This window comes from Hymenobacter aerophilus DSM 13606, assembly GCF_000382225.1.
In the GTDB taxonomy this organism is placed as follows: domain Bacteria; phylum Bacteroidota; class Bacteroidia; order Cytophagales; family Hymenobacteraceae; genus Hymenobacter; species Hymenobacter aerophilus.
Genome location: NZ_KB907807.1, coordinates 15,900 through 73,570, shown reverse-complemented (window position 1 = coordinate 73,570; position 57,671 = coordinate 15,900). Strand labels below are relative to the sequence as shown.

Here is a 57,671-nt window from a genome sequence, read left to right as displayed (position 1 = left end):
CATTCCGCAGGTGCAGCGCCCCTTGCTGACCGAGAAAGGGGAGTACACGCTGCAGAAAACTGACATCTTCCGCCGCAAAATGTGGTTTGCCGTGCGCGGCGACAACAACTGGGTGGTGCTGCCGGTGGAGCGCGTGCGCGAGGTGCTGGAGATGAACAAGCGCGGCGAAAAGCCCGACACCCTGCTCGTGCCGGTGCGCGAGGAGGAGCGTGCGCCCGAAGTAACGGCCATCGTGGAAGGCTCGCTCGAACGCCTGGACGACAAAATCACGTCTTCGTCGTCCAAGCGCCCCAAGCGCGGCAAAAAGAAGCCCACCGACGAGGCCCCGGCTGCCGCCCGCCCACCGCGCTCCGCCCGCCCCGAGCGCTCGACCCGCCCCGCCGCGCCCACCGCCGAGGATACTGATGTCACGCCGGCCAAAAGCGCTGGCCCTGCCGAAGGCGGCGAAGCCACCGAGGAGCGCGCCCGGCCCCGCGGGGCCGCTGCCAAGCCCCTCAACCGCCGCTCGGGCCGCGGCAGGGGCGGCGAGAGCCGCAGTGGCGAAGGCCGCGGCGAAAACCGGCGCGGTGCCGGCCGCCCGGCCCCCGAAGGTGGCGCCCCCGATGCACCCCGGTCTGGTCGCGAAGGTGGCCGGCCGCCCCGCAACGCCGCTTCGGAAGGTGGTTCGGACACTGGCCGCCCCGAAGGCGGCGAAGGCCGGGGCACCGAGCGCCGGGGCCGCTCGGGCAGCCGCCGCTCGGGCCGCTCGGCGGGGAGCCGCGAGGGCGGAGAGGGCCGCAACGGCGGCGGCAGCATACCACCTCCAACCGATTCCTGATGCGTAGCTTTTCTGACCCTATGCCTGTTTTGATGCGCGGACTGCTGGCATTGGCTGCCGGCTTGCTGCTGACGGCCTGCGACCCGGCCGAAGTCTACGAGAAGAACATCGATCTGGCCTCGCCGGCTGGCGACCCCTACGTGTGGGCCGTGCAGAACAAACCCACCTTCGAGTTCGAAATAACCGACCCGGCGCCCCGCTACGACGTGTACCTCAACATCCGCAACACGGCCGACTACAGCTACTACAACCTCTACACCCGCGTCACGCTCACGGGCCCCGACGGGAAGGTGCTCTCGCGCAAGCTGCACGGCATGAACCTGCTGGACCCTAAAACCGGCGAGCCGCTGGGCAACGGCAGCGGCGACATTTTCGACCACCGCATTTTGGCCCTGCCCAACCAGGAGTTCAGCCAAACCGGCACTTACCGCGTGCAGCTGGAGCAATACATGCGCCAGGACCAGCTGCCCGGCATTATGGCCGTAGGTGTGCGCGTGGCCCGCCACGAAGCCGGCAAGTAGTAAAACATAACCCGCCGGTCATTCTGAGCGGAGCGAAGAATCTCGCGTGCCATGCTAACCCTGTCGTCAGGATTTGCTGTGGCACGCGAGATTCTTCGCTCCGCTCAGAATGACCGGCGGGTTACTGTTCGCTATTTACTCCTCACTAAATCCGCTCTACTTTCACCGCGTTCTGGCCTTTGCGGCCGTCGATGATGTCGAAGCTGACGCGGTCATTTTCGCGGATTTCGTGGATGAGGCCGGTTTGGTGAACGAAGATTTCCTGGCCGTTTTCGTCCTGCACGATGAAGCCGAAACCTTTGGATTCGTTGAAAAACTTAACTGTGCCTGTTTTCATAGAAGGGGTAGGTGGTTGGAAGGAAGTGAAAGAAGGGAAAGCGTGCGGTAAATGGCAACAACGATTGTGCGCGGTAAATCTACACGGTTTTTCAAAGCAACAAAAGCCCTTGGGTGCGGAACGTGGCCGCCGGGGCTACGTATGTAGCAGCAATGCCACCTAAGCCTCCCCAGCCCATGACCGACGACGCCCGGAAACCCGATACTACGCCCGAAACCCCCAACAGCGCCCTGCCGCCCGAACTGCGCACGCCCCACAACCTGCCCGCCGAGCAGCCTTTCGCCAACGACGAGTTCAGCCACGAGCAGAACGAGGTAGCCGGTGCCAGCCGGGGCGAGTTCGGCCGCCAGGCAGACCTGGGTGCTACCCAAGGCGGCTACGGCGACGAGGCCAGCCGCGGCCTCGATACCTACGCCGGCCAGCCGGTGCAGGCGCCGGCCACCTCGGGTTACATCGGCGAGCGGGCCCAGCTCGAAGATGGTTTCCCCTCAACTGAAAACGGCAGCTTCGGCACCGTAGCCGTGGGCGCCGGGCACGAGGCACCCGAGTCGGCCGTGGGCCCGCGGTTCGGCAACGACAACGACGCGCCCAAGGGAATAGGGGAGGCCTATGCCCCAAACTACGGCACCTCCTCACTCGGTGGGCAATCAAACGCTGAGCCCGGCCCCGACGAGCAGCACCGCAACCAGCGCGAAGACTACACGCCCGGCCACCCCGAGGGCGGCCCCACGGGCCAGCGCACTGGCGAGGCGCCCACCAACGCCGGCTACGGCCGCGGCGAGGCCGGCAGCATCCCGCCCACTTCCGCCGACCGCAGCGGCTACAAAGCTGCCGGCTCGGCCAATTCGGAGGGCAGCGAGGCCGAGGGCTTCGGCTCGAAAGGCGGCTCCTACAACGACGAATACGACGACTCGAAGCCGGCCGCCACCGATGGCTCGCCCGCCAAAGGCGACCTCGACAAGCAGGCAGCGGCCCGCAACTACGGCCAGGCGTCCGATGAGCGCACCAACGCCCCCGACTCGCCCGACTACGGCGCGGCTCCCGGCCCGCCCGAAAAGCAGTAGAACTTCGCCGCACAGGGAATAGATACCCAGTAATATTTTGCCCCGCTTTGCCTGCCCGGTTGGAACAGGTAGGGCGGGGCAAAATTTTGTGCGGTCGGCAACCACCAATCCGGGCGCAAACCCTTTATCTTCCGAGCCTTTATGGTGCGGTATATGAGGATTTCCGGTTTGCGTTCCTGTGGGATACTGCTGTTAGCTGGCCTGGCCCGGGTGGGGGTGGCACAACCAACAGTCCGGCCCGATTCGGCTTTGGTGCCGGCGCGCCCGTTGTGGCTGGTGCGGCCCGCCGTGTTGCGGGTGGCAGTGCCCGTGGTGTTGGTGGCCGCCGGCTACGTGAGCCGCAACGAGAATTTTCTGGATGAGATGAAAGAGGAAGTGCGCGAGGAAACCCGCGAAAACTTCCCGCATTTCCACTCCAGCCTCGACGATTATAGCCGGCGCGTTCCAGTGGCTGCCGCCTACGGACTATTTGCCGTGGGCGTAAAAGGCGAGCGGGGGATAGTGCCGTTCACGGCTTGCTACGGCCTCTCGCACGCCCTGAGCTCGGGCCTGGTCAGCAACCTCAAGCGCATCAGCCACACCCGCCGGCCGGATATAGCCACCGATTTCAGCTCCTTCCCCTCGGCCCATACCGCCGATGCCTTCCTGACGGCCACACTGCTGCATGAGCAGTTCGGGCGGGGGCGTCCCTGGCTGTCGGTGGCCGGCTACACGGTGGCCACGGCCACCGGGGCCATGCGCATGCTCAACGACCGTCACTGGCTCACCGACGTGGTGGCCGGGGCCAGCATCGGCTTTCTGTCGGCCGAAACCGTGTGGCGGCTCTACCCGGTGCTGGCCCGCCGGCTGCCCGGCCATCTGGGCCAGAAGCTGCTGTTGCTGCCCACCTACGCCCCCGGCGGCGCCATTGGCGCCGTGCTAGTGGTGAGGCAGTGAGGTGAAATGGTGAGGTGGTGAGATGGTGAAATGGTGAGTTTGATGTTCCAGGGGCCTACCGGCACAAGCGGCGCAGTCAGGCCCCTGGAACATTAAACTCACCATCTCACCATTTCACCTCACCACTATATAAGGCAGCAGCTTTTCGTAGGTGGCCTCGTCGAGGATGCGGATTTTGCGCAGGTCGGTGGGTTGCTGGAAGGGGCCGTGCTGCTGCCGGTAGGCCACCAGCACGCGGGCCAGGCGCTTGCCCAGGTAGGGGTGGGCCTGCAGCACTTCGAAGGAAGCGGCATTCACGTCGAGGCGGGCGGGGACGAAGCCGGGGGCCACAAAAGTGTACTTGCGCAGGCTGTCGATGAGGTCGGGCGCGTCGCGCAGGGCGAATATTTCGGCTAGCTGGTCTTCGTGCCGAAATCCGCCCAGGCGCTGGCCATACTCCACCACCCGCCGCGCATAGCCCCGCCCGATGCCCCGAATCTGCATCAGCTGAGTGGTGTCGGCTGCGTTCAGATCGAACGCCGCGAGGTTGCGGGGCTTGGGCACGAAACCGGGCCGGGCCTCGAAAGGCTTGCGCTCGGAAAATCGCTCGTTTTTGGCAAACGTGCGCTTCTCGCGGGGCGGCAGCTGCTCGGGCAGCTGGATGTAGGGCGCCAGGCGGGCGTAGGTGGTATCGGAGAGGCCGTAGGCTTTGCGCAGCTGCTCCTTGGCCCGGAAGCCGCCCACCACGGTGCGGTACTTCACCAGACGCTCGGCCAGCCAGGCGGGCAGCCCGCGCGCCTGCCAGTCGCGGGCCGAAAACGTGTTGGGGTCGAAGGGCGCCAGCGGCACCTGGGGCACCCGCTCGCGGACGGGGTAGCGGCGCGGATAGCGGCTGGCGTAGCGGTTCCCGTAGGCGGGCCGGGCAACGCGGCGGGCGGCCAGCTCGGCGGCCCAAGCATCGAGGCGGCGCTGGTCGGGCGCGGGGTCGTAGGCAGGCAGGGCGGGGCGCAGCAGCGGGGGCAGCGCCAGCAGCAAAACCAGCAGCGCCAAAAGCACAAGTAAACCCGAGGTTTCGCGGCGCGAAAAGCCGAAGTAGCGCCGCACGGCCCGGCGTAGGCCCGCCAGCGGCCCGGCAGCGTTCTGGCGGCTACGACGACGGGCAGGCGGCTGGGGCCCCGGGGCGGCGGAAGGCATAACGGATACGGCTTAGCACTACATAAGTCGCTCAGTTTAACCGGAATTCCGCACAAAGCCAAATTAGTTGACAGTTGTTCGCTGTCAGGATAACGGTAATGTCATTCTGAGCGCAGCGAAGAATCTCGCGGGCAGTGGTAACCCTAACGATAGAGTTGCTTTGGCACGCGAGATTCTTCGCTGCGCTCAGAATGACATTCCCATTATCCTGACGACGAACAACTCACTCCCGCATCTTCACCTCCACCTCGTAGCGGTAGCGGGGCGGGCCGCCGAGCGGGATGGCGAAGAAGGGTAGGGCCACATCGTACTGGTCGGTAACGAAGAAAACCAGGTCGTTGGGGGCTTTGGAGAGGGTGGTAAGCTGGAAATCAAGCGAGAGGCCGTGCTCTTTGGCCACCACGGCATGGGTGCTGGCGGCCCAGGTGTTGTTGCCGCTCACAGTGGCCGGGTGGCCGTTTTTGGCTACGCTGAAAATCTTCAGCTGCACGCCGCCATCCACATCGAAATTGCTCTGCCGGATGCTCACTACCCGGTCGTTCACGAAGGGGTAGAGGTGGGTTTTGGCGCCGACTACCGGCGTGAGCCGGAACGAGTATTCGTAGGTGAAGGCGTTGCCGCCCTCCACGGGCACGTTTTCGGTGGGCGAGGAGCTCAGAAAGTAGCGGTACAGGTTGCCATCGTCGCCGCGCAGTCCCTGGGCAATCAGCTTGAATACGTAGCCATCGAACTCGGGCGTCAGCTCGCCTTCGAGCGGATTGAGGGGGCCGAACGTGTACCAGCGGTTGTCGTAGGTGGGCTCGGCGCCGAAGGTTTTCTGGGCCAGCAGCGTGCCGGCGCGGTACTTTCCCTTGGGGCTGGTGGCGCGGGCATCGGGGGCCGAGTGGGCATCGGGGCCGCCATAGAGGCTGAAGCTGGTGGTGGTGTTCCAGTTGCCCTTGGGCTCGTCGTGGCGGCCGCCGCAATCGGGGTCGAACACGCGGATGTACACCGGCTGGCGGCGCTCTTTGGGCACCAGGAAAAAGAAGGTCTGGCTGAAGTCGTCGTCGCCCCAGCTGGGGTCGGCCTGGGCCCCGAACGTGACCAGAAACGGGATATTCTCGCCGGGATTGGGCGCGGCCTGGGCCCGGGCCCGGCCCACTGGCAGCAACAGCGCGCCCAGTAATGGCAGAAGGAGCAGAACGAAGCGTGAAAAGAACGAAAGCATGGTCCGAAAGTAGCGTTCAGCCGGCAATTTCCGGGTAATGGGGCCACGAATTGGCCGCCGGCCGTTGCCGAACCGGCCGGCTTCGCGTATCATTACGGCGCAAACCCGTCCTTTACTACCCGCTATTATGTCTGCCTATCCTGCTACCACTGCCGAATTTCTGGATGCCCTGACTGCCGATGTAGAGCGGGTGCGCGAGGTGGCCAACCGCCGTTTTCGGGTGCTCGACAGCGACCAGCTCAACCGCGGGCCGGGGCCGGGCCGCTGGAGCGTGGGCCAGTGCCTGGAGCACCTCAACCTGATTGGGGGCCTTTATCTGCCCGTTATGAGCCGCAAAATTCAGGCGGCCCAGCATCGCAACACCCGCCCGGCGGCCACCGTGAAGCACGGCTACTTCGGCCAGAAACTGACGGCAGCCATGCGTGTGCCGGCCGCCGAAAAACCGCTCAAGTCGCCCCAGCAGTACGCGCCCAGCGGCTCGCGGCTGCCGCGCACGGTGGTGGAGGTGTTCACCCGCCAGCTCGACGAGCTGAGCAACCTGCTCAGCCAGGCCCGCCGCATCAACATGAACGCCATCCGCATCCCCAACCCGGTGGTGCCGCTGCTGCTGCCGCCGCTACCCGATGCCTTCGAGTTGCTGGTCGAGCACCTCAAGCGCCATCTGCAGCAGGCCGAACAAGTGCTCGACGGCCTGACGAGCAGCAAATAGACCGCCATCGTTATGCAGCACAAAGCCCTGCCGGATGATTCCGACAGGGCTTTGTGCTGCGTGCTAACGTGGCAGATTACGAGCCGAAAAAGTAGCTGAGCGAAAACTGGATAACCCGGTTGTGTACCTTGATATCATCTGGACGCTTCCCGTCACTATCCTTCGATACGAGCGTATTCAGGCCCAAAGAATAGCCTAATTGCGCCTGTATAGGGCCTTTCTTATAGCCAATTCCTCCATTGAAACCATAATCAGGCTGGTTAATGTAGAAATCATCCGAATTGTCTTTTTCCTTGCCTGCAAACTTGATCTTAGTAGTTTCTGATCCTGATTCGTCTATTCCGGGGCCGGAAACGGTGTAGGTAGACTTTTGCTTACCTCCAAGGCCTACCCCAATGTAGGGGCCGGCAAATACCTGAAAGCCTTCCGTGCCGCCGGTCGTGTATACCAGGTTCACGGGGAGTTCCAGGTAATTGAGCCGAGTATTGCTTTCTATCTCATAGCTAGCCGGACCGACGTTATCAGATTCTTTTACCTTAAAACCCTTCTGCGAAAACAATAACGAGGGCTGAAGGGCCAGATTGCCGAAAGCGGCATTCAGCGTAATGCCAGCCTGTGGAGAAATCAGCAGTTTTGTGTCCGGCTCATCGTCCTTATCATCCGTTTTGTAAGATACATTGGCCAGATTCAGTCCAACGCGGGGGCCTACAGTTACCTGGGCCTGAGCCCATGTGGTGCCACCTAGCGTTAGGATTGTGGCGAGCAGAAGCGTGCGGGTTGGTGTGAGCATGATGAAAGGAAGATAAAAAGGTGAAATTCGGTTATAGCAATTTTTCAGCCACATAAGTCGCTTCCTCACTTTGTATAGATAAATAGTTCCTCATTTATTGTGAAAATATATATATAACTGATAATCAGTGTTAAAATATTTATTCTGTGAAGGGCTTTGTGCAATTCGGTGCCTGTTGGCATCCTCATCTTAGTAAGTTGCCTTTCTCTTTCGTTCTAGCCCTATGCGCTCCTTCCTGCTCTGCCTCTTCGCCCTACTGATGCTGCTCACCCCTGGTTCTTCGCAAACGACGCCGCCCGGCAGTCCCGAGGGGCCTAATGCCGCCGTCTGGCTAAAAATTGACCAACTGCTGGCTAAGGGGCAGACGGCCTCGGCCGCCAAGCTGCTGGAGCCGCTCTATCAGCAGGCGCGCCGCCGGCCCCAGGCCGCACCCGAATACGTGCGCACGCTGCTTTACAAGCTGCGGCTGCTCGAAAACAAGGAGGAAGAGGCCGATGTAAAAAGCATTGCGCTGCTGGAGGCCGACCTGCAAACGGCGCAGTTTCCGGCCCGGCCGGTGCTCCACAGCCTGCTGGCCCAGCTCTACACCCACTATTATCAGCAACACCGCTATCAGCTGTACAGCCGCACCAACGCCGCCCGCCCCGACACGGCCGACCAGAGCCGCGCCGACCTGCGCACCTGGGGCGCCGCCCGCCTCGGGGCCGCCGTGGTGGAGCACTACCGGGCCTCGGTGGCCGATGAGCCCCGGCGCCAGCAGCAGCTCCGGCTGTCCGAATTAGGCTACCTCAGCCGCGGGGCCGATGCTGCCGGCCGCGCCCGCCGCCCCACGCTGTATGATTTGCTGGCTTTCCGGGCCGTGGAGGGCCTGGGCAACGACGAGCTATACATCACCCGGCCCGCCCAGCAGTTCCGCCTGACTGACCCCCAACTGTTCGGCCCCGCCGCCGAGTTTGTTCGTCTGAAGCTGGAAGCCCCGGCCGCCGACTCGCTCAACGGCCAGTTTCATGCCCTGCAGGTGTTGCAGCAGCTGCTGGCCTTCCGCCTCCAAACTGCCACCACAGCCCCCGAGGCCCTGGCCGACGCCGATTTGCAGCGCCTGGAGTTCGTGCAGCAGCACGCCACGCTGGAAAACAAAACCGCGCTATACCGCGCCGCCCTCCGGCGGGCTGCCGATGCCTACCAGGCTACGCCGGTGGCCGCCGAGTTTGGTGCCGCCGAGGCCGCCAGCTGGCAGCAGGACGACCCCTCCAAAGCCCACGCGCTGGCGTTGGCCGTAGAGCAGCGGTTTCCTAAAACACGCGGGGCCGGGCAGGCAGCAGTTTTGCGCCAGGAGTTGGAGCGCGTAGAAATCGGCTTTACCACCGAGGACGTGCTGCTGCCCAATCAGCCCTGGCTGCTGCAGCTGACCGTGCGCAATGCCCCGCGCCTGTACGCCACGGCCTACCGCCTGAGCGCGGCTCAGCAGCTGCGGCAGCTGGAGCAGCCCGAGCTGTACCAGAACAAGACCCTGCAGCAGCGCTACGCCCGCGCCCTGGCCGCCAAGCCCGCCGCCACCTGGACGCTGGACGTGCCCGGCCCGGCCGATTTTCGCAGCCATACGGTGCAGCAGGCCGGCCCCTCCTTGCCGCTGGGCCGCTACCTCATCGTGCTCAGCACCACGCCCACCAACCCCACTAAAGAGCAGCCCGGCATCGTGACGGCCTTTGGTGAGGTGCCGGTAAGCGAGCTGAGCCACCTGCGCCGCAGTGCTGCTAACACCGATGGGCCCGAGCTGCTGGTGCTGCACCGCCAGACCGGCGCGCCGCTGGCGGGCGTACGAGTGCTGCCGTTTTTTCAATTTTATAACCAAGCCAAGCGCCAGTACGAGCAGCGGCGCGGCGCGGCGCAAACCACCAGCTCCGAAGGCATTGCGCAGGTTCCGGTTGAGATAAAAACGGGCCAGAACACGCAACTGCGGGCGGCGCTGCTTACGCAGGGCCCCGACTCGCTGCTGATGACCGAAGGCCACGGCTACTATGGCGCACGCCGTGACCTGAACGACGACGAGGACGATTCGGAAAGCACCACCTTCCTGTACACCGACCGGGCCATTTACCGGCCCGGGCAAACCATCTATTTCAAAGGAATTGTTGCCGAAAAGCGCAAGGGCCAGGCACGGGTGCTGGCCGATTTCAAGGAGACGGTGGAGCTGCATGACGTGAACGGGCAGGTAGTGCAGCGGGCCGAATTCCAAACCAATAAATTCGGCTCCTTCCATGGCTCCTTCGTGCTGCCCACCGGCTTGCTGAACGGCCAGATGAGCCTAGTGGCCAGTGCGGCGGACGACCCGCGGAATGCATATTTCTCCGTCGAGGACTACAAGCGGCCCACGTTCCGGGTGGCGCTGGCGCCGGTGCAGGGCACGCCCGTGCTGGGGCAGCCCGTCACGGTGCGCGGCACGGCTACGGCCTACGCCGGCCAGCCCGTCGATGGCGCCACGGTGCAGTACCGGGTGGTGCGGCGCACGTTCTGGCCCTGGTTTGGGCGCGGCTTTTACGGCGGCGGTGGCCCGGCCGAGCAGGAAATTACCAGCGGCACGGCCCGTACCGATTCGGCTGGCGGCTTCGCCATTACGTTCGTAGCGCAGGCTGATGAAAACAGTCCTGGTGGCAAGCGTGGCCCCGGCGGGCCGGGCTACGTGTTCGAGGTAACGGCCGATGTGACGGACGCAGCCGGCGAAACCCGCAGCGGCCAGCAGCGCATCAGCCTCGGTGCCGCGGCCCTCACGCTACGCCTGCAGCTGCCCGCGCTGCTCAACCGCGCCGAGCTGCCAGCAACAACTGAGTTGCAGCTGTTGAGCACCAACGCCACCGGCGAGGCGTTGCCCGCCACGGGCGAGCTGCACCTGTACCGCCTCACGCCGCCCGCCACCGCCTTTCGGCCGCGTGCGTGGCCGCGGCCCGAGCGTGAGGGCCTGAGCCGCGAGGAGTTTCGCCGCCAGTTTCCGCTTGATGCTTACGCTCTGGAAGACAACGACAGCACCTGGGCCCGCACGCTGGTAGCCACGCTGCCCTTCAATACCGAAAAAACGCCTCAGCTACCCGAACTGGCCGCCCAGTTGGCCCGTCAGGAGCCCGGCCGCTATTTGCTCGAAGCCACCGCGGCGCCCGCCAAACCGGGCCAGCCGACTGCTAAAGCCGAGCAGTTCTTCACCCTTTTCGACCCGGCCGCCGCCCGGCTGCCAGTGCCCACCACCGATTGGTTTGTGGCCCTGCAGGACAGCGTGCGGCCCGGCGGCGTGGCCCGCTTTCTGGTGGGCAGCTCGCTGGCCGGCGCCCGCGTGCTGCTGGCTGCCGAAGCCAACGGCCGGCCGCTGCGCTCGGAGTGGCTGACGCTGCGCGCTGGCGAACAGCGCGTGGTGGAGGTGCCCGTGCCCGCCGCACTGGGCGAGGGCCAGCTCTACGTGCACTTCACGCAGGTAGGCGACAACCGCCTCTACACCCACACGGCCCCGGTACAAGTGGCCGAACCGCCCGCCCCGCTGCTGCTCGATATTGCCACGTTCCGCGACAAGCTGCAGCCCGGCCAGCAGGAAACCTGGCGCGTTACCATCAAGCAAACCAACGGCAAGCCCGCCGACGCCGAGCTGCTGGCCACGCTCTACGACCAGTCGCTCGACGTGTTCCGGACCCATAATTTCCAGCCATTGACGCTGCCAGAACGATTTTACGCGGCTATTCTGGCCTGGCAGGGGCGTTTTGGTACAGAAGAAGGGCAGGAACTGTTTGATACGCAGCCGCATGGCGAGTCGCCCGACGAAGTGGAGTACCCGCACCTGAATATGTGGGGCTATCTGAGGGAGGATGCTGTTGCGCGGCGCAGTAGAGGAACGCTTCGCATGAATGTGGCGATGAGTGCCGATAGCAAGCAGCTAAGTGAAGTAGTTGTGACGGGGTATGCCGAGGCGGCCGATATGGCGGCGCCTGCACCAATGGCCAGCGCGCTTGCCGGAAAAGTGGCCGGAGTTCAAATAGAAGAAACCAGTGCAGAGCAAGGCCAGTCGGCGTCCCGGCCCGACCTAAGCCAGGTGCAGGCCCGCACCGACTTCCGCGAAACGGCCTTCTGGCTGCCCGCATTGCGTACCAATGCCCAGGGCGAAACTGTGCTCGAATTCCAGATGCCTGAGGCCGTGACGCGCTGGCAGCTGCTGGCCCTGGCCCACGACCGGCAGCTGCGCACCGGCCAGCTGCGCCGCGAGCTGGTGACGCAAAAGAAGCTGCAAATCACGGCCAACGCGCCGCGCTTCTTCCGCGAAGGCGACCAGCTCATCTTTCAGGCCAAGCTTAGCAACCTCACCGCCGAAGTTCTGACCGGCACCGCCCAGATTTTCCTGCTCGACGCCCGCACCCAGCAGCCCCTCGAAGCCCGGCTGCTGCAAAGTCCTGCCCAACTCGCCTTCAACCTGCCTGCCAACCAAAGCCAGGCCTTGAGCTGGAGCCTCACCCTGCCCGAAACTGCCGAGGGCCAGATGCCTTTGGAGGCCGTAACCTACAAGGTGGTAGCTAAAGGTCAATTAGTAATTAATAATGAAGAATTAAGAATTAAGGGCCGCAAGGCTCGCAAGGAGGCCAAAAACCAGAAACCAGAAACCAGAAACCAAACAACTGTCGAGGATGGCGAGCAGAACACGCTGCCGGTGCTACCCAACCGGCTGCTGATTACCGAGAGCCTGCCGCTGCCGATTGTGGGGCCGGCCACCCGCGAGTTCGAGCTGCAGAAGCTGACCAGCACCACCTCGGCCACCCGGCGCAACTACTCGCTCACGCTGGAAATGACGCCCAACCCGGCCTGGTACGCCGTGCAGGCGCTGCCCTACCTGATGGAGTACCCCTACGAGTGCTCCGAGCAGGTGTTCAGCCGCCTCTACGCCAACCTGCTGGCCGCCAAAATTCTGCAAAGCAGCCCGGCCCTGCGCACCACGCTGGCCGAGTGGCAGCGCGCCGCCCAGGCCGGCGACCAAGCGGCCCTGAGCAGCAAGCTGGAGCAGAACCAGGAGCTCAAAAACCTGCTGCTCCAGGAAACGCCCTGGCTGCGCGACGCCCAGAGCGAAACCGAGCGCATGCGCCGCCTCGCCGAGCTGTTCGATGAGCCTCGCCTGAAAGCCGAAACTGCCCGCGCCCTGGCCAAGCTACGCCAGCAGCAACTCCCCGACGGTGCTTTCCCGTGGTTTGAAAAGATGCCCGCCGACCGCTACATCACCCAGCTTATTGTGGCCGGCTTCGGCAAGCTGCAACGCCTGGGCGCATTCGATGCCATGCAGGACGAGCAGGCCCGCCCGCTGCTGCAAAATGCGCTGGCCTACCTCGATGGCGAGCTGCAGCAGGATTACGCCCGTTTGTGCAAGCAGCCCAAGGTCGATTTGAAGGCCGACCACCTGAACGATGTGCAGATTCAGGCCCTGTACGCTCGCAGCTTCTGGCCGGCCGTAGTCGTGCCCAAGGCAGCCCAGCCGGCTTGGGCGTACTACCAGCAACAGGCTGCCACCTACTGGCCCGGCCGCACCCGCTACCTGCAGGCCCAGACGGCGCTGGCCCTGCACCGGGCCAAAACGCAGTCCGCCGCCGTGGGTCAAATCATGACTGCGCTCAGCGAAAACGCCCTCCACAGCCCTGAGCTGGGGATGTACTGGAAAGACGTGCGCCCCGGTTACTACTGGCGCGAGGCCCCCACCGAAACCCAGGCCACACTCATCGAAGCCTACGACGAAATCAAAAACGACCAGCGGGCCGTGGATGAACTAAAGCTCTGGCTGCTCAAGCAAAAGCAGGTGCAGAACTGGGCCAGCACCCGCGCCACCGCCGACGCCTGCTACGCCCTGCTGCTGCGCGGCTCCGACTGGCTGAAGCCCGCCGCCGAGCCGCTCACGGTAACGGTAGGCGGCCAGCCCGCCCAGCCCACGAGCCAGCAGGCCGGCACCGGCTACTACAAAATCAGCTGGCCCGCCACTGAAATCAAGCCCGCCCAGGGCCGCGTAACGGTGCGCAAGCCCGATGCCGGGGTGGCCTGGGGCGCTCTGTACTGGCAGTATTTCGAGCAGCTTGATAAGGTAACGCCCGCCGCTACCGGCTTGCAGCTGGAGCGCCGCCTCTACCGCGAGCAGCGCACCGCCGCCGGCCCCGTGCTGGAGCCCCTCACACCCGCCGCGCCGCTACGGGTGGGCGACGTGCTGGTGGTGCGCCTGATACTGTGCGCCGACCGCGACCTGGAGTACGTGCATCTCAAGGACCAGCGCGCCGCCGGCCTGGAGCTCATCGCCCAGACCAGCGGCTACCGCTACCAAAGCGGCCTGGGCTACTACGAGAGCCCCCGCGACGCGGCTACCAACTTTTTCATCAGCTATTTTCCCAAGGGTACCCATACCTTCGAGTACCGGCTGCGGGCGGCGCAGGCGGGCAATTTCAGCGGCGGCCTCTCGCAGCTGCAGTGCCTCTACGCGCCCGAATTCACCACCCACTCGGCCGGTACGCGGGTAAGTATTGCCGGGCAGAAATAGCGCGAACCGGAAGCCTGGCCTACCGCGGGCAAGGCTTCCGGTAGCGGGTTGATGCAGATAATAGTTGCGCTTTGGGTGGTAGGATTTTTTTTCGCCGCTTACATTCCGCTAAGCCCTATTCCGGCCTGAACTCAGCCCGAACTCGGTCGGCGGGGTTGAGTTTGGCCAACTCAGGCCGTACCTTTGCCCCTCGTTTACTGAAGGAAAAAGAGAAAAGCTGATGCGTAAACTACTTGTGCTACTCCCCGCGCTGCTACTGGCCGGCGCCCCCGCCTGGGCCCAGGACGATGCCAAAGCGGCCGCTACGATTACCCCCACCAGCCTGCCCGGCGAAGAAGACCTGTCGGCCCAGGAGCGCGCCGAGCGCGACTTTCTGATGCCCGTACGCCGCAAGCGGGCCGCCGCCATCGAAGCCGTAGAAGAGAAGGCCCGCGCCGCCGAAGCTGCGGCTGAGGCCGCTGCCAAAGCCGCCCACCTGGCTGCGCAGGTCGAAGCCGAAAAAACCACCCCGGCCACCCCCGCGCCGGCCCCCGCCGAGGAGCGTAAAACCGTTATCAAACGCAAAACCGGCCGCCGCTAATAGAATCCAGCCTATAAAAAAGAGCCGTTTCGCACCCGCGAAACGGCTCTTTTTTATAGGCTACCATAGCAAGGCAACTGGGCCGGCTGCTGTTTACGCCTCTTGGGGCATCAGGCGCACCACCAGCCCATCAATGCGCGGATTGAGGCGAATCTGGCAGGAAAGGCGGCTGCCCTGGGTCATCACGGGCAGGCTTTCGAGCATGGCCAGTTCATCGTCGGAGGGCTCGGGCAGTTCGGGGCCGGCCAGCACTTCTACGTGGCAGGTGCCGCAGAGCGCCATCCCGCCGCAGGTGGCCTGAATGTCGTAGCCATCGGCCTTCATGAGTTCCATCAAGCTCAGCCCCATGTCGGTAGGGCCTACAATTTCGTGGCGGTGGCCGGGAGACTCCTCCACGTACACCCGTACTTCGTCAGACATGTTGTAAGCTTCAGGCTTCAAGCCACAAGCTACAAGCTTCAGGCGTCCGGATTGGGGTCGAACATGCTTGCAGCTTGAGGCTTGTAGCTTGCAGCTACATTTTAAAGAGTAGGTACCCCGTTTACGGTGGTGTACTTGAGGGTGTATTTTTTGTCGGGGTAGATGTACTTGAACGCGCCCTGGCACATGAGAGCGGCCTCGTGGAAGCCGCACAAAATCAGCTTCAGCTTGCCGGGGTAGGTGTTGATGTCGCCGATGGCGTAGATGCCGGGTACGGAAGTCGAGTAGTCGACGGTATTCACTTCTACCGCATTTTCGTCGATGCCCAGGCCCCACTCGCCAATCGGGCCGAGCTTGGGCGTGAGGCCGAACAGCGGAATAAACGAATCTACCTCCACCTGCTTGGCCTCGCCGCCGTTGGCCGTGATGGTTACGGCATTCAGGCGGCCGTTGCCGTGCACGTGGGTCACGTTGGAGCTGAGCACCAGGTTCACCTTGCCGGCCTCGTGCAGCTTCTGCACCTTCTCGGCCGAATCGGCGGCGCCGCGGAACGTGGTGCCGCGGTGCACCAGCGTTACCTCCTTAGCCACATTAGCCAGGAAAATCGTCCAGTCGAGGGCCGAGTCGCCACCGCCGGCAATTACCAGGCGCTGGTCGCGGAACGTTTCGGGGTCGCGCACCATGTAATGCACGCCCTTGCCGTTCTCGAAGTTGGTCAGCTCGTCGATGGCCGGCTTGCGGGGCTCGAACGAACCCAGGCCGCCGGCAATGGCCACGGCTTTGCAGCTGATTTCGGTGCCGTCGGTGGTTTTCAACTCAAACGAGCCGTCATCGAGCTTGCGGAACTCCTCCACCCGCTCGCCGAGCGTGAAGGTGGGGTGGAAGGGCTCAATCTGGCGCATCAGGTTGGTTACCAGGTCGCCGGCCAGAATCTCGGGGAAGCCCGGAATGTCGTAAATCGGCTTCTTGGGGTAGATTTCCGACAGCTGCCCGCCCACCTGCGGCAGGGCATCGACAACGTGGCAGCGCAGCTTCAGCAGCCCGGCCTCAAAAACGGCAAACAGCCCCACCGGGCCCGCCCCGATAATGCAGATATCGGTCGAAATGGAATTGGTCATGGAGTAAGCGAAAGATAAGCCATACGGCCCCATCGGGGCCGCACGCATAACAACAAAACCGGCCAAATCGTTGGCCGAAAGGCCCGGCAACTGCCGAAGCCGGGCGCTACGCGGCCGCAAAGATACGCAGCCCGTCCGCCTAAAGCCTACCGCAACAGCCAAGTATCCGGCATCAGGCCCCGGCCTGCTGCGCCCTGCAGCCCACAGCTGCCAAAATACACTGGTACCGCGGCTGGCAAACAGGTGGGCCGATGAACAAAAAAACGCCCTCAGCGCAATGCCGAGGGCGTTTTATGTGGTCACGTAAGGAGTCGAACCTTAAACCTTCTGATTCGTAGTCAGATGCTCTATCCAGTTGAGCTACGCAACCATTTTACCGTTGTGCGGATGCGTTTATCCGTTTTGGTTGTGCAAAGATAGCAGCTAAAATTCGGGCCCCGCAAACCGGCAGGCAAAAAAAGTGTGCTGTCAGCCTGCAAACGGCTGAATAGCAGTCCGATTTTTTTTATTCCGCTGCCTCGCCGCGCTGTAAAGTCCGCTTCAGGGCCCGCGTGAACACGAAATACAGGCCGAAAGCCGATACGGCCAGCAGCGTTACCACCAGTACCTTGCCCGCCGTGCCCGTATCGGGGCTCTGGATGAGTTGCAGCACATCCTGGGCTTTGGTGCCGAGCCAGTAGAAAAACAGCGTGCGGGGCAGCATCCCGATAACCGAGGCCGTCAGAAACTGCCGCTTCGGCACGCCCATCACCGTTAGGATAAACGTGATGAGGGCGAAGGGCAGCACCGGCGAGAGACGCGTGAGCAGTACCAGCCGCCAGCTGTCGGCGCGCATTTCGCCCATTACGGCGTGCGCCTTCGGAAACTGCTCCAGCAGCCGGATGAGCTTGCCCTTGTCGAGGCTGCGGGCGATGAGGTAGCCCCCGTAGGCGGCCAGCATATAGGTCAGCAACATGCCCGGGAAACCTTCCCAGCCGAAGAAAAAGGCCGTTACCAGCACAACCACCGTGGTATGGGTGAGCGAAAGGGTCATAGTGGCAGCTACTATCACGAAGTAGAGCACCATCAGGCCCAGGCTGGGGTTGCGCAGCCAGTGCTGGTTTTCGTGCAGCGTCCAGGTCAGCACGCTGTCGCCGATGATAGGCAGCACCGTGAGCAGCACCAGCGCCGTGAGGGTGGATTTATTCTGGGAAAAGAGGGTTTTCAGAAACGACATAGACGAAAGCAGCAACGAAGCCGGCCAGCTCAGGCAGGAGCGGCCCGCCGCTAAGAACGTAAGAACGGCACCAATGGCTGAGCCACGCCCGCCGGCGCCCGGCCCAAAGGGCACTCCGCCAAAGCCTCGTACCTTTGGCGGGCAACTGATTTTCCACCTGCTTACCGCTTGCTGCCAATGAAATTCGGAACCAAGGCCATCCATGCCGGCGTGCATCCCGACCCCGCTACCGGGGCCATCATGACGCCGATTTATCAGACTTCCACCTACGTTCAGACCTCGCCCGGCCAGAACAAAGGCTACGAATACTCGCGCACCCACAACCCCACCCGCACCCAGCTTCAGGACGCGCTGGCCGCTCTCGACAACGGCCGGCAGGGCCTGGCCTTCGCCTCGGGCATGGCCGCCATCGACTGCGTGATGAAGCTGCTCAAGCCCGGCGACGAGGTTGTCTGCACCGACGACCTGTACGGCGGCTCCTACCGGCTCTTCACGAAGGTATACGCGCCCTACGGCATCAACTTCCAGTTTGTGCCCATGCACGACATGGCGGCCGTTGAGGCGGCCGTAACCGAGCGCACGAAGCTGATTTGGGTGGAAACGCCCAGCAATCCGCTGCTCAACATCATCGATATTGCCGCTGCAGCGGCCGTGGCCAAAAAGGCCGGCGCGCTGCTGGCCGTCGATAACACCTTCTCGACGCCCTACCTGCAGACCCCGCTCGAACTGGGCGCCGACATCGTGGTGTACTCGCTTACTAAGTACATGGGCGGCCACTCCGACGTGGTGATGGGCGCGCTGGTGATGGACAACGAGGAGCTGGCCGATCAGCTGGCGTTCTACCAGAACTCGTGCGGCGGCACACCCGGCCCCCAGGATTGCTTCCTGGTGCTGCGGGGCCTCAAAACCCTGCACGTGCGCATGCAACGCCACTGCGAAAACGGCCGCCGCGTGGCCGAGTACCTGCAGCAGCACCCCAAAGTGGGCAAGGTGTACTGGCCCGGCCTCTCAACCCACCCCAACCGCGCCATTGCCGCCAAGCAAATGCGCGACTTTGGCGGCATGGTGTCGTTTGTGCTGAAAGGTGACGAGCAGGCCGACGCCATTGCCGTGCTCGAAAAGCTCCAGCTCTTCACACTGGCCGAAAGCCTGGGCGGCGTCGAAAGCCTCTCGGGCCACCCCGCTACTATGACGCACGCCAGCATCCCGGCCGAGCAGCGCCGCAAGTCCGGCCTGTCCGACTCGCTGATCCGCCTCAGCGTGGGCATCGAAGACATCGAGGACCTGCTGGCCGATTTAAAGCAGGCCATCGGATAATGAGTGCTTCGGTGAATGAGTGAGCTGATTATTATGGTCAGTAGCCCCGGCGGGGCGACACATCGGTAATAAATCATCCTGCATACTATAGACGAAGCCCCAGCGGGGCGACACAACCGGTTCAACGGTTGGTGTCGCCCCGCTGGGGCTTTGCTGTTCTGTACTATTGCTTGCTACCGATATGTCGCCCCTCCGGGGCTGACACCCTCACCTATTCCCATATGGCTACTTGCCCGCCGAATTCGAGTCGAGAATTTTGAACAGCTCGTTGAGCTTGGGCGTGAGGATGATTTCGGTGCGGCGGTTGAGGGCTTTGCTTTCGGCCGTGGTGTTGGGAGCCACGGGCACGTACTGCGAGCGGCCCGAGGCCGTCACGCGCTCGGGGGCCACGCCGCCGGCCGTGAGCAGGCGGGCAATTTCGGTGGCCCGCAGCACGCTCAGGTCCCAGTTATCGGTCATCGAGCCCACGGCCCGGCTGAAGGGCACGTTGTCGGTGTGGCCTTCCACTACCACGTTCACGTCGGGCTGCTGCTGGAGCAGGGTGGCCAACTGGCGCAGGGCCTCCTGGCCCTTGGGGTCGACTTTGGTCGAGCCGGTTTTGAACAGCAGCTGCTCGGAAAGCGACACGTACACCTTGCCGTTGCGCATTTCTACCTGCAGCTCGGTGCCCTTATAGCCGCGCAGGGCGTTGCTCACGCTGTTCCGGAGCGCGTCCACGGCGCGGTCCTTCTCGGCCAGCGCCTTCTGCAGCTCGCCCAGCTTGGCTTCGCGGGCCGTCAGGTCCTGGTTGAGGCGGTCGATGTCGGCGCGGCTCTTTTTCAGGCTCTGGTCCAGCTCGCCCAGTTCGGCCTCGCGGCGGGCCAGGTCCTGGGCTACTTTGTTGTAGTCGGTGGTTTTGTTGGCCAGCGTGCGGTCCGAGTTTTTCAGCAGCCGGTCGTAGCTGTCGGTGAGCTGGTCGTAGAGCTGGCGGGTGCGGGCCAAGTTGCGGCCGGTTTCGGTCGAGTCGTCGGTGAGACGGCGGTTCTGCAGGCGCAGCCGGCTCAGCTCCTCCGAGGCCTTCTGCAGCTCGGCTACGGCCTTCCGGTTCTGGCGCTCGGCCTCGGTTTTGGCCTGCTCGGTGCTGGCCTGGCGGGCGCGCAAATCGTCGTATTTCTTGGAGGCCACGCAGCCGGGCAGGGCCGCAGAAGCCAGCAGGGCGCCCAAAACCAGGGCGGCAGGGGAGAGGTTTTTCACTTCGAAAGGGAGTCGAATGTCAACGGAAAACTGGGCCGGCCCGGGGGGCGGCTTCCGGCAAGATACAGCCTGTTGGCGGCATCGGCGCCAGACCCGCGGCAAGTCGGCCGCGGGGTGCTTGCTGGCCGGGCGTTTCGCGCTTCTGGATTCCGCCGTAACTTGCACGCCCCAACCCGCGGCCAACCCGGCCAAAGCGGGCCCGAACTTCCTTCTGCCACCACGCCTTTCTGTTCACTATGTCGTCCTGGTTTAATCGCAAAGAAAAAGGCATCGTAACGCCTACCGACCAGAAAAAAGAAACCCCCGACGGCCTCTGGTACAAGTGCCCCGAGTGCAAAACGGTGGCCACCATGGTCGAGCACAAGCGCCTGCTCTCCACCTGCGGCAACTGCGGCTACCACGACCGCATCAGCGCGGCCGAGTATTTCGAGTTTCTGTTTGATGGCGGCCGGTTCGAGGAGCTCGACGCCGACATGCACTCGGCCGACCCGTTGCACTTCGTCGATACCAAGCCTTACCCGCAGCGCCTGATTGCCACCGAGAAAAGCACCGGCCTACGCGACGCCGTGCGCACGGCCCACGGCCAGCTCGACGGCCTGGGCCTGGTGGTGGCGGCCATGGATTTCAAGTTTATCGGCGGCTCGATGGGCTCGGTGGTGGGCGAGAAGATTGCCCGCGCCATCGACTACGCCCGCGAGCACCAGCTGCCCTTCCTCATGATTTCGCGTTCGGGCGGCGCCCGCATGATGGAGGCGGGCTTCTCGCTGATGCAGATGGCCAAAACCTCGGCCCGGCTGGCGCTGCTGGCCGAAGCCGGCCTGCCCTACATCTCGCTGCTCACCGACCCCACCACCGGCGGCGTCACGGCCTCGTTCGCCATGCTCGGCGACTTCAATATTGCCGAACCCGGCGCCCTCATCGGCTTTGCCGGCCCGCGCGTTATCAAGGAAACCATTGGTAAAGATTTGCCCAAAGGCTTCCAGAGCGCCGAGTTTGTGCTCGAACACGGCTTCCTCGATTTCATCATCGACCGCAAGCACCTGAAGGGCCGGCTGCACGCGCTGCTCTCGATGCTGCAGCAAAGCAAGGGCGCTGAGCCTGAGCCCGCTTAGGGCGCCGGCCCACCGCCCCGGCTGCCGGCCCCGATTTTCGGCAAGCTTTTTGGAAAGGAGCCCGCCAGATGCGCTACAGGCGTTTCGGGCGGGCTTCCGGCTGTCGGGCCGGCGCTCTACCAAAGGCCGGGTATAGATAAGCGTCTATATTTGCCGAACTTTTTTTCTCAAACCTAGTAAGTACCTCTGACCAGGTAAACTGACTCTTTCTCTCACCAATCTGTTGAATTTTATGACTTCTCGCACCTCTCTTTACTCGCTGCTCATGGCTTTGGTCATGTTCATGGCTTCCTGCGCTACGTCGCAGCCCCAGGGCGGTCTTTCTGATGCCAATGGTTCCGGCGCCCGCAAAACGGGCATGAGCAAAACCGCAAAAGGTGGCCTGCTGGGCGCCGGCGGTGGTGCCGTAGTAGGCGGCGTACTGGGCCGCGTAATCGGTGGCAAAGGTGGTACGGCTGCCGGCGCTATTATTGGTGCGGCCGTAGGCGGCACGGGCGGCGCCCTCATCGGCCGCAAAATGGACAAGCAGGCCGAAGAACTGCAGCGCGACATGGCTAACGCCAAAGTGGAGCGCGTAGGCGAAGGCATCAAAATCACCTTCGACTCGGGTATCCTGTTCGACACCAACAAGAGCGACCTGCGCGCTGCTTCGATGACCGAAATCCAGAAGATGGCCGAAACGCTGAAGAAGTACCCCGACACCAACATTCTGGTGGAAGGCCACACCGATGCTTCGGGTTCGGACGCCATCAACAACCCTCTGTCGGAGCGTCGCGCTCAGTCGGTAGCCAACTACACCATCGCCCAGGGCGTTGATGCCGGCCGCGTAACCACCAAAGGCTACGGCTCGACCCAGCCGATTGCCGACAACACCACCGAGGCTGGCAAGCAGGCCAACCGCCGCGTAGAAGTAGCCATCTTCGCCAATGAGAAGATGAAGAAGGCTGCTGAAAACGGCACGCTGTAATGAACGCAAACAGGCAGCAATGCCAGCTTTGTTAAGAAAAGCCCCCTCATTCGAGGGGGCTTTTTTTGTGCCCCTTCAGTGCGCTTTCTACCCTGAAAATCGGAAACCGCGCCTGCTACGCGGGATTGAGGCGAAAAATAGCGGGTTCGAAAGTTACCATTGGCGGCATGGCGGCCTCGTGCTGCCGTTGGGCCTAAAGCTGGTGTTCCCAGGATAGGTGCTTGCGCTGCGGTCTGCAACGGGTTAAAGTGGGAAAGCCAGGAGTGCCGGAAAGTACAATTCAAACCTCACCATTCGCTGGAAACTGCCAACCCGCTAGTGGGCGCGGCCGTTAAAACGCTCATCAATGGCCCTCGGCCCACGGCTTGCGCTGCGTGCGCAACTGGTTCGGCCGGGAGGTCATTTTTATCCTTTCCACTAAAACTGACCGACCATGAAAATGATACGCTGGACGTTTATGCTGCTGATTGCAGCCCTGATGATGAGCAGCTGCTCGACTTACCGTGGTGCCAACGATACGGGCAAAGGCGCCATTATTGGCGGCGGTAGCGGTGCCGCGGCCGGTGGCCTGATTGGCGGTGCCAAGGGCGCTATTATTGGTGGCGCCGTAGGTGCCGGCGCCGGCGCTGTAATCGGTAACGAGAAGCAGAAGCGCAAAGATGAGCGCCGTCGGGCCCGCGAGGCCAACAACCCCAACCTGTAAGCGCGCCACCGCTTATTGCCAAGCTGAAAAAAGGAGCGTTTTCCATCCGGAAGGCGCTCCTTTTTTTGGTGGTTGAGTCGTTGCTGACCTAATTGGGCGCAACCCGCCACCCGGCCCGGTGGTACAACCGGCTATGCCTATCGATTACACCGCCCCCGCCGCCGAAAAAACCCGCCAGGACTACGAGGAACTCCAGCGTTTCTATCCGCCCCTGACGCTCGACAAGCCCCGCCGCTCGCCCATGCGTGAGCTGATTTCAACGGTCCTGTCGCACCGCACCACCCACGCCGACGAGGAGCTGGCCTACGACCGGATGCTGGAAACCTTCGGCGACTGGGCCGGGGTGGAGGCGGCCCCGACCGCCGAGCTGGCCCACGCCATCCGCACCACCCGCTGGCCCGATACCCAGGCCCCCCGCATCCAGGAAATTCTGTGCCGCATCAAGGCCGAACGGGGTGAGTTTGCGCTGGACTTTCTGGCCGAGTGGCCCACCGATAAAGCCATGCGGTGGCTGCACGACATGCCCGGCATCGGCCTGAAAACAGCTTCTCTGGTGCTACTCTTCAACTTCCATAAGCCCGTGCTGCCCGTTGATACGCATGTGCACCGCATTGCCCAGCGCGTGGGGATGATTCCGCCCAAAGCCTCGGCCGACAAGGCCCACCAGCTGCTGCTGGCCCAGCTGCCGGCCGATGCGCTGGTGCTGCTCAACTTTCACAAGCACAACTACTGGCACGGCCAGAAGGTGTGCTTTTACGCCAAGCCCGATTGCCCGCGCTGCCCGCTCAAAGGCTTCTGCAACTACTACCTCGAACACTATGGCCCCGCCACCCCTGAGGCCCTGGCCGCCACGCCCAAGCGTTGGGATCTGGCCTGGGGCGAGCTGCAGCATTAAGCGAGCTACAAGCTTCAAGCCGCAAGCTTCGAGTAAGTTCATAAAGTCCGTTACTTGTAGGTCTGAGCTCCAGAACAAAAGCTTGTAGCTTGCAGCTCGAAGCTTGTAGCTCACAACAAGCTTGCAGCTCCCAAAATATGCGTCTGGTTCGTCATCCGGTTCTGTGCAATTACTACGTTACCTACCGGTGCAACGCCAAATGCTCGTTTTGTGACATCTGGGAGAAACCCTCGCCCTACATCACGCTCGACGACGTAACCCAGAACCTGCGCGACTTGAAGCGGCTGGGCGTGTCGGTGGTGGACTTTACGGGGGGCGAGCCGCTGCTGCACCGCCAGATTCATGAGTTTGTGGGGCTGGCCCACGACATGGGCTTCATCACAACGCTGACCACCAACTGCCTGCTCTACCCCAAATACGCCGAGCGGCTGCGCGGCAAGGTGGATATGCTGCATTTCTCGCTCGATTCCAGTGAGAAAGAAGTGCACGACCGGGGCCGGGGCGTGGCCTGCTTCGACTTCGTGCTCGAAAGCATCCGGGTGGCCCGCGAGCTGGGCGAGCGGCCCGACGTGCTTTTCACTGTCTTCCGCCAGAACCTGGCCGACCTGGAGCGGGTGTACGAGCAAATTACGCGGCCCAATAAGCTAGTGCTCATCCTGAACCCCGCCTTCGAGTACGGCGACGTGGAAACCGGTGAGCAGCTGACGACCGAGGAGCTGGACTACCTTTCGGCCTTCGGTAAGCGGCCCGGCGTGTACCTCAACGAGGCCTTCATCCAGCTGCGGCGCGACGGGGGTAACCACGTGGCCGCGCCGGTGTGCCGGGCCGCCTCCACCACGCTGGTCGTGTCGCCCTCCAACGAGCTGGTACTGCCCTGCTACCATCTGGGCGAGCAGAAATTTCCGATTGAGGGCCGGCTGTTCGACCTCTACAATTCGGCCGAAGTAAAGCAGCTGGCCGCCCTTGAAGGCCGCCTGCCCGCCTGCGAAGGCTGCACCATCAACTGCTACATGCAGCCCAGCTTTGCCGTCGAAACCAGCAAATACTTCTGGCAGGCCCTGCCCAGCACCCTCAAATACAACTGGGACAAAGGCACCTGGAAACGGATGCTGGTGAGGTGAGACGGGTGAAATTCGCCTGTCATCCTGAGCGGAGCGAAGGACCTGTATAGAAAGTTTTATCTTGTGTTAGCCTCTGTATAGGTCCTTCGCTCCGCTCAGGATGACAGTATCTTTGTGGTCGCCTGCACCTCAACTCACCATTTCACCACTCACTACTTACCACATGCCGCTCATTCTGCCCGTTCAGGGAAAACACCCGCAACTGGGGCCCGACTGTTTCGTGGCCGATAACGCCACCATTGTGGGCGACGTAACGCTGGGCCGCGCCTGCACCGTGTGGTTCGGGGCCGTGGTGCGCGGCGACGTAAACGCCATCCGCATCGGCGAGCAAACCAACATCCAGGATGGGGCCGTGCTGCACTGCACCTACCAAAAGGCCGACCTGACCATTGGGGCGCGCGTGAGCATCGGCCACCGCGCCATCGTGCACGGCTGCACCGTGGAGGACGATGTGCTGATTGGCATGGGTGCCATCGTGATGGACCATGCGGTGGTGGGCGCGGGCTGCATTGTGGCGGCCGGGGCGGTGGTGCTGGAAAACATGCGCTGCGAGCCGGGCTACCTCTACGCCGGCGTGCCGGCCCGCCGCATTAAGCCCGTTACGGAGCAGCAGCGCGCCAACATCAGCCAGACGGCCGACAACTATGTGCTCTACGCCAGCTGGTTTCAGACCGACGGAGTTCAGCCTGAAAAAGCGCAAGCCGGTGTATAGCCGCTGGCAAGGACAACAACGAAAAAGCGCCTCCCCAAATCAGGGAGGCGCTTTTTCGTTGCTGTTTCTTTGCGAGAAAGTCGGTCGCTACAAGTCCAACATCTCGCCGGCTTCGGCTTCCTGCTCCTGGCCGTTGAGCAGGCGCAGCTGCACCAGCTCGACGGCGCGGCGCGAGCGTTTGAGCACCCGGAACTCGTAGTTGTCGAGCGTGGCCACGTCGCCGACCTCGGGAATGTTGCCGTAGAGCACGTTGAGCAGGCCGCCCACGGTTTCGTAGTCGTCGCCCTCGGGCAGCGGGAAGGGCAGGTGCTCGTTGGCGTCGGGGATGGGCGTGGCGGTGTTGACGCGGTATTCGGTTTCCGATACCTTCTCCACCACCGGCACCTCGTTGTCGTACTCGTCCTGGATTTCGCCCACCAGCTCCTCCATAATGTCCTCAATCGTGACGATGCCCGACACGCCGCCGAACTCGTCCGAAACGATGGCCATGTGCATGTGCTTGCGCTGGAACTGGCGCAGCAGGCGGTTGATTTTCTTGGTTTCGGGCACGAAGTAGGCCGGCCGGATGATTTTGGCCAGCTCCAGCGTTTCGTGGCGCCGGATAATCTGGAGCAGATCCTTCACGTAGAGCACCCCTACGATGTTGTCGATGTTGGCCTCGTAAACCGGGATGCGCGAGTAGCCTTCGTTGTACACGGCTTCGAGCACAGCATCTTCGGGCGTATTGATTTCGAGGGCCACCAGCTTGGTGCGCGGCACCATAATCTGCTTCACCATCCGGTCGTTGAACTCGAACACGTTTTCGAGCAGCTCGTGCTCCGACTCCTGAATCTCGCCGCTCTGCTTGCTCTGGTCGAGCAGCATGCGCAGCTCCTCACTGGTGTGCACTTCTGTGCCATGCATCGAACCCACGCCAAACATGCGCAGCACGACGTTCGACATCTTGTCGAGCACCCAGATAAGCGGAAAAGTGATGAACGCAAAAGCGCGCAGCGGAATAGCAATGGCCATGCTGGTGCTTTCGGGCTTCGAGATGGCCAGTACCTTGGGGGCCTGCTCGCCGAGCACGATGTGGAGCACCGTGATGAGCGAGAACGACGTGACGATGGACACCTGGTGGACCACCGTCGGTGATACCACGAGGCCAAGCTGCGCAATAACGGCCGTAATAATTTCGGCTACCACGCTTTCACCAATCCAACCCAGGGCCAGCGAAGCCAGCGTAATGCCCAACTGGCAGGCCGACAGGTAGTGGTTCATTTCCTGCAGCATACCCAACAGCAACTGCGCAATGCGGTTGCCGCTCTGCGCCTTGAGCTCGATTTGGGAGATGCGGATCTTGACGAAAGCGAATTCGGCAGCCACAAAAAATCCGTTGGCGGCAACCAGCAGGATAGTCAATAAAATGTTTAAGCCCATAGGTGCGAATGGCAGGCTCAACCGGCCCGGCCATCCATTGTACTGCGAAAGTACGACATTCGCCCCAAGGGGTTGGGTTGAGCCAACGAATGGCGGGCAATTGCAGCCGCCAACGGCGTGGGCGCGGCCGCCGAAACCTGACCGGCGCCCGGCTGTTGCCGTTTCTGCCGACCTTTGCTGCCGGTTCTGCTTTCCGCTCCGCTTTTTATCTGCCCATGATTCGTCGTTTCTTTCTGCTGCCGTTACTGCCGCTGCTGCTGGCCCTGCTGCTGCCTTTGGGCCTGCGGGCGCAGGTGCTGCAGCCCACCACGCTCACCACGGCCCTGAGCCAGCCCACCGCCAAAGTAGGCGAGCAGCTCGACCTGCTCATAAACGCCCGCATCGACCCGACCTGGCACCTGTACGCCACCAACTTCGACCCCGACCTGGGCCCCACGGTATTCAGCCTGAAATTTGCCAAAAACCCCGCCTACGAGCTGGTCGGGCCACCCAAATCGGTGGGCGAAACCAAGCACTACGACAACGTATTTAAGGGCGACGTCACCTACTTCGAGAAAACCGGCCAGATTCGGCAGCGCATCCGGGTGCTGCAGCCCGGCCCGCTTACCATCAAAGCCGAAGCCGAATTCCAGAGCTGCACCGACGTGGACGGCCGCTGCATTCCGGGCGACGCCAGCCTGAGCTTCGGCCCGCTGACGGTAACCGGCGCCGCTGCCGCCGCACCCGTGGCTACGGCCGCGCCCGAAACGCCCGCTGCTACCCCGTCAGCCGCCAAAACCACTACTGAAACCAGCGCTTTGCCCGCAGCCGGCGCCATTTCGGCGGTGGTTACGCCGGTGCAGCCGGACACAACTGCGGCAGCTGCGCCCGCGGTTACGCCCAACGAAACGCCGGATGCCGCCGATGGCAGCGTAGCCATTGTGTCGGCAGGGGCGGGGGCGCCGGCGGCCGATGGGGCCGCGGCAACGGCTAAGGCCGTTGAGTCGGCCGGCGGGCTGTGGGGCTTTGCGTTTGCGGCCTTCGTGTTTGGCCTCGGCGCCTTGCTCACGCCCTGCGTGTTCCCGCTCATTCCGATGACGGTTTCGTTCTTCACCAGCGGCTCCGATAGCCGGCAGCGCGGCATTTTCAAGGCCGCCATCTACGGGCTCAGCATCATCGTCATCTACGTGCTCATTGGCGTGGTAGTGTCGGCGCTGCTGGGCGAAGACGGCCCGAACCTGATTGCCACCCACTGGCTGCCCAACCTGATTTTCTTCGCCGTGTTCGTGGTGTTCGGCCTCTCGTTTCTGGGGCTGTTCGAAATCACGCTGCCCCACAGCATGGTCAACAAGATTGACGCGCAGGCCGACAAAGGCGGCTGGGCCGGCGTGTTCTTTATGGCCCTCACGCTGGTGCTGGTGTCGTTTTCGTGCACCGGGCCCATCGTGGCCACCATTCTGGGCCTGGCGGCGCGGGGCGAGCGGGTGGCGCCGGTGGTGGGCATGCTGGGTTTCTCACTGGCTTTTGCGCTGCCCTTCACGCTGTTTGCCATTTTCCCCACCTGGCTGAAAAGTCTGCCCCGCTCGGGCGGCTGGCTGAACACGGTGAAGGTGACGCTGGGCTTCGTGGAGCTGATGCTGGCCCTCAAGTTCCTGAGCATGGCCGACCTGGCCTACCACTGGAACCTGCTGCCCCGCGACCTGTACCTGGTGCTCTGGATTGCCCTTTCGGGCCTGCTGGGCCTGTATCTGCTGGGCCGCTTCAAGCTCTCCCACGATTCCGACCTGCCCCACCTGAGCGTGGGCCGGCTGCTGATGGCCGTGCTGGCGTTCAGCTTCATGACCTATCTGGTGCCCGGCCTGTTCGGGGCGCCGCTGCCGCTGCTGGCCGGCTACCTGCCGCCCCAGAGCCGCACCGATTTCATGGTAGCCACCGCGGGCATGGCCCCGGCCGGCGCCGTCGAGGCCGTGCCCGTGGCCGGCTGCGAGGCGCCCCGCTACGGCGAGTTTCTGGAGCTGCCCCACGGCCTGCCCGGCTACTTCGACCTGGAGCAGGCCCGGCGCTGCGCGCTGGCCCAGAACAAGCCGCTGTTCATCGACTTCACCGGCCATGCCTGTGTGAACTGCCGCAAGATGGAGGCCACCGTCTGGAGCGACCCGCAGGTGCTGCGCCGCCTGCGCGAAGACTTTGTGGTGGTGGCGCTTTATGTCGATGACAAAACCGAGCTGCCGGCCGGCGAGGCCTACACCTCCGCCCACGATGGCAAGCTGAAAAGTACCATTGGCAAGAAAAACGCCGACCTGCAGGTAACCGGCTTCAACGTGAACGCCCAGCCCTACTACGTGCTGCTCGACCCCAACGCGCCCGCCAACGAAACCGGCGTGCTGGCCCCGCCACTGGGCTACGAACCCGACGCGGCGGCATTTGCCCGCTTCCTCGATGCGGGCCTGGCCCGCTACCGCCAGCGGCTGGCGGGCCGCTGAATCGGGTGCAGCCGGTAAGGCGTAAAATCCAAAAGCTCCCGGCACGCTGCCGGGAGCTTTTATTTTGGAACACCAAGCGGATTTGCCGCTAAAATACCTGACCTTTGCGGCCGGTTTGGCGACTATGGTGCCAGATTTGCGGAAAAGGAGCCCGGCAGGCCAAAATATGGCAAAATGAGAAAAAAAGAAGGCGGCACCCACCCAGATGCCGCCTCTCAATTCAGAACGTACCCACCCAGATACGTCCCGGTATTCCCTTCCCCGCTTAATCCCACCAAATCGTTGTTGCTATATCGGGCAAAGCCTATGCTAACTGCCTCGAATTATGACAAATGTATAAAATACGTCGCTGTAATGAAATAAGATAAGCTATTTTGAATAAAGATTTACACTATTTTTAAACAAAAAGCTGTTTCATTAGAATATACACAATCAAATTTCCTGACAATGGCCCGCAATTACGAACTTGACGACACCGACCGGAAGATACTGGCGCTGCTTATCGATGATGCTAAAACGCCCTATACCGAAATAGCCCGGAAGGTACACGTGTCGGGGGGCACTGTGCACGTGCGCATGGCCCGCCTCGAAGAGCTGGGTATTGTGCAGGGCGCTACGCTCAAAATCGATTACCAGAAGCTGGGCTTTGGCGTCCGGGCTTTCCTGGGTATTTACCTTCAGAAAAGCTCGGTGTACGAGGGCGTAGTGAAGGCACTGCGCGAGATTCCGGAAGTGGTCAGCATTGATTTCACTACCGGCGCCTATGGCATTTTCGCCCGCCTGATTTGCCGCGACACCAACCACCTGCGCGAGGTGCTGCACGAGCAGATTCAACTCATCGACGGCATTGAGCGCACCGAAACGCTCATCTCGCTCGAAGAGGCGTTCAACCGGCCCATCCAGCTGCAGCAAATTCTGGAAGACCACGGCTAGCCGCTGCCGGCCTCGGTGCCAGGGGCCGGGAATAGCGCGGGGGGAAGCCAAAAGAGGATTCTGGCAGGAAAAACGCCCGGATAGTTGCCGATTTATGGTAGCTAATCTATATTTAGTAGCCAGTAACGAGCTTCTTACCCTGGCTGCTTATGCGGATTCGCTACGTTTTTCTCCTGTTTGCTACTGGTGCGGTGCGGCTGGCGCAGGGCCAGAGCATGCCGGCCGTGTACCTCGACAGCCAGAACCGGCCCACCGTGCCCGACAGTGCCACGCACTACCGGGTGGTGGAGCGCCGCAACGAGCTGCTGGGCACGTACGCCATGCGCGAGTTCTCGCTTTCGGGCGAACTGCTGCTCAAGGGTACGCTCTCGGCAATTGAGCCACCGGTGCGCAACGGCCCGCTTATCTGGTACCACCCCGAAGGCAGCCGCGCCGCGCAGGTGCACTACCGCGACGATGAAGCCACCGGCCTGTATGTGGGCTGGTACGAGGATGGCCGCGTGAGCCAGCGCGGCGACTACGTGGCCGGGCAGCGGGTGGGGCGCTGGATATCGGTGCACCGTAATGGCCAGAAACGCTCGGAAGGCCACTACAACGCCGGCCGGCCGGTGGGCGAGTGGCGCTACTACTACGATACGGGCGAGCTAAGCGCCATTGAGATGCCCGACCGCCAGGGCAAGCCGCTGGCGCTGGCCTTTTTCAACAAAGACGGCTCGCCCTTTATGCAGCCCGTGCAGGTGCGCAAGCTGCCGCGGTTTCCGGGCGGCGAGGCGGCATTGCTCAGCTTCGTGGCCCGTAACACTACCTATCCGCGCGAGGTGCGCCGCAAGGGCATTGTGGGCAGTGTGCTGGTAACCTACACCGTGGGCGAGGATGGCCATGTGGGGCAGGTGCGGGTGGCCCAGAGTCTGGCTCCCGAAGCCGACCGCGAGGCCCGGCGCGTGGTAGCCAGCCTGCCGCGCTTCGAGCCCGGCCGCGAATACAACCTGCCCACGGCCATGACCTTTACCATCCCCATCTACTTTGGCCCCGGCTTCTCGCTTGCCTCGGGCCTGAAACCGCCCCAAACGCCGCCCTCCGAAGCCCGCGCCGCCGCCCCCGAAGCCACATTTTGATAGCTGCAAGCCACAAGCTACAAGCGGCAAGCTGACCGCCGGTCATCCTGAGCAAAGCGAAGGACCTTATCACGCCAGAACGACAATCGTAAAACGACTCGTTTCGGCGTAGCAAGGTCCTTCGCTTTGCTCAGGATGACCGGCGGTCAGCTTGCCGCTTGTGGCTTGCGGCTAAAAAGAACTAGGCCGTTACCTGCGCGTCGAGCTTCTGGGCCAGTACGTGCTTGGGCACGGCGCCTACCTGCTTATCAACCACCTGCCCGTTCTTGAAAACGAGCAGGGTCGGGATGCTGCGGATGCCGAATTTGGCCGATGTCTGGGGGTTGGCGTCCACATCGACTTTGCCGATGACGGCTTTGCCTTCGTACTCACCGGCCAGTTCCTCTACCACCGGGCCTACCATGCGGCAGGGGCCGCACCACTCGGCCCAGAAGTCCACGAGGACTGGCTTATCGGAGTTGATGATTTCGTCGAAGTTGGCGTCGGTGATTTCGATTGCTTTATGTGCCATGGTGTTGGTCAGTTTTAATTAAATGGAACAATGCTCTTCTACGGACAAGTAGCCCGCAAGGTAGCAGATTGTGATTCAACAAGGCCCGGCCCGGAAAGTTCGTTTCGCCTGGCGGCCCGGTTTGGGCGGCCGGTTCTGTCCCGTTCTTTGGGCTGGTCGCACTTTCGTTTGCCAGCACCCGCTAAGCACTTAAGGTCGAGGGAAGCGTTATGGAGCCATAATTTTATTTAAACCAGATAATCTATAAAAATGAAGATGGCTATACCCCTTTGAATATATCTTAAATTTCTGCCTATGAAGACGTTGGTAAATTTTATAGTTGTTGTTGAATATTGTAAGGCCGACAGTAAATAGTGCTATTCCGTGGCGGTGCTCATTCTTCATTAACGAGGTATTTAATAACGGAAGTGCCCTTGCAGCGTACATAGAAGGGTAAGATTTGCTTTCCACTTCCTGTATGCCTTCCGACACCAACCTGCCTCCCGCCGCCGATAAAGCCAACTTTCCGGCAGCTAATGAACGGCTTGACACCGCCGCCCGGCAGCCGATGGTGCTGCCCGTAATAGAAGAGCAGGCATTGATAAGCCGCGAGGTAGTAGAGAGTGGCCGGCTGCGCATCCGCAAAACGGTACAGCAGGTCGAACAGCCCGTGCAGGTAACGCTCCAGCACGACGAAGTGCAAGTCGAGCATGTACCCGTGGATCAATTTGTGGCTGATGATGCCCCGCTGCCCGGCAGCCGCCAGGAGGGCGACGTGCTCATCGTACCGATTCTGCGCGAAGTGGTGGTAACGCGGGTGCTGATTGTTGAAGAGCTGCACATCAGCAAGCGCGTGGTGGAGGAAGACTTCACCAGTACCGTGCAGCTGCGCCAGGAGCAGATTCAGGTGGAGCGCGACTCGCTTACCCCGGACTCTGCTGGCAATACTCCTTGATTTTTTCTTCCTTTCTCTTTTTTATTAACTTATAAATCAACACCATGCAAACTGTAGTAGGAATTTTCGATAATGCTGAACACGCTCGTCAGGCCGCCCAGGAACTCAAAACTGCCGGCTTCTCGCTCGACGATGTAGATACCATCTCCCGCGACTCGAAGGATGGTAGCAATTACTATAACAGCACCGGCACGGCTACCGAAGCCGTTGGCAACGCAGCCGGCCGCACCGGCGACGGCATCAGTAACTTCTTCAGCAACCTGTTCGGCGACGATGACGATGCCAACCGTTACTCGCACGTGGCCCGCAACAGCAACTCGATGGTAACGGTGCATTGCAAAACGGCCGACCACGCCCACAAGGCCGCCGAAATTCTCGACCGCGCCGGCGCCATCAATGTAGATGAAAAGGCCGCGCAGACCGGCTACCAAGGTGCCGCCTCGGCCAACGCCATGACCGGCAACGCTGCCAATACCGGCAACAACGAGGTATCGGCCAAGGTAATCGAGGAGAAGCTGAACGTAGGCAAACGCGTGGAGGAAACCGGTGGTGCCCGTCTGCGGAGCCGCATTGTAGAGCGCCCCGTAGAAGCCAGCGTGCGTCTGCGCGAGGAGCACGTAAATGTGGAGCGTACTCCCGTCAACCGTCCGGCTACGGAAGCCGACTTCAATGCCTTTAAAGAAGGCGAAGTGGAAGTAACCGAGCGTGCCGAGCGGGCCGTAGTGGGCAAAGAAGCCCGCGTGGTAGAAGAAGTAACGCTGGGCAAAGAAGTAACCGAGCGCGAAGAAACCATCCGCGACACGGTGCGCAAAACGGAAGTGGACGTCGAGCAGCTCGGCACCAAAGATGTGCGCAACGACCAGAACATGAATAAGTAGCGGTTGGGCCGGAAGCCTTCCGGTTTTGCCAATACACTAAAACTCCCCACCCGGTATTCCGGGTGGGGAGTTTTTATTTTGCATACGCCCGGGCTTTAGCGTGTGTTTGCATTGCGCTGCCGGTCAATGTCGTTGAGGTCGGCCTCACCCTGTTCCGCCGATACCCACTCCCAACTGGGCCGCTTGCTGGCGCCCGCATTCGCCGTTACGCGCAGGTAATTGAGGCCGGCGGGGTTGGGGATGATGAGCTGGCAGGGAAAGCCCGGCAGCTCCAGGCACAACCGCAGCAGCTGGCCCGGATAAGGCCACGGAATTTCCAGGTACTCCTGCGGCGTCAATGCCCCCGCCGCGTGGTCGTCGAGTGAGAATCGTATTGGCGCGGTCGAAACGTCGGCGTAGCGGTACATATAGATATAGGCCGTGTCGGTGCGGGCCGGGGCCGGTTGCAGCGGGTTAGGGAATTGCCCGGCCTGCCCGGTGCGCATGTCCACAGCGTAGCCCATCGGCTCGGCCGAGTGGTCGATGGCTCCTACCCGGGAAGCGCCGGCGCCCAGCGCGGCTGCCTGCATCATCGCGCGCCCCTGGGCCTCCACCTTAGCCTGCATGTAGGCTACGTCAGGCGGCGCCTCGCCCACAAACGTGAAAAAATTGTGGTGGCGAACCAGCGGGAAAAAGCTTTTCTGGTGCTGCACAAACAGCTGGCGGCCATCAGAAAATCCCCAAATCTGTTTGGCTGGCTGGGTCTGATTCTTTACGTTCATTATTTTAACCCGCAACCGGGGCACCCCGCGCCAGCCAAGCCGGGCCTGGGGGGCGCCAGCCCCGAAGGCCACCGTATCGGCCGCGGCCCGCAGGCTGGGGTCGGGCGTATTGGCCAGAAATTGCTCGAAAGTGGCGTAAACGCCCGGTCGGAGCGTTTCCTGCAGAATGGCCGGAGGGGCGCCGGCGGTAGCGGCGGCCGAAACCGCCGGCACGTCGGTGGGCAGTTGGGCGAGCGTGAGGGCGGGGCCGGTAGGGCGCTCTGCCCAGTGATAGGTGGTAAGCTGCTCCAGGCACTTTTGCAGCAGCAGCGCTACGTGTTCGGCATGGAGGCCGGTGCTTTCGAGCGCCCTGGTAGCGGTATGCGCCGCCACGCTGCGCACAAAGTGGTAACCATCAGGCTGGTGCTCGTACACGTCGGCCGCCATATCGGCGCTGGCCTGCTCCACCATACCCACCATCTGCTCGCCCACGCGCAGCTGGCGCAGGCACAGCACCACGGCGTGGTCGGTGGGGCGGGCGGGCAGCTGCCGTTGCACAAACTCGGTCAGCTCGGTTTCCAGGTCCTGCCGGAACATAACCACTGTCGTCCGGTTGCTGAACCCCTTGTATACCATGCCAATAAGCGGCTTACCGGGCCGCCCATCCACTACCTGCTCCACATGCACCGTGCGCGAAGGCAGCGTTATCTGCTGGTATTTCAGGTCGAGGTAAAACTGCCCCAGGGCCGCCGGTGCCAGCAAAACAGCCGACAAAAAAGCCAGCGCAACAACGCCCCGGCGAAAAGATAGCCGCATTTTCAAATGTAGAATCTGATAAAAAACTGCCGCCACAACTCGTTGAAGTCAGGGCGGCAGTAAAAATCAGCTTAATCAGCGAAAAATCAACCTAATCAGTGATTTATATCAGCTGGCAGGCCTCGATTTCCATCTCGCGCATCTTGCGGATGAACTCCTTGGGCTCAATGCGGTAGCGGCGCGAGTAGGTATCGACGGCCAGGTGCTCGTGGGGCTCGGCGAACTTGATTTCGAGCTTTTTCGAGCCGGCGGCGCCTTCTACGGCTTCCATGAAACGGTCCATGAAGGGCTCGGTGATGGTGCGCAAATCGAGCTGCACGCGCACGCCGTTCGAGAGCTTCTCGGCCACGTTGAACAGCGGCTCCATCGTCATGATTTTGAACTCGAACTGGTCGGAGTCGCGGAAGCGCTGGGCGTACTTGCCGCGGATGAACATGGGCGGCACCTGCTCCTTGTCGTAGTTGCGCGGGTTTATCAGGGCCGAAAACTTCGAATAGTCGTCGCGGAACAGGGCCAAGTTGAGGCTGGATTCGTAGTCTTCGATGTTGAAGCTGACGAAAGGCTGGCCGGTTTTGGTGGTTTTGAACAGCACGTTGGAAATCAGCCCGGCCACCGTAATGTCGCGGTTCTTGTAGCTCTCAATCTTATCGAGCCCGCAGGTGCAGTACGAGTCGATTTCCAGCTTGAAGTCGTCGAGTGGGTGGCCCGAGAGGTAGAAGCCGACCACTTCCTTTTCGCGGCGTAGCTTCTCGGTGGGGCTCCAGGGCTCCATATCCTGAATCTTGGGCATCGGAATGGCCATTTCGCCGCCGCCGCCACCAAACAGGCTTTGCTGCGCCGACTCCTTGGCCGCCTGGTGCTGCTGGCCCACTTTCATGGCCTTCTCAATCAGGCTCTGGTCGTTGCCGGGCGCTTCCATAAACTGGCGGCGGTGGTAACGGTCGAACGAGTCGAAGGCGCCGGCCTGGGCCAGACTCTCGAAGGTTTTCTTGTTGACGGCCCGCAGGTTCACACGGCGCGAGAAGTCGAAAATGTCGCCATAAGGGCCGTTCTGGTCACGCTCCTGCACGATTTCCTCCACCGCCGCCTCGCCCGCGCCCTTCACGGCCGCCATGCCAAAACGAATCTGGCCCTGCTTGTTCACGTTGAACTTGAGGATGGATTCGTTCACGTCGGGCCCGAGCACGGCCACGTTCTGCTTGCGGGCTTCCTCGATAAAGAAGGTCACCTTCTTGATGTCGCCCATGTTGTTGGTGAGCACGGCGGCCATGTACTCGGCCGGGTAGTGGGCCTTGAGGTAGCCGGTCTGGTAGGCCACCAGCGAGTAGGCGGCCGAGTGGGAGCGGTTGAAGCCGTAGGCCGCGAACTTCTCCATCACGTCGAACACCTCGTTGGCCTTTTTGGCCGCAATGCCGTGCAGGGTTTTGGCGCCCTCGCAGAATTTCTCCCGCTCCTGGGCCATCTTCTTCATGTCCTTTTTGCCCATCGCCCGGCGCAGCAAGTCGGCGCCGCCCAGCGAGTAGCCGGCCAGAATCTGGGCCGCCTGCATAATCTGCTCCTGGTACACCATAATGCCCTGCGAGTAGTTCAGGATGGGCTCCAGCAGCTCGTGCGGGTAATCGACCTCCTCGCGGCCGTGCTTGCGGTTGATGAAGTTGGGGATGAACTGCATCGGGCCCGGCCGGTACAGGGCGTTCATGGCAATCAGGTCCTCGATGTTGGTGGGCTTGAGGTCCTTGAGGTACATGCGCATGCCCTCACTCTCGAACTGGAACGTGCCGATGGTGTCGCCGCGCTGGTAGAGCTCGTAGGTTTTCAGGTCATCAATCGGAATCTCGTCGATGTCGATTTTGATGCCGTGGTTTTTCTCAATCAGGTTGATGGCGTCCACGATAATCGTGAGCGTCTTCAGTCCCAGAAAGTCCATTTTCAGCATCCCGGCACTCTCAATCACCTTGCCGTCGAACTGGGTGATGAGCAGGTCCGAATCCTTGGAAGTCGAAACCGGAATGTACTTGGTGATGTCGTCGGGGGCGATGATGACACCGGCGGCGTGGATGCCGGTGTTGCGCACCGAGCCTTCGAGCTGGGTGGCGAGGCGCAGAATGTGGCCCCGCAGGTTGTCGGGCGCATCGTCGCGCCGAATCATATCGAGCTCCTGGTTTTCGGCGAAGGCCTTGGTGAGCGTGGTGCCCACCTGGTCGGGCACCATTTTCACGAGGTCGTTGGCCACCGGCAGCGGCAAATCCATCACCCGCGACACATCCTTGATGCTGCTTTTGGCGGCCATCGTGCCGAAGGTGATAATCTGGGCCACCTGGGTTTTGCCGTACTTGTCCACCACGTAGTCAATCACGCGCTGGCGGTTCACGTCGTCGAAGTCGATGTCGATATCGGGCATCGACACGCGCTCGGGATTCAGGAAACGCTCGAACAGCAGCGAGTACTTAATCGGGTCGATGTTGGTGATGCCGATGCAGTAGGCCACGGCCGAGCCCGCCGCCGAGCCCCGGCCCGGCCCGATGGCCACGCCATTGTTGCGGCCGTGGTTGATGAAATCCTGGGTGATGAGGAAGTAGCCGGCAAAGCCCATCGTCTCAATCACGCGCAGCTCGTAATCCAGCCGCTCCTCAATTTCGGGCGTACGCTCGGAGTAGCGCCGCTTCTCGCCCTCGAACGCCCCTTTATACGTAAGGTGACGCAGGAAAGCGTCGGCATTGGCATGCTCGGCCGGAATCGGGAAGTTGGGCAGCAGAATATCGCGCTGCAGCTTGGGTGGCGTGATTTTGTCCACGATTTCGTTCGTGTTGTCCACGCTTTCCGGCACGTCGGCGAACAACGCGTTCATCTCGGCCTGGCTCTTGAAATAGAACTGGTCGTTGGCGAAGCCGAAGCGCGACTTGGGCCGGGGGGCCTGGGCCTCCTCATCGATGCGCTGGAGCTGGCGGCGCACGGCGGCATCCTGGCCCGCCAGGGGCCGCAGGTTGTCGAGGTGGTCGTAGAGGACTTTGTTGTCCTGGGAAATCAGCCGGAAATACTGGGTCTGGAAGTCGCCCACCGGGATGCTGTGCTCCTCGCCGGTGTTCACGCACAGCAGAATGTCGTGGGGCGCGAAGTCGGTCTGGTCGACGTAGTGCGAGTCGTTGGTGCAGATAACCTTGACGTTGTACTTTTTGGCCAGCCCGAGCAGCACCTGGTTCACGTCTTCCTGGCTTTTGCCGGTGCCGTCGAAGTTCATCAGCCCGTGGCGCTGAATCTCGATGTAGTAATCGTCCTCAAACAGGTCAATCCACCACTTCAGCAGCTCCTCCGCCTTGGCCTCGCTCTCGAACAGAATAGCCTGGGGAATTTCGGCCCCGATGCAGCAGGACGTAGCAATCAGGCCCTTGTGGTATTTCAGCAGCAGCTCCTTATCAATGCGCGGAAACTTGCTGTACACGCCCTCAATGAAGCTCATCGAGCAAAGCTTGCTCAGATTGTGGTAGCCGTCCTGGTCCTTGGCCAGCAGCAGCTGGTGGTAACGCTTGTCCCGCTCGCCCTTTTCGCGACTGAAGGCCTTTTTGTGGCGGTCGGCCACCATATAGAACTCGCAGCCCACAATGGGCTTCACGTTGTACTTGTTGGCTTCGGCCACGAAGTTGAACGCCCCGAACATGTTGCCGTGGTCCGTCAGGGCCACCGCCGGCATGCCATCGGCCTGGGCCTTCTTCATCAGGCCCGAAATGGAGGCCTGCCCATCGAGCAGCGAATATTGGGTGTGCGAGTGCAGGTGCGAGAAAACGGGCATAAGCGGAGCGCGCCGGGCCATCAGGACCCGCCGCGAAAAGTAAAGTTACCGCCGCCGGGCCGGAAAGGAAAGTTGGAAAAGCAGCGCTTTTTGCGTAATCAGGTAAACGAATTGCCAGCGTGGCCGCCGCATTGCATAAACACGCCGCCGGTAAGCCCCAGAGGCAACCCCGGCGGCTGAATTGCAGGGAAGTAGCGGGGCGGTGGCGGCAGGAATAGCAAAAGCCATAATTCTAGTGGAGAATAATTCTCCACTAGACCGAACATCTGCTTACCTTAGCGGTAGTTCACCGCACAGCAACCGTTCCGCAATCCACCAACTCACCCATACCACATGGCACACGACGAGAAACATTCCGCCCCAAATGGCCAGAACGGCCACGATAAGGGTACTGGCCAGGATGGCCGCACCCTTACCACCCGCCAGGGCCACCCGCTCAGCGACAACCAGAACCTGCGCACGCTGGGCAACCGCGGCCCGGCCACGCTCGAGAACTACCAGTTCATCGAAAAAATCAGCCATTTCGACCGGGAGCGGATTCCGGAGCGCGTGGTGCACGCCCGCGGGGCCGGCGCCCACGGCACCTTCGAAGCCTACGGCAAGGTGGGCGACGAGGACATTGCCAAGTACACGCGTGCCAAGCTGTTCAACACCAAGGGCAAGGAAACGCCCGTGTTCGTGCGCTTTTCTACGGTGGGCCACGGCGGCCACTCGCCCGAAACGTTGCGCGACCCGCGCGGCTTCGCGGTGAAATTCTACACCGAAGACGGCAACTGGGACCTAGTGGGCAACAACCTGAAGGTGTTCTTCATCCGCGACGCCATGAAGTTTCCGGACCTGATTCACTCGCAGAAACCCGACCCGGTGTATAACCGCCAGAGCGGGGAGCGGATTTTCGACTTCATCTGCAACACGCCCGAGGCCATGCACATGGTGGCGTTCGTGTTCTCGCCCTGGGGCATTCCGGCCAACTACCGCCAGATGCAGGGCTCGGGCGTGAACACCTATAAGTGGGTGAACGCGCAGGGCGAGGCTATGCTGGTGAAGTATCACTGGGAGCCAATGGAAGGCGTGAAAAACCTGACCCAGCCCGAAGCCGAGAAGATTCAGGCCAAGAACTTCAACCACGCCACCCAGGACCTGTACGAGAACATCAAAAAGGGCAACTTCCCGAAGTGGGAGTTGCGCGTGCAGCTGATGAGCGACGACGAGCACCCGGAGCTGGACTTCGACCCGCTCGACGACACCAAAATCTGGCCCGAAGACCAGTTCCCGCACCTGCCCGTGGGCATGATGACGCTCAACCGCAACCCCGAGAACTACTTCGCCGAGGTAGAGCAGGTGGCTTTCGGAACGGGCGTGCTGGTAGATGGCCTAGACTTCTCGGACGACAAGATGCTGCAGGGCCGCACCTTCTCGTACTCCGACACCCAGCGCTACCGCGTGGGCCCCAACTACCTGCAGCTGCCCATCAACGCGCCCAAAGCCCGCGTGGCCACCAACCAGCGCGACGGCCAGATGACCTACCACGTCGATGCCGCGCCTGGCCAGAACCTGCACACCAACTACGAGCCGTCCTCGCTCAATGGCCTGACCGAAGCCAAGCCGGCCGGTCCCGACCATATGCCCGAGTACAACGGCCGCCTGATGCGCCAGAAAATCGACCGCGAAAACAACTTCCAGCAGGCCGGCGAACGGTACCGCCTGCACGAAGACTGGGAGCGCGACGACCTGATCAACAACATGTCGGGTGCGCTGGCCGGCGCCGCCGAGGTGATTCAGAACAAGATGATTGAGTTGTGCACCAACTGCGACCCGGATTGGGGCCAGCGCCTGCGCGAAGGCATTGCCAAAGCCAGCAAGATGATGAAGGACGAGGAAGCCGTGGAAGAAGCCGAGAAAATGTCCCACGAAGCCAAGCCGTATTAAGGCTTCGCACTCCTGCCTAAACCTGAAAAATCCCGGCCACCTGCGAAAGGTGGCCGGGATTTTTTTGAGGATAATTAGGTGTAGAGACGCGATGGGCCGCGTCGCTACAACCGGGCAGTTGCTTCAGATGCCTTCGGCTGGGGCCGTTACCGAATCCATCGTTTCGCCGGGCTCGGGCACGGCTGGCTCCGGAGCCAGCTCCGCGGCCGAATCGAGCTTGTCTTCTTCCACCCTAATTGTATCGGGCTGGATATCGAACAGGGTGGGGGCAGCGGCTTCCAGGTTCTCGTCGATGCCGTCATCATTTGCATCAGAACGGGCCTCGCGGGTAGGACTGCGCTTTTCAGCTGGGCCGGCCGAGGTGCCCGCATAGTGCTGCACGGCCCAGCCGCCCGCCCCAATACCGGCCAGCAACCCCAGGACCAGCGCCACCCGGGGCCACTGCAGCTGCCACTGACCCGATGCCGGGCGCGGTCCGACTGCACTGCCGGCCGCCGGGCGCTTGCGCGCTACCGGAGCCGGCTGCGCGGCCGGAGCCGCTGGTGCGGTGGGCGGAACAGCGGCTGCAGCACCGGCGGCTCCGGCCGCGGGACTAGTGGCAGCCGGCCGGGCCTGGAGCTGCTGCACCTGCTGGCCCAACTGCTGCATGCGGGCCTCCAACTCGCGGTTACGCGCTTCGGCTTCCTGGCGCGAGGCGGTAATGGCGGCGGCCAGGGCATTTTTCTCCTGAGTCTCGGCGGCCAGCCGGGCCTGCAGGGCGGCTACTTCGGCGGCGGCGGTAGGCGTAGCAGCCAGCTGCTGCCGGAGCTGGGCAATGCTCTGTTCGCGGGCGGTTTCGCGAGCTTCCATCTGCAGGCGCTGCTGCTGCAGCTCGGCAAACAGCTGCTGCCGAAGCTGCTCCAGCCGCCGCTGCTCGGCTGCCGTGTCGGTAGCGGGGGCCGGCGGGAGGGGGGCCACGCCGTAGGGCGGGTCGGCGGGCACATCGGCGGCGCCGAGCCAGTTCCAGAGCTGCCGGGCCTTCTGCTCCCAGAAGCCTGTCGGGTAGGTATCAGCATTATCCTCGTCATCGTCGAGGAGGCTACTGGCCCATTTCTCCAGCGCGTCGGCGGGTAGCGGCAATGCCGCTGGCAACTCGCGGAGCCGTTGGGGCAGGGCTTCGAGTAGGGTAGCAGGCCAGCCGGTGCTGGCCGGGCCTGCTCCGATGGCGAAGCCCGCAATGGCCGCGGCGGGCACCGGCGGCAGCTCAGGCCAGGTGCCCAGCCAGGCCGCCAGCGCCGTTTGCTGCTCATCGGGCGTGGCGCTGCCTGGTGCTGCAGTGGCATCGGATTGCAGGATAACCACCCGGTCCGGCAGCACGGCCACGGCGGGCAGTGTCAGCACTTCGGAAACCGGGAGGTTAGCCAGTAGCAGCCCCTGCGCGCCGTCGGCCTCCAGCGCGTCACCCAGGGCTGCAAACCAGGTAGCGGCGGCGGCATCAGGGAAGGGGGCGAAGGTGAGGCGGTGGAGCATAGCGGGCAGAAAGGCGACCAGAACGGTAAAAGTACGCTTCGTAGCGCCGGGCGTTCTACTCTTGTGCTATCGTCGCCGGAGTACGTTTTGCGCTAGGCTCTTTTCGGCCCGCTACCCGCGTGGCTTAATGGAGACTCGCTTTTTCGCGCTGGCGTTGATGACCTTCAGCAGTTCAAGCGCATCCTTACCCGATTCTTTTTGCAGCTGCGCCTCTTTTAGCGCCGCCTGTGCCGTCACCCTAGCCGTAGTCGGGCGGTGGGCCTGCTGTAGCAGCTTGGCGTGCAGCAGCAGGTTTTCGTAGTTGCGCTCCTGCTTCAGCAACACCGGCATCACGTCCAGCACTGCCGCTACGGCTTGCTGCTGCCGGGCCGGGCCTTGCTCCTTGCCAAAGTAGTAAACATACTTCGCCGTGGTAAGCAACATGTTTGTGTTAGGGTCTGGCAACTGGCTGTACCGGCGCGTGGCCCGGGCGTACCCGACCCAGTCGCGACGCATTTCCAAAAAGGTGATGGTAGCAAGGAGATTAGCCTGTGCGGTATCAGCAAAGCTGGTTTTGATGAGCTGCTGCAACTCTTGGAACGCTTGATTACCGGGTTGTTCACCTGCCTCCGATGCTAGGCTTCTAAGCGCCTGCTGCGCTTTTCGCTGCCGCTCCTGGGTTGAAAACCAGGGCGCGAAGTCATCCTGGTGAGTCAGGAAGAACTGGTTGGTCTGCGGCGTGTACTGGGCAAAAATATAGCGCAGGTTCTGCTCGCTCCGTAGCTGCTCCGCCGATTGCGTAGTCAGATACTCGGCCACAACTTGGGCCTGCGGGACTTCTCTTCGGGTAGGAAAGTTTAGGGCGCGGGAGTAGCGGTAAAGTAAATCGGGCGTGCGGTTGCCGCTTTGATAGTGCCGTTGTAGTCCGTAAAACGCCGTTTCAGGTGCAAATGCGGCCCGGGCATCGGCCACGAAGTCAGCCGCCGGTTTCGAGCCGCCGCTGCGGTGCAGCGGGCTACCCGCTTCGTCGAGGTAGAGGTAGGTTGGAAAGGAGGCAATATCGTAGCGGCGGGTAAAGGCTGTGTCCACCTCAATATTTACCTTGAATGCTACGAACGTGTTGTTGTAGTAGGCCGCAGCCGCGGGGTCCTGAAAAGTGCTTTTCTCCATCTCGTGGCAGAAGTGGCAGCCGGGCGCATAAGCGTACACGAAGATGGGCCGGTGGGTCTGCCGGGCCTTTTCCAGCACGGCGCTCCAAGAGGTCGGCTCAAAAGCCAGGCCAGCGGTTTGGGCACGGGCCACAAGGTTAAGCAGGCATAGCAGCCCCAGCGTAATCATTCGTTTCATAATCAGACAAATCAGACAAATAAAACTGCTGTTGCCAGCCGCCGGCCAGCACAAAATAACGGGCGGAAGGTAGCGTATTTTCGCTATAAAACCTGCCAAAACGGCCGGCCCCGCACCCCGGCCCGAAGTGTGCCGTACAACCGGCCTATGGCTTCACCTTCTGATTCCTTTTTCGCTAAAAAGCCCCGCGCCGACGGCAAGCCCGCCCTTACGGTGCGGGAACGGTTCTCGGCCCTCAAAAACCTGCCGGCTTTTCTGCGCCTGATTTGGCAGACCAGCCCGGCCCTGACGCTGGGCAACGTGGCGCTGCGCCTGCTACGGGCGGCCCTGCCGGTGGCCATGCTCTACGTGGCCCAGCTCATCCTCGACTCCATCATCGGCCTGAGCCGCCAGCCGGCCGAGGCCCGCGAGCTGACTCCCGTCCTCACGCTGGTGGCCCTGGAGTTCGGCCTGGCCATTCTCTCCGATGCCCTGGGCCGGGGCGTGGCCCTGCTCGACTCGCTGCTCGGCGACCTGTTTGCCAACCAGACCTCCATCCGGCTGATGGAGCACGCCGCCGAGCTCGACCTCGACCAGTTCGAGGATAGCACCTTCTACGACAAGCTGGAGCGGGCCCGCCGGCAGACGCTTTCGCGCACCGTGCTCATGTCGCAGGTGCTCAGCCAGGCCCAGGATGCCATTACGATGGGTTTTCTGGCCGTGGGCTTGGTGGCGTTCAATCCCTGGCTGCTGGTGCTGCTGCTGGTAGCCGTGGTGCCGGCGTTCCTAGGCGAGTCGCACTTCAACGAGCGCAGCTACTCGCTGGTGCATGGCTGGACGCCCGAGCGCCGCGAGCTGGACTACCTGCGTCAGACCGGCGCCTCTGACGATACGGCCAAGGAGGTCAAAATCTTCGGCCTCTCAACCTTTCTCACGGATAGATTTCGCACGCTGTCCGACGACTTCTACCAGAAAAACAAGGCGCTGGTCGTGAAGCGGGCCGGCTGGGGCACGTTCTTCGCGGCGGTGGGCGCGGCGGGCTACTACGCGGCCTACGTCTACATTATTATGCAGGCCGTGGCGGGCGTGGTTAGTATTGGCCAGCTCACGTTTCTGGCCGGCTCGTTTGCCCGCATGCGGGGTTTACTCGAAGGAATTCTAAGCCGGTTCAGCGCGGTGGCCGAAGGGGCGCTGTACCTGCAGGACTTCTTCGATTTCTTCCAGCTCCAGCCCCGCATCCGCCGCGACGAGAGCCAGCCGGTGCGGCCCTTCCCCAACCCAATTCGGGAGGGCTTCACGTTTGAAAACGTGGGCTTTAAGTACCGCAACGCCGAAAAGTGGGCCTTGCGCAACCTCAATTTCCGGCTGCGGGCCGGCGAGAAGCTGGCGCTGGTGGGTGAGAACGGGGCCGGCAAAACCACGATGGTGAAGCTGCTCTCGCGCCTTTACGACCCCACCGAGGGCCGCATTCTGCTCGACGGCTACGACCTACGCGAGTACGACCCGCGCGAGCTGCGCCAGGAAATCGGCGTCATTTTCCAGGATTTCGTGCGCTTCCAGCTGCCGGCCGGCCAGAACCTGGCGGTGGGCCGCATCGAGCAGCAGCACAACCGCCCCCGCATCGAGCAGGCCGCCGCCCAAAGCCTCGCCGACTCGGTTATTGCCAAGCTGCCCGCCGGCTACGACCAGATGATTGGTCGCCGCTTCAACGGCGGCGTGGACCTGAGCGGGGGCGAGTGGCAGAAAATTGCCCTCGGCCGCGCTTACATGCGCGACGCCCAGCTGCTGATTCTCGACGAGCCCACCGCCGCCCTCGACGCCCGCGCCGAGTACGAGGTATTCCAGCGCTTCAACGACCTGACACGAGGCAAAACGGCCGTCCTGATCAGCCACCGCTTCAGCACCGTGCGCATGGCCGACCGCATTCTTGTCATCGAAAACGGCCAGTTCGTAGAAATCGGCAGCCATGAGGAGCTACTGGCCAAGGGTGGCCGCTATGCCGAGCTGTTCAAGCTACAGGCCGCCGGGTATCAGTAAGAGTAGGATTAGTCAAAGAGGTTTGACTGTCGTCCCGATGTACGAAGAAAATTCGTAGTATAAATAGCCACATTGGTTTGTGACACGCTTGATTTATGAAATCTAAAAGACGGTATGCCGAACTAGATGCTCTAAGAGGTGTAGCTTCCCTGCTGGTATTCTTCTTTCATGCTACGATGGATCGGCAAGGGTATAATAAAATATTTAAAATAGGAGTAACGGGAGTTGATCTGTTTTTTATCATTAGTGGATTTGTAATATTCATGAGCTTGCAAAGAGTAAAGGATGGTAAGGAATTTGTAGTAAACAGAGTTAGTAGACTTTATCCTACTTATTGGGTATGTGTGATATTTACATCTGTATTGATGGTTATTCACTCCTTGTACAGGCATAAATTTGATATTGATATTTTAAAAATATTATCTAACTTGACAATGTTCCAGTATTACTTTGGGGTTGATGATATCGATGGCTCATACTGGACAATGATAATAGAAATGCTTTTTTATATATTAGTCTTTATTTTATATATTTGTGGTGCTTTAAATCGCATAATATTTATTATGTTTTCTGTTAGCTTGTCTTTTGTTGCTTTTTGTTACTTCAAGAATGATGGAGAGATAATTTCATCATTAATTAATCAATTTCCTCTATTTCAATTTGTGCTCTTGTTCTTGTCTGGCATACTGTTTTACAAAATTATGCATTATCAGCTAGAAGCATTTAATGGTTATTTAATGATAATTTTATGTTTACTGATTCAAATAGCTTTATTTCCTTATGTAGGAAGGTCAAGAATATTTATTAGCTGGTTAGAATATAGTGTGATAATTATTGGCTATTATTTTATATTTTGGTTGTTTGTAAATGGGTATATCAAAGTAATTGCAAATAATTTATTATTGCTATTTGGTAAGATATCATTTGCTTTGTATTTGTCGCACTCTTACATAACATTTTATCTAATCATACCTTTGTTTCATGGTAAGATAGGTGTGAATTTTTGGATTGTTGTCTTGTTTATCAACCTGCCAATAGTTGTCTTAGTGTCTTATGTGATTACTTACTATATTGAAATACCGGTTTCAAAGTATATGAAAATGAAATTGAGGAGAAAATACAGTTAAGTTATTAAGCTGACTTTGGTCTTATTATTTTTAATTAAAATTAGAGACTCATACCAAGTAGTTACAATACTGTTTTTGTTTAACGTCATTAGGTTTCTCTTCTTCTCCAGCCATGCTAACCTCCCCTAAGCCCCTCACCGAAACCGACCTTGAGCACCTGCGCCACTGCCTGCAGCTGGCCGAAGAAGCCCTGCAGGCCGGCGACGAGCCGTTTGGCTCGGTGCTGGTGAGTGGCAACAATAAGGTGCTGGCTACGGCCCGCAACCGCGTGAACGAGCTTAATAACCTGGCGCACCCCGAACTGGAGCTGGTGCGCTGGGCCGCCGACAACCTCTCGGCTGACGAGCGGAAGCGGGCCACGCTGTACACCAGCGGCGAGCATTGCCCGATGTGCGCCGCCGCTCATGGTTGGATAGGCGTGGGGCCGATTGTGTACCTGAGCTCGGCCCGGCAGCTGCAACAGTGGCTGCAGGAAGCCGGCGCGCCGGCGGCGCCCATCCGGTTTCTGCCGGTGCAGGAGTTGATTGTGGACGTGGAAGTGCGCGGGCCGGCCGAGGGCGAGCTGCTGGAGCAAATCAAGCAGCTGCAGTTGCGCTACCATGCCCGCCACGACGGTTAAATAGTGGGCCGGGCGGCAGCTGGCCGGCACCGGGGCCGCATAGGGCGGTCTTTTGCCGCGAAATGAAATAATTACCCTGACAGTCAATCGATAAGCGCGCCGGATTTCGTAGTTTAGTTAGTACGACTTCCTGCATTTTCTGCGTTTATGAAACAACTGTTTACCCTGCTGGCCGGTGGCACTTTGCTACTGTCGGGCTGCCTGATGTCGCGCGAGGCCCGCGTCGAGTCCGACTACAGCTATGCCGGGCAGTTCCGGCGCTACCGCACCTACGAGTTCGTGAGTGGCGAGGGCCTTAACTCCGATACCAGCCGGCTGGGCGAGGCCGTGCGCGACGCTATTCGGACCCGCCTGAAGGTGCAGGGCTACCGCCCGGCCCGCCGCCGCCCCGATCTGCTGGTCAACTTCCATTTGTTTGAGGGGGATATGCGCTTCCGGGGCTATCAGCAGGAAGATTTCACCCGGTGGGTAAAGGAGGGTGAAGCCGAAGATGAAAACACGCGCAAGGAGCAGCGCAAGGGCTACCAGCCGGTGCGGCTGCTGCTGTCGGAGGGCACGCTGCTGGTAACGCTCATCGATAACCAGTCGCGCCGGGCCATCTGGAACGGTTACGCTTCGGGCGTGAGCGTGCCGCCCGGCCCGCGGGGCGAAATAGTGCTGCGGCGCTCGGTGCGTTCCATTTTCGACCAGTACCACGTGTTCACGGCGGGCTACCTGAGCGGCCAAAGTCCGGCAGCCGGCCCCGACGAGGACTGAAACCGGGCCAGCACTCAGAAGCCGCCCCGGCTTTGCGCCGCCGACTTCCAGCGGCCAGATGACCAGTTATAGCCGCTCTGTTGAGGGCCGGCGCAGCCGCGCAGGCACCGGGGCAGGAAGAACCAAACGCCGCGGTTCGTAGTTTAGCGCTCAGTCTGGCGCCCGGTCTGAACCGGAGCCGGCTACCGGAAGCGCCCGTAGGTTGCTTCCAGAGCGGCTTGCCGGCTGGCAGGCTGCCAACCTCACCCTTGTGGCAGAGTGGCCCCCGCTGCTATTCCGCAGCATTGCCACTGCATGGCCCGTCCCCTCAAGTTTACCAACGTTCAGCGCTCCACGTTTTTTGCCACCGTGCGCGCGCGGGCCGACGCCTATTTCCGCGACAACCATCTTTCGCGCCACGCCAACGGGGCCATGTGGGCCAAAACCCTCTTTTTCCTGGCGGCCTTCGTGCTCACCTACGCCCTGATTCTGTCGAACCAGTTTGGGGTGGCTGCCATGGCCGGGCTGGCGGCGCTGCTGGGGGCCATCTGCGCTTTTATCGGCTTCAATGTGTGCCACGATGCGCTGCACGGCTCGTTTTCGGCCAGCAAGCGCGTCAATAAAACGCTGGGCTGGGTGTTCAACCTGATTGGGGCCAGCCCCTACGTGTGGAACATCACCCACAACGTGGTGCACCACACCTACACCAACATTGCCGGCCACGACGAAGACATTGAAGTGGCGCCGGGCCTGATTCGGCTGGATGCAAGCGAGCCGGTGCGCCCGATTCAGCGGTTTCAGCACTGGTACGCGTTTCCGGTGTACGGGCTGGCCTCGCTTTCGTGGGTGCTGCGCAAGGACTACAAGAAGTTTTTTCAGCCCAAAATCGGGCAGCAGGTGGCCAACCATCCGCGGCGCGAATACTTCAACCTGTTTTTCAACAAGGCTATTTATTACGCGCTGTTTATCGTGCTGCCGCTGTTGGTGCTCGATATTGCGTGGTGGCAGTTTGTGCTGGGCTTTGGGCTGATGCACTTTGTGGAGGGCCTGACGCTGGGCCTCGTGTTTCAGCTGGCGCACGTGGTGGAAGGCACGGCCTTCCCACTGCCCGACAAGCAAGGCGACTTGCGCGAGGCCTGGGCCGTGCACCAGCTGCGCACCACCGCCAACTTCGCGCCCCACAGCCCGCTGGCCAGCTTCCTGTGCGGGGGGCTCAACCGCCAGATCGAGCACCACCTGTTCCCCAAAGTCTGCCACATCCACTACCCGGCGCTGGCCCGCATCGTGCGCCAAACGGCCCACGAGTTCGGCCTGCCTTACCTGGAAAACCGCACGTTTCTGGGCGCTTTGCAGTCGCACCGCCGGGTGCTGCGGCAGTTGGGGGCCGAGGCCTGGGTGGCCGCCGCCAAGCCGGTGCGCGAGCCGGCTGCGGCTTAGCAGTTGCGCGAAGCGAGCCTTTGCCCGCTGGCGGGATTTCTGCTCTGGCCAATAAAAAGTACCTTCGGCCCGGTTTTGGCCCGGCGGGGCCAACAGCAACTTTCCGCGCCTTTTTTATGAAGATGATTTTCTCCCGGCGCCAGCTCGTTGGGCTGCTGGCGGGCACTGCCGGCCTGCTGGCTACGGCCTCCTGCACCGCACCGCGCGCCATCGTGAGCACCGGCAAAGTAACGCCCCGGGGCGAGTTTCGGGTGGGTGGCAACCTGGCCTTCAACGTGCCCACCGAAACCATCGATAAGGCCGGCTCCACGCTCAAATCGGCGGCCCGCGACCTGGCCCGCAAAGACACGGTGCGCTACAACCAAACCATCGAGAAGCTGCAGGTGGCGGCCCTCGCCTACGCCCTCGACCCGGTGCGGCCCTCGTCGGATTTGTACCTGCGCTACGGCGTTATCGACCGGCTCGATGTGGGCTACAAGTACGCGTTCGGCTCGCACGTTTTCGACGCCATGTACCAGTTTCTGGGGCCGGTGGGCACGGTTGAAAACCCCGGCACCCGCCAGCCCGGCGTCACCTATGCCAGCATCGGCCTGCAGTACGCCACCCAGCGCACCAAGCTGCCCAGCATTCCTTTTCTGGATGATGTGAACACGCTGCTCGGCTTCCGGGCCTCGCGCCACGACCTGCTAGTGCCGCTGGTATTCAGCCAGTCGCTGGGGGCCGAGGAGGAAATCGGGGCCATTTCCTACGGGCTGGTGTACGCCCACACTTTCCTGCGCTACGGCCTCACGCCCGGCAGCCTGTTCAACGGGACGGTTAAGGTATCCGAGCTGCCTACGGTGCGCCATGGTTTCGGCTCGTACGGCGCCTTTTTCAATGCCAAGCTGGGCTACTGCTACGTGTATGTGATTCCGGCGCTGTCGGTTTACTACCAGAACTACGGCGAGTACCAGCTGCTCAACAACAAAACCGCCAAGCTCAGCGGCATGACGTTTATTCCGAGCCTGGGGCTGCAGTTCCGCATTCCGGGGTCCTCGGCGCGGCGGTAGGTGTAAAAACTATGTGATAACAAAGCACTGTCATTCTGAGCAAAGCGAAGAATCTCGCGTGCCACAGTAATTTCTTTCTTAGGGCTTACGCAGAACGACTGTAGCGCGAAGCTTCTGCTTCGCGTATCGTTGCTCATTGTTAGGTGGTTATGTTCAACGGTGCGCGAAGCGGAAGCTTCGCGCTACAAGCCTACGGCCCCCTTTTGCGTAAGTCCTATTTCTATAGGATTACCATTGCACGCGAGATTCTTCGCTTTGCTCAGAATGACAGTTTTTAGTCACCACCCAATGAAAATTCTGTACGGAGTGCCCGGCGAGGGGCTGGGGCACGCCACCCGCAGCAAAGTGGTTATCGGCCATTTGCTGAGCCAGGGCCACGAGGTGCGGGTGGTGAGCAGCTCGCGAGCCTACCAGCTGCTGGCAGCGGCTTTTCCGGGCGGGCGGGTGCATGAAATCAAGGGTTTCCACCTGGCGTATAAGAACATTACGGTGTCGAAGTCGCGCACGGCGGGGCTGGTGCTGCGTACGGCGCCGGAGAGTCTGCGCGTCAACTTCGGCAAGTACCGCGAGCTGCTGCGCGACTTCGAGCCCGAGGTGGTGATTTCCGATTTCGAGTCGTTCAGCTACTTCTACGCCCAGTGGAAGGGGCTGCCGGTCGTCAGCATTGATAACATGCAGATTATCAGCCGCGCAACGCTGGACGTGGCCGTGCCCGCCGCCGAGCGGGGCAACCTGGCGCTGGCCCGCCGCATCGTGCAGGCCAAGCTGCCGCGCAGCCATCATTATCTGATCAGCACGTTTTTCCGGCTCCCGCTGCATAAGGAGCGCACCACGCTGGTACCGCCCATCCTGCGGCCCGAGGTGCTGGCCCTGGAGCCCACCCGCGGCAGCCACGTGCTGGTGTACCAATCGGCAACCACCCAGCAAAACCTGGTGGCCCAGCTGCAGCAGTTGCCGGGCCAGGAGTTTCGGGTGTACGGCTTCAACCGCGAAGAAAGCCACGGTAACGTGCAGCTGCGGGCCTTCAGCGAGGCCGGTTTCCTGGCTGATCTGGCCAGCGCCCGGGCCGTGGTAACCAACGGCGGCTTTTCGCTCATCAGCGAAGCCGTGTATTTGCGCAAGCCCATCTGCGCGGTGCCCATCCCAGCCCAGTTCGAACAGTTCCTCAACGCCGCCCAGGTTGAGAAGCTCGGCTACGGCCGCCACTTCATCAGCCTCACACCCGACAACCTCAAGGCCTTCCTCTACGACCTGCCGGGCTTCGAGGCGGCCCTGCAGCCATACGAGCAGCAGGGCAACGAGGAGCTGTTTGCGGCGCTGGAAGCGGTGCTGGCAGGGCTGGGTAAGTAGCGTAAGCCATTTGTCATCCTGAGCGGAGCGAAGGACCTATACAGAGGCTATTATCAGATGTTAGCCTCCGTATAGGTCCTTCGCTCCGCTCAGGATGACAGGCCGTTTTGGCTGTTCCTAAGTTCGGCCAGTCTTATCCTCACCTCCGCCAGCCGCTGCTGCTTGGCGGCTTCGCGGCGGGCAGTGGCCGTGGGCGTCCAGTAGCGGTGGCTGCCTAAAAAGCGCACCTGTAGCTCCAGCCAGGCAGTTTCGTCGGCCATCCGGCCCCGGGTTTTAAGCTCCTCGAACAGGGTCTGGCTGATGGGCCAGAAGTCGGCGGGGCGGCCGAGGTAGTCGAGGTCGGCGTCGCACAGAATCTGGGCCAGGTGCGAGTTGCCGGGGCTCTGGGGCATTTGGGTGGCCATGATGAGCCGGCAGATTAGCTCAATCTGCGCTTCGGTGTAGCCAAAACCGGGCAGCGCCTGCCGGGCCAGCGCGCAGCCGGCGGCCTCGTGGCCCTGGTAAGTGGTCAGAAAACCGGAATCGTGGTAGAATGCCGCCGTGCGCAACAGGGCCAGCTCCTGCGCATCGGTAATGCCTTCGGCCCGGGCCAGCGAATCGGCCTGCTCGACCACGTCGAGGGTGTGGTGCGGGCCGTGATAAAGCAGGGTGGGGGAGAGGTGCCGGCGCAGCAGGTCGAGCACGTAAGTTTCGGCGCGGTGGCAATCCATATTCTTTTGAGCTACAAGCTACAGGCCGCAAGCTACAAGTCTTCGCGCTTATGGGCTGCAATGTTAAGCAGCGGGAAGTTGAGCCTGCTTGTGATTTACCGCTGGCCCGAAGGTGCCGGTCTGCCTGATCTTGCCAGTGATACGTCACAGCTTGCAGGTTGTAGCTCAAAGCTTGTAGCTTGCGGCTTGTAGCCTGCAGCTTCCCAAAAATGACCCTACTCGCCCGCTGGCAGCAATTACTGGGAGTCCGGCCGGAGGAGGGCCGCTCGGTGGGGCTGTTTTTCCTGCACAATTTCCTGCTCGGCATCGGCACCATTCTGGTGTACGTGGCCGCCAACGTCATCCTGCTCGAAAACCACCCCGAAACCAGCCTGCCGCTGGCCTACGGGGCTTCGGCGCTGGCCATGCTGGCGGCGGGACAGGTGTACGCGCACTACGAGCACCATTTGGGCCTGCAAACGGTGGCCGTGCGGGTGCTGCTGGCCGTGGTGGTGCTGATGGCCGTGATTGGCGTGCTGGTGGCTTTTGGCCGCTCGGTGGCGGCGGCAGTGGCCATTATGGCCGGCTACCGCGTCATCTACCTGCTCACCAACCTGGAGTTCTGGGGCGTGTCGGCGGTGGTGTTTGATGTGCGGCAGGGGCGGCGGCTGTTCAGCGTTATCAGCTCGGGCGATATGCCGGCCAAGGCCCTGGGTGCCGTGCTGGCCATATTGGTACACCACCACACCGAGCTGCTGTGGCTGCTGCTGCTGGCGTTTGCGGCCTACGTGGGGGCGCTGCTGGTGGTGCAAGCCACCAACCGCAGCCACCAGGTAGAGGTGCGCTCGGCCGCCCGCGCCGCCCGCCCCGAAACCGTGGCCGCGCCGCTGCGGCGCTGGCTGGGCAGCAGCCAGCTGGTGGGCACCATGTGCCTGAGCATGCTGCTGCTGGCGGCCGTTACCACGGGCATCGAGTACGCGTTTTTCATCAACGTAAAGGAGCGGTTTCACGATCAGGCGCTGGTAATGCGCTATGTAGGCACGGTGCTCACCCTTACGTATTTGGTGGCCATGCTGCTGAAGCTGGGCGTAACCGGCCGGGCCCTCGACTGGCTGGGGCCGCGCCGGGTGCTGCTGGCCCTGCCGCTGGTGCTGCTGGCCGGGTTTGCGCTGTTTGGCCTGAGCGGCCGGCTGGGCAGTTCGGGGCTGCTGCTGTACCTGTGCGGGCTGTTTCTGGTGCAGGAAGTACTGCGCCGTGCCTTCTTCGACCCGGTGTTTCTGGTGCTGTTCCAGCCGCTGCCCGCCGATGAGCGGCTACAGGCCCACACGCTGGCCAAGGGCGTGTACGAGCCACTGGGTTTGGGCCTGGGCGCCCTGCTGCTGCTGGGCCTGCCCACCAGTCTGGGCTGGCAGATTGGCTGGATGCTGGTGCTCATCGTGGGGGCCGCCCTGCTGCTTTACCGCACCTATGGCCACTACCTGGCCGAGCTGCACCACGCCGTAGGCCGCCGGTTCAGCGGGGAAGCCAATGCAAATGAGGCCACAATCAATGGCGGCAACGACACTGGAACAGCGCCCGCTGTAGCAACTGCATCGGCCCCGGCTGATAGACTCCCGGCCTCGGCCTTTGAAGAAGGCGAAATACAGGCGTTGATTGCGGCGCTGGCGGATAAGAAAACCCGCGGCCCGGCCACCCGCCAACTGCAGGCCCTGGGCGAAGCGGCCCTGCCAGCCCTGCGTCGCACCCTGCAGGCGCCTCGCCCCGCCGAGCCCGTACTGCGACGCGCCGCCAACCTGTGCAGCCAACTCCCGACACCGGAAAGCCGCCTGGCGCTGGTGCAGCTGGCCCAGCGGCCCGAGCTGACGTTCCGCGAAGCGGCCCTGCGCGCCCTGCGCCAGCCCGGCCCCAATCTGGCGGCCGATGCGCCTGCCTTCCGCAGCCTGCTGGGCCAGGAACTGCGGCTGGCCCGCGAGCTGCTGCACGGCCAGGCCCGGCTGCCGGCCGGGCCCCTGCACGCGGCCCTCGACTACGAGCTCAAGCGCGTCGAGCAGCGGCTGTTCGGGCTGTTGCAGCAGCTCTACCCGCCCCAGCCCATCCGCGACGCCCAGCGCCACGTGGCCCAGGCCGTGCGCGAGCGACAGGCCAATGCCCTCGAAATCCTCGATAACCTCATCGACCGCCCCACCTACCAGGCCCTGCAAACCTTGCTCGAAGTAGGCGCGCCCGCCGCCAAAGCGGCCCGCTTCGACCGGCTGCTGCCCGATGCGCCGGTGCCCGCGCCGCTGCTGGCCGCGGTGGTGGAGCGCGGCGAAACCACGTTTACCGACTGGACGGTGAGCCTGGCGTTGCGCGAATTGCCCCCGGCCCGCGCCCGGTTCGCGCTTTTGAGGCCCCACCTGACTTCGGCCAGCCCGCTGGTACGCGAAAGCGCGCTGGCTGCCGTGGTGCGCTGGGCCGCCACCCGCCCGGCCGCCTACCAGGCCGCCCTCACCGAAACCCCCACGCTCGCCGACCAGCTTATGAACCACGCCGCCGCTGCCGCCCATATTTCCGCCGCCGACCGGGTGGCCGTGCTCCAACGCACCGCCCTGTTTGCCGCCACGCCGCCCAACGTGCTCAGCGCCATCGTACCCATCATGCAGGAAGTCCAGTTCGGGCCCGACGAGCAGATATTTGCCCAGGGCGAGCTGGGAACCTCGCTGTTCATTGTGCACGAGGGCCAGGTCGGCATCTTCACCGGCGCCCGGCAGCTGGCTGCTTTCGGGCCGGGCGACTTTTTTGGCGAGCTGGCCCTGCTCGATGCCGAACCCCGCTCGGCCACGGCCCGCACCCTGGCCCCCACGCTGGCCTTCCGCCTCGACCAGGAAGATTTCTACGACGTGATGGAAGAGCGCCCCGAGGTGCTCCGCAACATCCTGCGCGTACTCTGCCAGCGCCTGCGCCGGCAAAACGAGGCGGGTGCGGTGAAATAGTGAGGTAGGGAATGAGTGAACTGTCCTGTCATTGCGAGCGGAGCGAAGCAATCCGGTCGTACAAAGCACGAAGCCCCGACAAACACTAGGCCCCTGACGCCAGCGCGGACGTCAGGGGCCTGGTGTTTTATTGGGCTTGTCATGTTGCTCTCACAGATTGCTTCGTCGTGCCTCCTCGCAATGACAGGCGGGTTAACCAAATCACCACGTCGCCACCTCACCAAATCACCGACCGCTACGCGACAACCTCGTAAATCATCACCGGCTCGGCCTTGTTCTTGAGGGCCACTTCCTGCAGCGGGCGGCACTGGAACGACTCTTTCAGGCGCTCGTAGGTGGATTCGGTGACGACGATCTGGCCGGGCTGGGCCGCCGCCTGCAAGCGCTGGCTCACGTTCACGTTGTCGCCGATAACGGTGTAGTCGAGGCGCTTGAGCGAGGCCGAACCGATGTTGCCCGACACCATTTCGCCGGTGTTGATGCCGATGCTGACCTGCGGCTGGTAGGGGCGGCCGTCGGGCAGCGTGTCGTGGTTGGCCTGCACCACGGCGCGGGCGGCCAGGGCCGCATCCACGGCCCTATCCAGGTGGTATTCGTTGCGGAACACGGCCATCACGGCGTCGCCCATAAACTTGTCGATGTAGCCGCCCTGCGCAATAATCTCCTTCACCATCTGGTCGAAGTAGCGGTTGAGCATCGTCACGATATCGGTGGGCGGCAGCACTTCGGAAAGCGAGGTAAAGCCGCAGATGTCGATGAAAACCACCGTGGCCTGCACCATTTCGGAAGCCATGAGCGTGTTCTTGAACTCGGGCCGGCCCACGAAGTTGAGCACCGTTTCATCGACGTACATGCGCAGGATGTTGTTTTCCTGGATGGCGCGCAGCGTCTGGCGCAGCTGCTGCACGTGCTGGGCCGTTTTATCAACGGTCAGCTCCAGGTCCTGGAAATCCACGGGCTTGGTCACGAAGTCGAAGGCCCCGCGGTTCATGGCCGTGCGGATGTTGTGCATGTCGCCGTAGGCCGAAATCATCACGGTTTTGAGCACCGGATTCACCTCGGGCACGCGGCTGAGCAACTCCAGCCCATCCATCACCGGCATGTTGATGTCGGAGAGGATGATGTCGAAATCGGTTTGCTGGCTCAGCGTGTCGAGGGCCTGCTGGCCATCGTGGGCAAACACGAACTCGTACACGTTTTCCCGGATTTTGCGCCGGAACTTCTGCTTGATGAGCAGCTCTAGGTCCGTCTCGTCGTCAACTACCAGAATCTTCGTTTTCATGGGCGGGGGCGTCATCGTGGGCGGCAAGATGCAGCAATTTCTGCTTCAGAGCCACAAAATCGACGGGTTTGGTCAGGAAGTCGCTGGCGCCCAGCTCCTGGGCCTGCCGGCGGCTGTCGTCGTCGCCGTAGGCCGTGAGCATCATCACCTGGGGCGGCGGGGGCGGGGCCGGATATTCCTGCCGGATGCGGCCCAGCAGCTCCAGCCCGCTCATGCCGGGCATGTTGATGTCGGACAGAATCAGTACCACTTCCGAGGCGTGCTCGTGCAGGTAGTCGAGCGCCTGTTCGCCCGAGTGGGCAAACGCAAAGTGCAGCTGCCCGCCCCGAATCTCGCGCCGGAACCGCTGTTCAAACAGCGCCCGCACGTCCAGCTCATCATCCACAACCAGTATGTTCATGCAGGTAAAGATATTCAGTTGTTGATTGGCAGCTGGCCGGCCATTAAACTCCGGCTCCGCCCGGCAGCTCGATGATGAATTCGGTGCCTTTTCCTTCCTCGGTTTCGAGGCTGAGCGTGCCGTTGTGGCCCTTGGTGATGATGTCGTAGCTCA

45 protein-coding genes and 1 tRNA gene (1 of these 46 only partly in view) are annotated in these 57,671 nt (G+C 61.9%); 28 read left to right on the top strand and 18 right to left on the bottom strand.

The genetic code is table 11. The features are described 5' to 3' along the window. On the top strand, positions 1 to 817 hold the 3' end of the coding sequence (gene ricT, locus H145_RS20440) for a PSP1 domain-containing protein (RefSeq protein WP_169513174.1). The gene continues 830 nt to the left of window position 1, outside the view; only the last 817 of its 1,647 coding nucleotides appear in the window; its start codon lies beyond the left edge, outside the window; its stop codon occupies positions 815 to 817. A 32-nt stretch (positions 818 to 849) separates the two neighbouring features. Further along, positions 850 to 1,338, top strand: coding sequence for a gliding motility lipoprotein GldH (locus H145_RS0107800; protein WP_019947582.1), 489 nt, complete (start codon positions 850 to 852; stop codon positions 1,336 to 1,338). Between the two features lie 145 nt (positions 1,339 to 1,483). Here the strand turns inward: H145_RS0107800 and H145_RS0107795 are convergent, their stop codons facing one another. After that, on the bottom strand, positions 1,484 to 1,675 hold the full coding sequence (locus tag H145_RS0107795; RefSeq protein WP_019947581.1) for a cold-shock protein: 192 nt from the start codon (positions 1,673 to 1,675) through the stop codon (positions 1,484 to 1,486). 176 nt (positions 1,676 to 1,851) lie between these two features. On the opposite strand from H145_RS0107795, the gene H145_RS0107790 reads away from it, so the two are divergent. Both H145_RS0107790 and H145_RS20435 read left to right on the top strand, forming a co-directional pair. Beyond that, the gene (locus H145_RS0107790; RefSeq protein WP_019947580.1) at positions 1,852 to 2,739 is read left to right on the top strand and encodes a hypothetical protein; all 888 of its coding nucleotides are present in this window, start codon (positions 1,852 to 1,854) and stop codon (positions 2,737 to 2,739) included. Positions 2,740 to 2,892: 153 nt separating this feature from the next. Then, positions 2,893 to 3,675 carry a phosphatase PAP2 family protein gene (locus H145_RS20435; protein WP_169513173.1) on the top strand — a complete coding sequence of 261 codons (783 nt, stop codon included), beginning with the start codon at positions 2,893 to 2,895 and terminating at the stop codon, positions 3,673 to 3,675. A gap of 114 nt (positions 3,676 to 3,789) precedes the next feature. On the opposite strand, the gene H145_RS0107780 is transcribed toward H145_RS20435, so the two are convergent. Next, positions 3,790 to 4,848, bottom strand: a complete 1,059-nt coding sequence (locus tag H145_RS0107780) for a ComEA family DNA-binding protein (RefSeq protein ID WP_083937720.1) — start codon at positions 4,846 to 4,848, stop codon at positions 3,790 to 3,792. A 223-nt stretch (positions 4,849 to 5,071) separates the two neighbouring features. Beyond that, the gene (locus H145_RS0107775; protein WP_019947577.1) at positions 5,072 to 6,055 is read right to left on the bottom strand and encodes a hypothetical protein; all 984 of its coding nucleotides are present in this window, start codon (positions 6,053 to 6,055) and stop codon (positions 5,072 to 5,074) included. A 127-nt stretch (positions 6,056 to 6,182) separates the two neighbouring features. Here H145_RS0107775 and H145_RS22665 point away from each other — a divergent pair, with 127 nt between their 5' ends. Then, the gene (locus H145_RS22665; protein WP_019947576.1) at positions 6,183 to 6,764 is read left to right on the top strand and encodes a DinB family protein; all 582 of its coding nucleotides are present in this window, start codon (positions 6,183 to 6,185) and stop codon (positions 6,762 to 6,764) included. 76 nt (positions 6,765 to 6,840) lie between these two features. Here H145_RS22665 and H145_RS0107765 read toward each other — a convergent pair whose 3' ends face one another. Further along, entirely contained in the window at positions 6,841 to 7,554 is a 714-nt protein-coding gene (locus tag H145_RS0107765; protein WP_019947575.1) for a porin family protein, read from the bottom strand. Between the two features lie 223 nt (positions 7,555 to 7,777). Between H145_RS0107765 and H145_RS20425 the strand changes: the two genes are divergently transcribed. Together H145_RS20425 and H145_RS0107755 are read left to right on the top strand one after the other, a co-directional pair. Next, positions 7,778 to 14,089 (top strand): alpha-2-macroglobulin family protein, encoded by a 6,312-nt coding sequence (locus H145_RS20425; RefSeq protein ID WP_019947574.1) that lies wholly within the window; start codon positions 7,778 to 7,780, stop codon positions 14,087 to 14,089. 220 nt (positions 14,090 to 14,309) lie between these two features. Further along, complete coding sequence (locus H145_RS0107755; RefSeq protein WP_019947573.1) at positions 14,310 to 14,669, top strand: hypothetical protein; 360 nt, start codon at positions 14,310 to 14,312, stop codon at positions 14,667 to 14,669. Between the two features lie 93 nt (positions 14,670 to 14,762). Here H145_RS0107755 and H145_RS0107750 read toward each other — a convergent pair whose 3' ends face one another. From H145_RS0107750 to H145_RS0107735, 4 genes are all read right to left on the bottom strand, one after another. After that, positions 14,763 to 15,089 carry a 2Fe-2S iron-sulfur cluster-binding protein gene (locus H145_RS0107750; RefSeq protein WP_019947572.1) on the bottom strand — a complete coding sequence of 109 codons (327 nt, stop codon included), beginning with the start codon at positions 15,087 to 15,089 and terminating at the stop codon, positions 14,763 to 14,765. A gap of 101 nt (positions 15,090 to 15,190) precedes the next feature. Next, positions 15,191 to 16,207, bottom strand: coding sequence for an NAD(P)/FAD-dependent oxidoreductase (locus H145_RS0107745; RefSeq protein ID WP_019947571.1), 1,017 nt, complete (start codon positions 16,205 to 16,207; stop codon positions 15,191 to 15,193). Between the two features lie 296 nt (positions 16,208 to 16,503). Next, positions 16,504 to 16,577: transfer RNA gene (locus H145_RS0107740), tRNA-Arg, on the bottom strand. Positions 16,578 to 16,712: 135 nt separating this feature from the next. Next, the gene (locus H145_RS0107735; protein ID WP_019947570.1) at positions 16,713 to 17,423 is read right to left on the bottom strand and encodes a TVP38/TMEM64 family protein; all 711 of its coding nucleotides are present in this window, start codon (positions 17,421 to 17,423) and stop codon (positions 16,713 to 16,715) included. Positions 17,424 to 17,600: 177 nt separating this feature from the next. On the opposite strand from H145_RS0107735, the gene H145_RS0107730 reads away from it, so the two are divergent. Next, positions 17,601 to 18,740 (top strand): cystathionine gamma-synthase, encoded by a 1,140-nt coding sequence (locus H145_RS0107730; protein WP_019947569.1) that lies wholly within the window; start codon positions 17,601 to 17,603, stop codon positions 18,738 to 18,740. Positions 18,741 to 18,965: 225 nt separating this feature from the next. On the opposite strand, the gene H145_RS0107725 is transcribed toward H145_RS0107730, so the two are convergent. Then, positions 18,966 to 19,973 (bottom strand): OmpA/MotB family protein, encoded by a 1,008-nt coding sequence (locus tag H145_RS0107725; RefSeq protein ID WP_019947568.1) that lies wholly within the window; start codon positions 19,971 to 19,973, stop codon positions 18,966 to 18,968. Between the two features lie 236 nt (positions 19,974 to 20,209). Here H145_RS0107725 and accD point away from each other — a divergent pair, with 236 nt between their 5' ends. The 6 genes from accD (at position 20,210) to H145_RS0107695 (ending at position 25,483) form a co-directional block, all read left to right on the top strand. Next, complete coding sequence (gene accD, locus H145_RS0107720) at positions 20,210 to 21,085, top strand: acetyl-CoA carboxylase, carboxyltransferase subunit beta (protein WP_019947567.1); 876 nt, start codon at positions 20,210 to 20,212, stop codon at positions 21,083 to 21,085. A 232-nt stretch (positions 21,086 to 21,317) separates the two neighbouring features. Then, a complete protein-coding gene (locus tag H145_RS0107715) occupies positions 21,318 to 22,052 on the top strand; it encodes an OmpA family protein (RefSeq protein WP_240471671.1) in 735 nt (244 codons plus the stop codon). A gap of 433 nt (positions 22,053 to 22,485) precedes the next feature. Then, on the top strand, positions 22,486 to 22,755 hold the full coding sequence (locus H145_RS20420; RefSeq protein WP_019947565.1) for a YMGG-like glycine zipper-containing protein: 270 nt from the start codon (positions 22,486 to 22,488) through the stop codon (positions 22,753 to 22,755). Positions 22,756 to 22,888: 133 nt separating this feature from the next. Then, positions 22,889 to 23,650, top strand: coding sequence for an endonuclease III domain-containing protein (locus tag H145_RS0107705; RefSeq protein WP_019947564.1), 762 nt, complete (start codon positions 22,889 to 22,891; stop codon positions 23,648 to 23,650). 137 nt (positions 23,651 to 23,787) lie between these two features. After that, the gene (locus H145_RS0107700; protein WP_019947563.1) at positions 23,788 to 24,771 is read left to right on the top strand and encodes a radical SAM protein; all 984 of its coding nucleotides are present in this window, start codon (positions 23,788 to 23,790) and stop codon (positions 24,769 to 24,771) included. Positions 24,772 to 24,934: 163 nt separating this feature from the next. Continuing rightward, entirely contained in the window at positions 24,935 to 25,483 is a 549-nt protein-coding gene (locus H145_RS0107695; protein ID WP_019947562.1) for a gamma carbonic anhydrase family protein, read from the top strand. Positions 25,484 to 25,570: 87 nt separating this feature from the next. On the opposite strand, the gene H145_RS0107690 is transcribed toward H145_RS0107695, so the two are convergent. Beyond that, the gene (locus tag H145_RS0107690; RefSeq protein WP_026351342.1) at positions 25,571 to 26,902 is read right to left on the bottom strand and encodes a hemolysin family protein; all 1,332 of its coding nucleotides are present in this window, start codon (positions 26,900 to 26,902) and stop codon (positions 25,571 to 25,573) included. Between the two features lie 215 nt (positions 26,903 to 27,117). Here H145_RS0107690 and H145_RS0107685 point away from each other — a divergent pair, with 215 nt between their 5' ends. The 3 genes from H145_RS0107685 (at position 27,118) to H145_RS22660 (ending at position 31,412) form a co-directional block, all read left to right on the top strand. Continuing rightward, a complete protein-coding gene (locus H145_RS0107685; RefSeq protein WP_019947560.1) occupies positions 27,118 to 29,364 on the top strand; it encodes a protein-disulfide reductase DsbD family protein in 2,247 nt (748 codons plus the stop codon). 447 nt (positions 29,365 to 29,811) lie between these two features. After that, entirely contained in the window at positions 29,812 to 30,297 is a 486-nt protein-coding gene (locus H145_RS0107680; protein WP_019947559.1) for an AsnC family transcriptional regulator, read from the top strand. A 149-nt stretch (positions 30,298 to 30,446) separates the two neighbouring features. After that, positions 30,447 to 31,412 (top strand): energy transducer TonB, encoded by a 966-nt coding sequence (locus tag H145_RS22660; protein WP_019947558.1) that lies wholly within the window; start codon positions 30,447 to 30,449, stop codon positions 31,410 to 31,412. A 181-nt stretch (positions 31,413 to 31,593) separates the two neighbouring features. Here H145_RS22660 and trxA read toward each other — a convergent pair whose 3' ends face one another. After that, positions 31,594 to 31,923, bottom strand: a complete 330-nt coding sequence (gene trxA / locus H145_RS0107670; protein ID WP_019947557.1) for a thioredoxin — start codon at positions 31,921 to 31,923, stop codon at positions 31,594 to 31,596. 457 nt (positions 31,924 to 32,380) lie between these two features. Between trxA and H145_RS20410 the strand changes: the two genes are divergently transcribed. After that, positions 32,381 to 32,857 carry a YsnF/AvaK domain-containing protein gene (locus H145_RS20410; protein ID WP_019947556.1) on the top strand — a complete coding sequence of 159 codons (477 nt, stop codon included), beginning with the start codon at positions 32,381 to 32,383 and terminating at the stop codon, positions 32,855 to 32,857. Between the two features lie 44 nt (positions 32,858 to 32,901). Next, positions 32,902 to 33,735: a YsnF/AvaK domain-containing protein gene (locus H145_RS0107660; RefSeq protein WP_019947555.1), complete on the top strand. Its 834-nt coding sequence runs from the start codon at positions 32,902 to 32,904 to the stop codon at positions 33,733 to 33,735. Positions 33,736 to 33,830: 95 nt separating this feature from the next. Here H145_RS0107660 and H145_RS22655 read toward each other — a convergent pair whose 3' ends face one another. Both H145_RS22655 and dnaE read right to left on the bottom strand, forming a co-directional pair. Further along, positions 33,831 to 35,291, bottom strand: a complete 1,461-nt coding sequence (locus tag H145_RS22655; RefSeq protein WP_157541352.1) for a hypothetical protein — start codon at positions 35,289 to 35,291, stop codon at positions 33,831 to 33,833. A gap of 103 nt (positions 35,292 to 35,394) precedes the next feature. Further along, positions 35,395 to 39,078, bottom strand: coding sequence for a DNA polymerase III subunit alpha (dnaE, locus tag H145_RS0107650; RefSeq protein ID WP_026351340.1), 3,684 nt, complete (start codon positions 39,076 to 39,078; stop codon positions 35,395 to 35,397). A 333-nt stretch (positions 39,079 to 39,411) separates the two neighbouring features. Here dnaE and H145_RS0107645 point away from each other — a divergent pair, with 333 nt between their 5' ends. After that, a complete protein-coding gene (locus tag H145_RS0107645) occupies positions 39,412 to 41,007 on the top strand; it encodes a catalase (protein ID WP_019947552.1) in 1,596 nt (531 codons plus the stop codon). A gap of 123 nt (positions 41,008 to 41,130) precedes the next feature. Here H145_RS0107645 and H145_RS0107640 read toward each other — a convergent pair whose 3' ends face one another. Then, positions 41,131 to 42,516: a hypothetical protein gene (locus H145_RS0107640; protein ID WP_026351339.1), complete on the bottom strand. Its 1,386-nt coding sequence runs from the start codon at positions 42,514 to 42,516 to the stop codon at positions 41,131 to 41,133. 111 nt (positions 42,517 to 42,627) lie between these two features. Continuing rightward, complete coding sequence (locus H145_RS0107635; RefSeq protein ID WP_019947551.1) at positions 42,628 to 43,833, bottom strand: thioredoxin family protein; 1,206 nt, start codon at positions 43,831 to 43,833, stop codon at positions 42,628 to 42,630. Between the two features lie 156 nt (positions 43,834 to 43,989). Between H145_RS0107635 and H145_RS0107630 the strand changes: the two genes are divergently transcribed. The 7 genes from H145_RS0107630 (at position 43,990) to H145_RS0107600 (ending at position 52,175) form a co-directional block, all read left to right on the top strand. Next, positions 43,990 to 45,858, top strand: coding sequence for an ABC transporter ATP-binding protein (locus H145_RS0107630; RefSeq protein WP_019947550.1), 1,869 nt, complete (start codon positions 43,990 to 43,992; stop codon positions 45,856 to 45,858). 95 nt (positions 45,859 to 45,953) lie between these two features. Next, positions 45,954 to 46,985 (top strand): acyltransferase family protein, encoded by a 1,032-nt coding sequence (locus H145_RS0107625; RefSeq protein WP_071595144.1) that lies wholly within the window; start codon positions 45,954 to 45,956, stop codon positions 46,983 to 46,985. A gap of 112 nt (positions 46,986 to 47,097) precedes the next feature. Next, entirely contained in the window at positions 47,098 to 47,604 is a 507-nt protein-coding gene (locus H145_RS0107620) for a nucleoside deaminase (RefSeq protein WP_019947548.1), read from the top strand. 147 nt (positions 47,605 to 47,751) lie between these two features. Continuing rightward, the gene (locus tag H145_RS0107615; RefSeq protein ID WP_019947547.1) at positions 47,752 to 48,360 is read left to right on the top strand and encodes a DUF4136 domain-containing protein; all 609 of its coding nucleotides are present in this window, start codon (positions 47,752 to 47,754) and stop codon (positions 48,358 to 48,360) included. Positions 48,361 to 48,654: 294 nt separating this feature from the next. Then, on the top strand, positions 48,655 to 49,776 hold the full coding sequence (locus H145_RS0107610; RefSeq protein ID WP_019947546.1) for a fatty acid desaturase family protein: 1,122 nt from the start codon (positions 48,655 to 48,657) through the stop codon (positions 49,774 to 49,776). Between the two features lie 122 nt (positions 49,777 to 49,898). Further along, positions 49,899 to 50,825 carry a hypothetical protein gene (locus tag H145_RS0107605; protein ID WP_019947545.1) on the top strand — a complete coding sequence of 309 codons (927 nt, stop codon included), beginning with the start codon at positions 49,899 to 49,901 and terminating at the stop codon, positions 50,823 to 50,825. Positions 50,826 to 51,113: 288 nt separating this feature from the next. Next, positions 51,114 to 52,175 (top strand): glycosyltransferase family protein, encoded by a 1,062-nt coding sequence (locus H145_RS0107600; protein ID WP_019947544.1) that lies wholly within the window; start codon positions 51,114 to 51,116, stop codon positions 52,173 to 52,175. Between the two features lie 89 nt (positions 52,176 to 52,264). Here the strand turns inward: H145_RS0107600 and H145_RS0107595 are convergent, their stop codons facing one another. After that, positions 52,265 to 52,885: an HD domain-containing protein gene (locus tag H145_RS0107595; RefSeq protein ID WP_019947543.1), complete on the bottom strand. Its 621-nt coding sequence runs from the start codon at positions 52,883 to 52,885 to the stop codon at positions 52,265 to 52,267. Between the two features lie 209 nt (positions 52,886 to 53,094). Here H145_RS0107595 and H145_RS0107590 point away from each other — a divergent pair, with 209 nt between their 5' ends. Then, positions 53,095 to 55,836, top strand: coding sequence for a cyclic nucleotide-binding domain-containing protein (locus tag H145_RS0107590; RefSeq protein WP_019947542.1), 2,742 nt, complete (start codon positions 53,095 to 53,097; stop codon positions 55,834 to 55,836). Positions 55,837 to 56,071: 235 nt separating this feature from the next. On the opposite strand, the gene H145_RS0107585 is transcribed toward H145_RS0107590, so the two are convergent. Beyond that, entirely contained in the window at positions 56,072 to 57,118 is a 1,047-nt protein-coding gene (locus H145_RS0107585) for an adenylate/guanylate cyclase domain-containing protein (RefSeq protein WP_019947541.1), read from the bottom strand. Continuing rightward, on the bottom strand, positions 57,093 to 57,518 hold the full coding sequence (locus H145_RS0107580; protein WP_019947540.1) for a response regulator: 426 nt from the start codon (positions 57,516 to 57,518) through the stop codon (positions 57,093 to 57,095). Before H145_RS0107580 ends, H145_RS0107585 begins: the two co-directional genes overlap by 26 nt. Between the last annotated feature and the right edge of the window lie 153 nt (positions 57,519 to 57,671).

Coding starts and splice junctions, on each gene's coding strand:
- H145_RS0107800 (WP_019947582.1), top strand. CDS start 850: ATGCGCGGACTGCTGGCATTGGCTGCCGGCTTGCTGCTGACGGCCTGC.
- H145_RS0107795 (WP_019947581.1), bottom strand. CDS start 1,675: ATGAAAACAGGCACAGTTAAGTTTTTCAACGAATCCAAAGGTTTCGGC.
- H145_RS0107790 (WP_019947580.1), top strand. CDS start 1,852: ATGACCGACGACGCCCGGAAACCCGATACTACGCCCGAAACCCCCAAC.
- H145_RS20435 (WP_169513173.1), top strand. CDS start 2,893: ATGAGGATTTCCGGTTTGCGTTCCTGTGGGATACTGCTGTTAGCTGGC.
- H145_RS0107780 (WP_083937720.1), bottom strand. CDS start 4,848: ATGCCTTCCGCCGCCCCGGGGCCCCAGCCGCCTGCCCGTCGTCGTAGC.
- H145_RS0107775 (WP_019947577.1), bottom strand. CDS start 6,055: ATGCTTTCGTTCTTTTCACGCTTCGTTCTGCTCCTTCTGCCATTACTG.
- H145_RS22665 (WP_019947576.1), top strand. CDS start 6,183: ATGTCTGCCTATCCTGCTACCACTGCCGAATTTCTGGATGCCCTGACT.
- H145_RS0107765 (WP_019947575.1), bottom strand. CDS start 7,554: ATGCTCACACCAACCCGCACGCTTCTGCTCGCCACAATCCTAACGCTA.
- H145_RS20425 (WP_019947574.1), top strand. CDS start 7,778: ATGCGCTCCTTCCTGCTCTGCCTCTTCGCCCTACTGATGCTGCTCACC.
- H145_RS0107755 (WP_019947573.1), top strand. CDS start 14,310: ATGCGTAAACTACTTGTGCTACTCCCCGCGCTGCTACTGGCCGGCGCC.
- H145_RS0107750 (WP_019947572.1), bottom strand. CDS start 15,089: ATGTCTGACGAAGTACGGGTGTACGTGGAGGAGTCTCCCGGCCACCGC.
- H145_RS0107745 (WP_019947571.1), bottom strand. CDS start 16,207: ATGACCAATTCCATTTCGACCGATATCTGCATTATCGGGGCGGGCCCG.
- H145_RS0107735 (WP_019947570.1), bottom strand. CDS start 17,423: ATGTCGTTTCTGAAAACCCTCTTTTCCCAGAATAAATCCACCCTCACG.
- H145_RS0107730 (WP_019947569.1), top strand. CDS start 17,601: ATGAAATTCGGAACCAAGGCCATCCATGCCGGCGTGCATCCCGACCCC.
- accD (WP_019947567.1), top strand. CDS start 20,210: ATGTCGTCCTGGTTTAATCGCAAAGAAAAAGGCATCGTAACGCCTACC.
- H145_RS0107715 (WP_240471671.1), top strand. CDS start 21,318: ATGACTTCTCGCACCTCTCTTTACTCGCTGCTCATGGCTTTGGTCATG.
- H145_RS20420 (WP_019947565.1), top strand. CDS start 22,486: ATGAAAATGATACGCTGGACGTTTATGCTGCTGATTGCAGCCCTGATG.
- H145_RS0107705 (WP_019947564.1), top strand. CDS start 22,889: ATGCCTATCGATTACACCGCCCCCGCCGCCGAAAAAACCCGCCAGGAC.
- H145_RS0107700 (WP_019947563.1), top strand. CDS start 23,788: ATGCGTCTGGTTCGTCATCCGGTTCTGTGCAATTACTACGTTACCTAC.
- H145_RS0107695 (WP_019947562.1), top strand. CDS start 24,935: ATGCCGCTCATTCTGCCCGTTCAGGGAAAACACCCGCAACTGGGGCCC.
- H145_RS0107690 (WP_026351342.1), bottom strand. CDS start 26,902: ATGGGCTTAAACATTTTATTGACTATCCTGCTGGTTGCCGCCAACGGA.
- H145_RS0107685 (WP_019947560.1), top strand. CDS start 27,118: ATGATTCGTCGTTTCTTTCTGCTGCCGTTACTGCCGCTGCTGCTGGCC.
- H145_RS0107680 (WP_019947559.1), top strand. CDS start 29,812: ATGGCCCGCAATTACGAACTTGACGACACCGACCGGAAGATACTGGCG.
- H145_RS22660 (WP_019947558.1), top strand. CDS start 30,447: ATGCGGATTCGCTACGTTTTTCTCCTGTTTGCTACTGGTGCGGTGCGG.
- trxA (WP_019947557.1), bottom strand. CDS start 31,923: ATGGCACATAAAGCAATCGAAATCACCGACGCCAACTTCGACGAAATC.
- H145_RS20410 (WP_019947556.1), top strand. CDS start 32,381: ATGCCTTCCGACACCAACCTGCCTCCCGCCGCCGATAAAGCCAACTTT.
- H145_RS0107660 (WP_019947555.1), top strand. CDS start 32,902: ATGCAAACTGTAGTAGGAATTTTCGATAATGCTGAACACGCTCGTCAG.
- H145_RS22655 (WP_157541352.1), bottom strand. CDS start 35,291: ATGCGGCTATCTTTTCGCCGGGGCGTTGTTGCGCTGGCTTTTTTGTCG.
- dnaE (WP_026351340.1), bottom strand. CDS start 39,078: ATGCCCGTTTTCTCGCACCTGCACTCGCACACCCAATATTCGCTGCTC.
- H145_RS0107645 (WP_019947552.1), top strand. CDS start 39,412: ATGGCACACGACGAGAAACATTCCGCCCCAAATGGCCAGAACGGCCAC.
- H145_RS0107640 (WP_026351339.1), bottom strand. CDS start 42,516: ATGCTCCACCGCCTCACCTTCGCCCCCTTCCCTGATGCCGCCGCCGCT.
- H145_RS0107635 (WP_019947551.1), bottom strand. CDS start 43,833: ATGATTACGCTGGGGCTGCTATGCCTGCTTAACCTTGTGGCCCGTGCC.
- H145_RS0107630 (WP_019947550.1), top strand. CDS start 43,990: ATGGCTTCACCTTCTGATTCCTTTTTCGCTAAAAAGCCCCGCGCCGAC.
- H145_RS0107625 (WP_071595144.1), top strand. CDS start 45,954: ATGAAATCTAAAAGACGGTATGCCGAACTAGATGCTCTAAGAGGTGTA.
- H145_RS0107620 (WP_019947548.1), top strand. CDS start 47,098: ATGCTAACCTCCCCTAAGCCCCTCACCGAAACCGACCTTGAGCACCTG.
- H145_RS0107615 (WP_019947547.1), top strand. CDS start 47,752: ATGAAACAACTGTTTACCCTGCTGGCCGGTGGCACTTTGCTACTGTCG.
- H145_RS0107610 (WP_019947546.1), top strand. CDS start 48,655: ATGGCCCGTCCCCTCAAGTTTACCAACGTTCAGCGCTCCACGTTTTTT.
- H145_RS0107605 (WP_019947545.1), top strand. CDS start 49,899: ATGATTTTCTCCCGGCGCCAGCTCGTTGGGCTGCTGGCGGGCACTGCC.
- H145_RS0107600 (WP_019947544.1), top strand. CDS start 51,114: ATGAAAATTCTGTACGGAGTGCCCGGCGAGGGGCTGGGGCACGCCACC.
- H145_RS0107595 (WP_019947543.1), bottom strand. CDS start 52,885: ATGGATTGCCACCGCGCCGAAACTTACGTGCTCGACCTGCTGCGCCGG.
- H145_RS0107590 (WP_019947542.1), top strand. CDS start 53,095: ATGACCCTACTCGCCCGCTGGCAGCAATTACTGGGAGTCCGGCCGGAG.
- H145_RS0107585 (WP_019947541.1), bottom strand. CDS start 57,118: ATGAAAACGAAGATTCTGGTAGTTGACGACGAGACGGACCTAGAGCTG.
- H145_RS0107580 (WP_019947540.1), bottom strand. CDS start 57,518: ATGAACATACTGGTTGTGGATGATGAGCTGGACGTGCGGGCGCTGTTT.